The organism is Pararhodospirillum oryzae (assembly GCF_007992075.1).
Classification (GTDB): domain Bacteria; phylum Pseudomonadota; class Alphaproteobacteria; order Rhodospirillales; family Rhodospirillaceae; genus Pararhodospirillum; species Pararhodospirillum oryzae.
Genome location: NZ_BJZO01000011.1, coordinates 1 through 55,319, shown reverse-complemented (window position 1 = coordinate 55,319; position 55,319 = coordinate 1). Strand labels below are relative to the sequence as shown.

General features: G+C 67.5%; 53 protein-coding genes and 1 other RNA gene (1 of these 54 running past the window's edge). 33 read left to right on the top strand and 21 right to left on the bottom strand.

Translation table 11 applies throughout. From position 1 onward, the window contains the following. The 7 genes from bchZ to ROR02_RS03415 form a co-directional block, all read left to right on the top strand. Positions 1–320 carry the final stretch of a chlorophyllide a reductase subunit Z gene (gene bchZ / locus ROR02_RS03445; protein WP_147162616.1) on the top strand. The gene continues 1,132 nt to the left of window position 1, outside the view, so only the last 320 of its 1,452 coding nucleotides appear in the window; the start codon falls outside the window, past its left edge; it ends in the stop codon at positions 318–320. 196 nt (positions 321–516) lie between these two features. Continuing rightward, complete coding sequence (pufB, locus tag ROR02_RS03440) at positions 517–711, top strand: light-harvesting antenna LH1, beta subunit (protein ID WP_147162615.1); 195 nt, start codon at positions 517–519, stop codon at positions 709–711. Between the two features lie 15 nt (positions 712–726). Continuing rightward, positions 727–903: a light-harvesting antenna LH1, alpha subunit gene (gene pufA / locus ROR02_RS03435; protein ID WP_147162614.1), complete on the top strand. Its 177-nt coding sequence runs from the start codon at positions 727–729 to the stop codon at positions 901–903. A 134-nt stretch (positions 904–1,037) separates the two neighbouring features. After that, positions 1,038–1,868, top strand: coding sequence for a photosynthetic reaction center subunit L (gene pufL, locus ROR02_RS03430; RefSeq protein WP_147162613.1), 831 nt, complete (start codon positions 1,038–1,040; stop codon positions 1,866–1,868). 18 nt (positions 1,869–1,886) lie between these two features. Beyond that, positions 1,887–2,855 carry a photosynthetic reaction center subunit M gene (pufM, locus tag ROR02_RS03425; RefSeq protein ID WP_147162612.1) on the top strand — a complete coding sequence of 323 codons (969 nt, stop codon included), beginning with the start codon at positions 1,887–1,889 and terminating at the stop codon, positions 2,853–2,855. Positions 2,856–2,871: 16 nt separating this feature from the next. Next, complete coding sequence (gene pufC / locus ROR02_RS03420) at positions 2,872–3,945, top strand: photosynthetic reaction center cytochrome PufC (protein ID WP_170244934.1); 1,074 nt, start codon at positions 2,872–2,874, stop codon at positions 3,943–3,945. A gap of 150 nt (positions 3,946–4,095) precedes the next feature. Beyond that, a complete protein-coding gene (locus tag ROR02_RS03415; RefSeq protein WP_147162610.1) occupies positions 4,096–4,470 on the top strand; it encodes a DUF4870 family protein in 375 nt (124 codons plus the stop codon). A 232-nt stretch (positions 4,471–4,702) separates the two neighbouring features. Here the strand turns inward: ROR02_RS03415 and ubiV are convergent, their stop codons facing one another. Genes ubiV through ROR02_RS03400 form a run of 3 tightly spaced genes read right to left on the bottom strand, consistent with a single transcriptional unit; the run spans position 4,703 to position 7,323 of the window. Next, positions 4,703–5,605 (bottom strand): ubiquinone anaerobic biosynthesis protein UbiV, encoded by a 903-nt coding sequence (gene ubiV, locus ROR02_RS03410; RefSeq protein WP_147162609.1) that lies wholly within the window; start codon positions 5,603–5,605, stop codon positions 4,703–4,705. A gap of 37 nt (positions 5,606–5,642) precedes the next feature. Beyond that, positions 5,643–6,662, bottom strand: coding sequence for a ubiquinone anaerobic biosynthesis protein UbiU (gene ubiU / locus ROR02_RS03405; RefSeq protein WP_147162608.1), 1,020 nt, complete (start codon positions 6,660–6,662; stop codon positions 5,643–5,645). Next, a complete protein-coding gene (locus ROR02_RS03400; RefSeq protein ID WP_147162607.1) occupies positions 6,655–7,323 on the bottom strand; it encodes an SCP2 sterol-binding domain-containing protein in 669 nt (222 codons plus the stop codon). The genes ubiU and ROR02_RS03400 overlap by 8 nt, the downstream gene beginning before the upstream one ends. Before the next feature lie 437 nt (positions 7,324–7,760). On the opposite strand from ROR02_RS03400, the gene phnF reads away from it, so the two are divergent. Further along, on the top strand, positions 7,761–8,489 hold the full coding sequence (gene phnF / locus ROR02_RS03395) for a phosphonate metabolism transcriptional regulator PhnF (RefSeq protein WP_147162606.1): 729 nt from the start codon (positions 7,761–7,763) through the stop codon (positions 8,487–8,489). On the opposite strand, the gene ROR02_RS03390 is transcribed toward phnF, so the two are convergent. Both ROR02_RS03390 and ROR02_RS03385 read right to left on the bottom strand, forming a co-directional pair. After that, positions 8,447–9,583: a hypothetical protein gene (locus ROR02_RS03390; RefSeq protein ID WP_147162605.1), complete on the bottom strand. Its 1,137-nt coding sequence runs from the start codon at positions 9,581–9,583 to the stop codon at positions 8,447–8,449. The genes phnF and ROR02_RS03390 overlap by 43 nt on opposite strands. 70 nt (positions 9,584–9,653) lie before the next feature. Further along, positions 9,654–10,382 carry a hypothetical protein gene (locus ROR02_RS03385; protein WP_147162604.1) on the bottom strand — a complete coding sequence of 243 codons (729 nt, stop codon included), beginning with the start codon at positions 10,380–10,382 and terminating at the stop codon, positions 9,654–9,656. Positions 10,383–10,666: 284 nt separating this feature from the next. On the opposite strand from ROR02_RS03385, the gene ROR02_RS03380 reads away from it, so the two are divergent. Then, complete coding sequence (locus tag ROR02_RS03380) at positions 10,667–12,439, top strand: SLC13 family permease (protein ID WP_246135379.1); 1,773 nt, start codon at positions 10,667–10,669, stop codon at positions 12,437–12,439. A gap of 272 nt (positions 12,440–12,711) precedes the next feature. On the opposite strand, the gene ROR02_RS03375 is transcribed toward ROR02_RS03380, so the two are convergent. From ROR02_RS03375 to ROR02_RS03365, 3 genes are all read right to left on the bottom strand, one after another. Next, positions 12,712–12,933 carry a FeoC-like transcriptional regulator gene (locus tag ROR02_RS03375; protein WP_170244933.1) on the bottom strand — a complete coding sequence of 74 codons (222 nt, stop codon included), beginning with the start codon at positions 12,931–12,933 and terminating at the stop codon, positions 12,712–12,714. Beyond that, the gene (feoB, locus tag ROR02_RS03370) at positions 12,930–15,284 is read right to left on the bottom strand and encodes a Fe(2+) transporter permease subunit FeoB (RefSeq protein WP_147162601.1); all 2,355 of its coding nucleotides are present in this window, start codon (positions 15,282–15,284) and stop codon (positions 12,930–12,932) included. The genes ROR02_RS03375 and feoB overlap by 4 nt, the downstream gene beginning before the upstream one ends. A gap of 322 nt (positions 15,285–15,606) precedes the next feature. Then, positions 15,607–15,930 carry a FeoA domain-containing protein gene (locus ROR02_RS03365; RefSeq protein WP_147162600.1) on the bottom strand — a complete coding sequence of 108 codons (324 nt, stop codon included), beginning with the start codon at positions 15,928–15,930 and terminating at the stop codon, positions 15,607–15,609. A 202-nt stretch (positions 15,931–16,132) separates the two neighbouring features. On the opposite strand from ROR02_RS03365, the gene ROR02_RS03360 reads away from it, so the two are divergent. Continuing rightward, positions 16,133–16,492, top strand: a complete 360-nt coding sequence (locus ROR02_RS03360; RefSeq protein WP_147162599.1) for a hypothetical protein — start codon at positions 16,133–16,135, stop codon at positions 16,490–16,492. A gap of 112 nt (positions 16,493–16,604) precedes the next feature. Here the strand turns inward: ROR02_RS03360 and ROR02_RS03355 are convergent, their stop codons facing one another. Next, a complete protein-coding gene (locus tag ROR02_RS03355; protein WP_147162598.1) occupies positions 16,605–16,880 on the bottom strand; it encodes an acylphosphatase in 276 nt (91 codons plus the stop codon). Between the two features lie 121 nt (positions 16,881–17,001). On the opposite strand from ROR02_RS03355, the gene ROR02_RS03350 reads away from it, so the two are divergent. Next, positions 17,002–17,583, top strand: coding sequence for a septation protein A (locus ROR02_RS03350; protein WP_147162597.1), 582 nt, complete (start codon positions 17,002–17,004; stop codon positions 17,581–17,583). 13 nt (positions 17,584–17,596) lie between these two features. Here the strand turns inward: ROR02_RS03350 and ROR02_RS03345 are convergent, their stop codons facing one another. The 4 genes from ROR02_RS03345 to aspS form a co-directional block, all read right to left on the bottom strand. After that, on the bottom strand, positions 17,597–18,043 hold the full coding sequence (locus tag ROR02_RS03345) for a hypothetical protein (protein ID WP_147162596.1): 447 nt from the start codon (positions 18,041–18,043) through the stop codon (positions 17,597–17,599). Between the two features lie 261 nt (positions 18,044–18,304). After that, positions 18,305–19,108, bottom strand: a complete 804-nt coding sequence (locus ROR02_RS03340; protein ID WP_147162595.1) for an ATP12 family chaperone protein — start codon at positions 19,106–19,108, stop codon at positions 18,305–18,307. 37 nt (positions 19,109–19,145) lie between these two features. Further along, positions 19,146–19,853, bottom strand: a complete 708-nt coding sequence (locus ROR02_RS03335) for an HAD-IA family hydrolase (protein ID WP_147162594.1) — start codon at positions 19,851–19,853, stop codon at positions 19,146–19,148. 11 nt (positions 19,854–19,864) lie between these two features. Then, positions 19,865–21,667, bottom strand: coding sequence for an aspartate--tRNA ligase (gene aspS / locus ROR02_RS03330; RefSeq protein WP_147162593.1), 1,803 nt, complete (start codon positions 21,665–21,667; stop codon positions 19,865–19,867). A gap of 199 nt (positions 21,668–21,866) precedes the next feature. On the opposite strand from aspS, the gene rnd reads away from it, so the two are divergent. Further along, positions 21,867–23,036 (top strand): ribonuclease D, encoded by a 1,170-nt coding sequence (gene rnd / locus ROR02_RS03325; RefSeq protein ID WP_147162592.1) that lies wholly within the window; start codon positions 21,867–21,869, stop codon positions 23,034–23,036. A gap of 134 nt (positions 23,037–23,170) precedes the next feature. Here the strand turns inward: rnd and ROR02_RS03320 are convergent, their stop codons facing one another. The 4 genes from ROR02_RS03320 to aroQ form a co-directional block, all read right to left on the bottom strand. Beyond that, positions 23,171–24,106, bottom strand: coding sequence for a class I SAM-dependent methyltransferase (locus ROR02_RS03320; protein ID WP_147162591.1), 936 nt, complete (start codon positions 24,104–24,106; stop codon positions 23,171–23,173). A gap of 156 nt (positions 24,107–24,262) precedes the next feature. Then, positions 24,263–25,609, bottom strand: coding sequence for an acetyl-CoA carboxylase biotin carboxylase subunit (gene accC / locus ROR02_RS03315; RefSeq protein WP_147162590.1), 1,347 nt, complete (start codon positions 25,607–25,609; stop codon positions 24,263–24,265). A 27-nt stretch (positions 25,610–25,636) separates the two neighbouring features. After that, a complete protein-coding gene (gene accB, locus ROR02_RS03310; protein WP_147162589.1) occupies positions 25,637–26,086 on the bottom strand; it encodes an acetyl-CoA carboxylase biotin carboxyl carrier protein in 450 nt (149 codons plus the stop codon). Positions 26,087–26,175: 89 nt separating this feature from the next. Next, positions 26,176–26,637: a type II 3-dehydroquinate dehydratase gene (gene aroQ / locus ROR02_RS03305; protein WP_147162588.1), complete on the bottom strand. Its 462-nt coding sequence runs from the start codon at positions 26,635–26,637 to the stop codon at positions 26,176–26,178. Between the two features lie 216 nt (positions 26,638–26,853). On the opposite strand from aroQ, the gene ROR02_RS03300 reads away from it, so the two are divergent. The 20 genes from ROR02_RS03300 to ROR02_RS03210 all read left to right on the top strand — a co-directional run bounded on the left by ROR02_RS03300 (position 26,854) and on the right by ROR02_RS03210 (position 48,782). Further along, entirely contained in the window at positions 26,854–27,123 is a 270-nt protein-coding gene (locus ROR02_RS03300) for a DUF4164 family protein (protein WP_170244932.1), read from the top strand. A 27-nt stretch (positions 27,124–27,150) separates the two neighbouring features. Beyond that, positions 27,151–27,504 (top strand): cell division protein ZapA, encoded by a 354-nt coding sequence (locus ROR02_RS03295; RefSeq protein ID WP_147162586.1) that lies wholly within the window; start codon positions 27,151–27,153, stop codon positions 27,502–27,504. An 11-nt stretch (positions 27,505–27,515) separates the two neighbouring features. Further along, positions 27,516–27,672, top strand: a non-coding RNA gene (ssrS, locus tag ROR02_RS17615) — 6S RNA. A 42-nt stretch (positions 27,673–27,714) separates the two neighbouring features. Continuing rightward, positions 27,715–28,362, top strand: coding sequence for a 5-formyltetrahydrofolate cyclo-ligase (locus ROR02_RS03290; protein WP_147162585.1), 648 nt, complete (start codon positions 27,715–27,717; stop codon positions 28,360–28,362). Further along, complete coding sequence (locus tag ROR02_RS03285) at positions 28,359–29,198, top strand: TIGR00282 family metallophosphoesterase (protein ID WP_147162584.1); 840 nt, start codon at positions 28,359–28,361, stop codon at positions 29,196–29,198. Before ROR02_RS03290 ends, ROR02_RS03285 begins: the two co-directional genes overlap by 4 nt. A gap of 606 nt (positions 29,199–29,804) precedes the next feature. Further along, the gene (gene bchF, locus ROR02_RS03280) at positions 29,805–30,284 is read left to right on the top strand and encodes a 2-vinyl bacteriochlorophyllide hydratase (protein WP_147162583.1); all 480 of its coding nucleotides are present in this window, start codon (positions 29,805–29,807) and stop codon (positions 30,282–30,284) included. After that, entirely contained in the window at positions 30,281–31,567 is a 1,287-nt protein-coding gene (locus ROR02_RS03275; protein WP_147162582.1) for a ferredoxin:protochlorophyllide reductase (ATP-dependent) subunit N, read from the top strand. The genes bchF and ROR02_RS03275 overlap by 4 nt, the downstream gene beginning before the upstream one ends. A gap of 4 nt (positions 31,568–31,571) precedes the next feature. Next, on the top strand, positions 31,572–33,197 hold the full coding sequence (bchB, locus tag ROR02_RS03270; RefSeq protein WP_147162581.1) for a ferredoxin:protochlorophyllide reductase (ATP-dependent) subunit B: 1,626 nt from the start codon (positions 31,572–31,574) through the stop codon (positions 33,195–33,197). Beyond that, positions 33,172–36,918, top strand: a complete 3,747-nt coding sequence (locus ROR02_RS03265) for a magnesium chelatase subunit H (protein WP_147162580.1) — start codon at positions 33,172–33,174, stop codon at positions 36,916–36,918. Before bchB ends, ROR02_RS03265 begins: the two co-directional genes overlap by 26 nt. A gap of 43 nt (positions 36,919–36,961) precedes the next feature. Beyond that, complete coding sequence (gene bchL, locus ROR02_RS03260) at positions 36,962–37,852, top strand: ferredoxin:protochlorophyllide reductase (ATP-dependent) iron-sulfur ATP-binding protein (protein ID WP_147162579.1); 891 nt, start codon at positions 36,962–36,964, stop codon at positions 37,850–37,852. Continuing rightward, a complete protein-coding gene (gene bchM / locus ROR02_RS03255) occupies positions 37,852–38,553 on the top strand; it encodes a magnesium protoporphyrin IX methyltransferase (RefSeq protein ID WP_147162578.1) in 702 nt (233 codons plus the stop codon). The genes bchL and bchM overlap by 1 nt, the downstream gene beginning before the upstream one ends. Continuing rightward, positions 38,550–40,442, top strand: coding sequence for a BCD family MFS transporter (locus ROR02_RS03250; RefSeq protein ID WP_281290994.1), 1,893 nt, complete (start codon positions 38,550–38,552; stop codon positions 40,440–40,442). Before bchM ends, ROR02_RS03250 begins: the two co-directional genes overlap by 4 nt. Before the next feature lie 24 nt (positions 40,443–40,466). Next, the gene (puhA, locus tag ROR02_RS03245; protein WP_147162577.1) at positions 40,467–41,222 is read left to right on the top strand and encodes a photosynthetic reaction center subunit H; all 756 of its coding nucleotides are present in this window, start codon (positions 40,467–40,469) and stop codon (positions 41,220–41,222) included. Further along, entirely contained in the window at positions 41,222–41,833 is a 612-nt protein-coding gene (gene puhB / locus ROR02_RS03240) for a photosynthetic complex putative assembly protein PuhB (protein ID WP_246135378.1), read from the top strand. Before puhA ends, puhB begins: the two co-directional genes overlap by 1 nt. A 185-nt stretch (positions 41,834–42,018) precedes the next feature. Beyond that, positions 42,019–42,483 carry a photosynthetic complex assembly protein PuhC gene (puhC, locus tag ROR02_RS03235; protein WP_147162575.1) on the top strand — a complete coding sequence of 155 codons (465 nt, stop codon included), beginning with the start codon at positions 42,019–42,021 and terminating at the stop codon, positions 42,481–42,483. Between the two features lie 97 nt (positions 42,484–42,580). After that, positions 42,581–44,026, top strand: coding sequence for a putative photosynthetic complex assembly protein PuhE (gene puhE, locus ROR02_RS03230; RefSeq protein WP_147162574.1), 1,446 nt, complete (start codon positions 42,581–42,583; stop codon positions 44,024–44,026). Positions 44,027–44,064: 38 nt separating this feature from the next. Then, on the top strand, positions 44,065–44,811 hold the full coding sequence (gene sfsA / locus ROR02_RS03225; RefSeq protein WP_147162573.1) for a DNA/RNA nuclease SfsA: 747 nt from the start codon (positions 44,065–44,067) through the stop codon (positions 44,809–44,811). A gap of 46 nt (positions 44,812–44,857) precedes the next feature. Next, positions 44,858–45,685, top strand: coding sequence for a type I methionyl aminopeptidase (gene map, locus ROR02_RS03220; protein WP_147162572.1), 828 nt, complete (start codon positions 44,858–44,860; stop codon positions 45,683–45,685). Further along, complete coding sequence (gene radC, locus ROR02_RS03215) at positions 45,682–46,443, top strand: RadC family protein (RefSeq protein WP_147162571.1); 762 nt, start codon at positions 45,682–45,684, stop codon at positions 46,441–46,443. Before map ends, radC begins: the two co-directional genes overlap by 4 nt. A gap of 251 nt (positions 46,444–46,694) precedes the next feature. Further along, positions 46,695–48,782 carry a methyl-accepting chemotaxis protein gene (locus ROR02_RS03210; protein WP_147162570.1) on the top strand — a complete coding sequence of 696 codons (2,088 nt, stop codon included), beginning with the start codon at positions 46,695–46,697 and terminating at the stop codon, positions 48,780–48,782. A 172-nt stretch (positions 48,783–48,954) separates the two neighbouring features. Here ROR02_RS03210 and ROR02_RS03205 read toward each other — a convergent pair whose 3' ends face one another. The 4 genes from ROR02_RS03205 to dgcN form a co-directional block, all read right to left on the bottom strand. Further along, a complete protein-coding gene (locus ROR02_RS03205; protein WP_147162569.1) occupies positions 48,955–50,136 on the bottom strand; it encodes a sensor domain-containing diguanylate cyclase in 1,182 nt (393 codons plus the stop codon). After that, positions 50,133–51,050, bottom strand: a complete 918-nt coding sequence (locus tag ROR02_RS03200) for a transglycosylase SLT domain-containing protein (RefSeq protein WP_246135377.1) — start codon at positions 51,048–51,050, stop codon at positions 50,133–50,135. The genes ROR02_RS03205 and ROR02_RS03200 overlap by 4 nt, the downstream gene beginning before the upstream one ends. Before the next feature lie 168 nt (positions 51,051–51,218). Continuing rightward, positions 51,219–52,226, bottom strand: a complete 1,008-nt coding sequence (gene dgcA / locus ROR02_RS03195) for an N-acetyl-D-Glu racemase DgcA (RefSeq protein ID WP_147162568.1) — start codon at positions 52,224–52,226, stop codon at positions 51,219–51,221. Further along, the gene (gene dgcN / locus ROR02_RS03190) at positions 52,223–53,269 is read right to left on the bottom strand and encodes an N-acetyltransferase DgcN (protein WP_456152345.1); all 1,047 of its coding nucleotides are present in this window, start codon (positions 53,267–53,269) and stop codon (positions 52,223–52,225) included. The genes dgcA and dgcN overlap by 4 nt, the downstream gene beginning before the upstream one ends. Before the next feature lie 314 nt (positions 53,270–53,583). Between dgcN and ROR02_RS03185 the strand changes: the two genes are divergently transcribed. After that, positions 53,584–55,104: a malonate--CoA ligase gene (locus ROR02_RS03185; protein ID WP_147162567.1), complete on the top strand. Its 1,521-nt coding sequence runs from the start codon at positions 53,584–53,586 to the stop codon at positions 55,102–55,104. Positions 55,105–55,319: the final 215 nt, after the last annotated feature.

Genomic DNA, 55,319 nt, shown 5'->3' with positions numbered 1-55,319 from the left:
ACGCCGGGGCGACCTACCTGGTTCAGGAAGTGTGCAACGCCCTGTTTGATGCCTTGTTTTCCATTCTTCCCCTGGGCTCGGATCTCGACCGGGTGGACGCGACCCCGTCGCGCCTGCATCGGGAACTGCCCTGGGATGACGAAGCGCGGGCCGCGCTTGACCGACTGGTCGAGGCCGAGCCCGTGCTGGTACGGATTTCGGCCGCGAAGCGGCTCCGCGACGCGGCGGAGCAGGCGGCGCGCGATGCCGGGGAATCCCGTGTGACCGCCGATCGGGTGGTCCGGGCCCTTGGCGCCGGCGAGGGGAGGGCGGTTCATTGAACCGGCTGTTCCCGACGCGGCCTTTGACTTTCGTTACCCCCCCTTCCGCAAGGAAGGGAAGGGTGCCGGAACCGGTGGTTCGTCCGTGGCCGTTGGACGAACGGTCCGTCGGATCTGGAGCAATCCAGGACGGCGGCATCGGATACGCCGCTTGGCGTATAGCGGCCTAAGTGGGCTAGTATCAGGAGGTAAACACATGGTTGATAATGCTACGCTGAACGAAGAAGAGGCCAAGGAGTTCCACAACACGTTCACGAGCAGCGCGACCGGCTTCGTTGCCGTCGCCGTCGTTGCTCACGTCCTCGCTTGGATGTGGCGTCCCTGGATCCCCGGCCCGGAAGGCTATGCCTCGCTGGACCTCGTGAACCAGACCCTGACGTTCCTGTCGTAAGAGGAGGACTGAGATATGTGGCGTATTTGGCTGCTTTTTGATCCGCGTCGTGCCCTGGTCGGTCTCTTCGCGTTCCTGACCGTTCTCGCTCTGCTGATTCACTTCCTGTGCCTCAGCGCCGAGCGGTTCAACTGGCTCGAAGGCAACCCGGTGAAGGCTGCGGCGGTCTCCCTGACCTCCATGCTGTCGTAACGGGTCGTTTTCGCTAGTCAGTAGCGTCGCGTGCCGACGGCAGCGGGCGGAACCTGGGTCTTCCAGGCCGCCCGCTGCCGACCACTCGGCGGGGCGGCGGTCGTTCAAAAGACTCCCGACCGGAGGGCCCATAAATGGCCATGCTCAGTTTTGAAAGAAAGTACCGTGTCCGCGGCGGGACGCTGGTGGGAGGAGATCTGTTTGACTTCTGGGTGGGGCCGTTTTACGTCGGCTTCTTCGGAGTCACCACGTTTCTCTTCGCTACTCTCGGCACCGCCCTGATTTTGTTGGGGGCGGCTCTGGGGCCGACGTGGAATCCCCTGCGAATCAGCATTGCTCCGCCCGATCTGTCCTACGGTCTGGGCCTCGCGCCCATGATGGAGGGCGGTCTGTGGCAGGTGATCACGGTGTGCGCCTTGGGGGCTTTTGTGTCCTGGGCGCTGCGGCAGGTCGAGATTGCCCGCAAGCTCGGCATGGGGCTGCACATTCCTTTCGCCTTCTCGTTTGCCGTCTTTGCGTATGTGACCTTGGTGGTGATCCGTCCGATCCTGCTGGGGGCGTGGGGCCATGGCTTCCCCTATGGCATTCTGAGCCACCTGGACTGGGTGTCGAACATCGGCTACCAGTTCCTGCACTTCCACTACAATCCCGCGCACATGATCGCGATTACCTTCTTCTTCACGACCTGCATGGCCCTGGCGATGCACGGCTCGATCATTCTTTCGGCCTCGAATCCGCCGAAGGGTGAGAAGGTGAAGGGGTCCGAACACGAAAATACCTTCTTCCGGGACATCGTTGGTTACTCCATTGGCACGCTGGGCATTCACCGCCTTGGTGTCTTCCTGGCCATCAGCGCTGCCTTCTGGAGCGCCATGTGCATCGTGCTTAGCGGCCCGTTCTGGACCCGCGGCTGGCCGGAATGGTGGAACTGGTGGCTTCAGTTCCCGTACAGTTTCGTTGGCTAGTGGGCGAGGGGAACGACAATGGCCGAATACCAGAACATCTTTAACACCGTGCAGGTTCGCACCGAACCCCACCACGGTGTCGAGCTCCCTAAGGGAGAATTGAGCCGCCAGGGCAAGCCTGTTTTTGTCTGGCTGCTGGGCAAGATTGGTGACGCGCAGTTCGGGCCGATCCACCTGGGCGTTGCCGGCACGGTTTCCGCCGTGTGCTTCGTGATGGCGCTGCTGATCATCGGGATGAATTTCTCGGCGTCGGTGCACTACAATCCGATCGAGTTCATTCGCCTGTTCCCGTGGCTGGCCCTTGAGCCCCCCGCGCCGCAGTACGGTCTTGGCCTCGCGCCGATGAACGAAGGCGGCTGGTGGCAGATGGCCGGCTTCTTCCTGACCATGTCGCTGCTGATCTGGTGGTGGCATGTGTACAACCGGGCCCGCGCGCTGGGCCTGGGCACGCACATGGCGTGGGCCTTCGCCTCCGCCATCTTCCTGTTCCTGACCCTGGGCTTCATTCGTCCGTTGCTGCTTGGCAACTGGAGCGAGGCGGTGCCCTTCGGTATTTTCGCTCACCTCGACTGGACCGCTGCCTTCTCGCTGCGGTACGGCAACCTGTACTACAACCCGTTCCACATGCTTTCCATTGCGTTCCTGTACGGCTCCGCCGTCCTGTTCGCGATGCACGGCGCCACCATTCTGGCTGTCAGCCACCTGGGCGGCGACCGCGAAGTGGAGCAGATCACGGACCGCGGCACCGCCGCCGAGCGCGCTGCCCTGTTCTGGCGCTGGACCATGGGCTTCAACGCCACCATGGAATCCATCCACCGCTGGGCTTGGTGGTTCGCCGTCCTGACGCCGCTGACGGGTGCCATTGGCATGCTGCTGACCGGTACGGTCGTGGAAAACTGGTACCTCTGGGGCATTGACCATGGCCTGGTGCCGACCTACCCGGCGATTGCCGATCCGGTGGTCACCGATCCCGCCCTGGCCCAGTGACGAGAGGAGCTCCACGATGAGTATCTTTAAGCAAAAGGGCCCCACCCCTGTCCTGGTGTCCTACGCCGTCTGGATCCTGCTGGGCGTCGGCCTTCTCCATGTCGTCCTGTTCTGGGCGATGAACCACACCACCAGCGTGCAGGCCGGCTATCGCGGCACGGGCATGCAGACCATTACGGCGACGAACAAGCCGGCTCCGGCTCCCCTTCCCGCCGTGGTGGCGCCGGTCGAGGCTGGCAAGGATCTGGCCAAGGACGTTTACCTGAACGTCCAGGTGCTGGGGAACCTGAAGACGGAAGAGTTCAACCGTCTGATGGAGCAGATCACCGCCTGGGTGTCGCCGAAGGAAGGCTGCTTCTACTGCCACTCCGACCAGGGCCTTGATGTCGATCAGCCCTACACCAAGGTTGTGTCGCGTCGCATGATCGAGATGACCCAGTTCATCAACGCGAACTGGACCAGCCACACCCAGCCGTCGGGCGTGACCTGCTACACCTGCCACCGTGGCAAGCCGGTCCCGGCCAACATCTGGTACACCGAGCCGGCCAACACCACCGTGGGCCTGGGCAACGACGCCGGGCAGAACAAGCCCAGCATCGGTCTGACCGCCATGCAGCGCGACGTGTTCACGCCGTTCCTGATGAACGCGAACCAGATCCGCGTGGAAGGCGTCACCAGCCTGCCCAAGAAGGGTACCGTTGGTAAGGGGCCGACCCTGCAGTCCACCGAAGCGACCTACTCGCTGATGGTGCACATCTCGAAGGCTCTGGGCGTGAACTGCACCCACTGCCACAACACCCAGTCGACCGCCGACTGGTCGCTGTCCACGCCGCAGCGCGTGACGGCCTGGCACGGTCTGAACATGATCCGGGCGATCAACACCGAGTACCTGGCGCCGCTGGCGTCGGTGATGCCGGCCAAGCGTCTGGATGGCTCGGCTCTGCTTGGTCCGACGGGCGATGCCCCGAAGGCCAACTGCGCCACCTGCCACAACGGCGAAAACAAGCCGGTTCAGGGTGTGTCGTTGGTTGAAACCTTCCCCGAGCTGAAGGGCCCCGTTGCGGCGCCCGGCAAGACGGCCGCGAAGTAAGGTTTCCTCGACCCTGTTCACTGTCGGTGACGGCGCGACTTTTGTCGCGCCGTCCCTTTTTTTTGGGCGGACCGGACAATTTTTCTGCCGGTGCAGCGTCGAAACACCCCCGGATACCCGGGCACGACACCCAGACTAACAGGAGGCTCCATGACCGAGACCGAGGCGCCGGCTCCGCAGCCGGTCGAAAGCGCCGCCGTGCGCGAGCGCAAGCAGGTTTTCCTGATTTATGGGCTGTTCATGGTCGGTTTCCCGACCGTTTTGCCCTTGCTGGTGGGGGCCGTCATGGCCTTTCGCAACATCAAGAACGCGGGCGAGATGGCGCGTTCGCATTTTGTCTATCAGATCTATACCTTCGTGGGCGTGGTCGTGCTGGGGGTGATCGGCCTCCTCTTGATGAAAATCACCATCGGCTTCCTGGTGCTGCTGTTCGCGGTGATCTGGGGCGTGACGCGGTGCGTGAAGGGGCTGACCTGGGCCACCCAGTACCGGGGCGTGGCCAATCCGACCAACTTCCGCTTCTGATTGTTTGTCTCAGGGGGCTGGAGAGCGCCGCTATCCCGCCCTCCGGGGCTTTATGTATGGGAGGGGCAGGATTCATCCGCCCCTTCCTGGCGCGTGGCAGGGCTCAGGATGTCAAGCGAGGGCACCGGGCGCGCAGGAAAGCGCCTTGGGCCCGCCAGAGAGGCCGCGAACAAAAGCCCCCGGCGCGGGACGCCGGGGGCTTTGTCATCACGAAAAAAGGCTGAGGCGCGCGTTACGCGGCCCAGGTCGAGCCTTCGACGCCGTAGTAGAAGCCATTGGCCGGATCACGCTCGCCCAGCAGGGCAAGAAGCGCTTCCTCGGCGGCCGGAGCCTCCAGGGCGCCATCAAGCAGCTTGCGATAGACGGCGGCCACGGCGCTCATGTCGAGATCCAGGGGCGACAGACGCAGGCGGCCAACGCCCATGTTCACCAGTTCCGCGATTTCAGCGATCAGGACGGTGACCGCGTGGGCCTGGGTCTGAAGGCCGTTCAACGTGAGGAAGGGCTGGCCATCCACTGTATCCACGGCCATGCCTTCGGCGTCGCGATCACAGACGTACTGACAGCCGTCCTTGGTCATGCCATAGGCCCGGGCATGGTGACAGCGCGCGGAAATGGCCAGGGGCGCCTTTCCGAACACTTCCACTTCCATGACCATGCCCAGATCGCGACCGCGCCGGATCAGCACATCCAGGGATTTGCGATCGATTTCCCAGGGCAGGCACATGGCGACGGCGCCCCGTTCCGCCAGCACTTCCAGGGTGCCGGGGTTATACACGTTGATGTGGGGGCCAACGTGATGGGGGCGTCCGACAACGCCGCGCAGGGCGCCGGCATCGTTGGCCTCGATCGTCAGCGAGGGATCCTCGACCAGATCGGCAATGGCGCGGCGCTCCGGATCGGTGGTCGCCAGGGACAAGGTCGAGTGCACCACCTTGCGCCCGGCGGCTTCCAGGGCCGTGATCGCCTCGGCCATCACGGCGCCGTTGATCGCCTGCCGCTTGGCACAGATTGTTTCGCCCATGTAGACCATGTCGAAGGTCGGATCGGCGGCGATGCCTTCATAAAACGAGGCCCGCCGGGCCGCCGTCCAGTTGTAGGTCAGCGGTCCCAGCGCGATCTCTACGCGGTCCATCGGGTATTCTCCTTGTCCATCGTCGGGGAGGGCCGCGTTAGCGCCAGTCACGGCGGTAGGCGCCTTCGGTGCGTCCCTGGCCTTCCATCAACTGCCGCGTGGCCGGATCGGCCAGGCGGGAATCGCTGTCGATGGCGGCCCGCAGCGAGCGGACGACCTGGGCGACGTAGGCCTTGCCGCGCTGACGTCCTTCGACCTTCAGCGCCTTGACCCCGGCCGCCTTGAGCTCGGGCAGGATGGTGGTGGCGTCGAGGCTGGTGGGATCCTCGAACAGGTGGCCGGTGCGGGCGGACGATGCGAAGCGGCCCTTGCACAGCGTGGGATAGCCGGCCGACTCGCCCGCGTCGAACCGGTTGATGGTGAAGGCGCCCAGGCGGGAGACCATCACGTCGCCTTCCTGTTCGTAGCGCACATGGCTGGCGGGCGAGCACACGCCGTCCTTGTTCGGCGAAAGGCCGGTGGCATACGACGACAGGGCGCAGCGGCCTTCGGCCATCACGCACAGGCCGCCAAACACGAACACCTCGGTTTCCACGGGCGCGACCGCCCGGGTCAGGTCGGCGATTTCGGAAACCGACATGACGCGCGGCAGAACCACGCGCTTGATGCCAAAGGCTTCCTGGTAAAACTTGACCGCCTCGGGGTTGGAGGCCGAGGCCTGGACCGACAGGTGAAGGCGCAAGTTGGGGTGTTTCTTGGCCGCGTAGGCCAACAGGCCCATGTCGCACACGATCAGGCCATCCACCGCCAGGTCTGCCGCCACGTCGACCGCGCGGCGCCAGATGGCGTCATCGCGGGCATCGGGGTAGGTGTTGACGGCGATCATCGGCTTGACGCCGTGCGCGCGGCAGGTGGCGACGGCCTCGCCCGCTTCCTTCTCGGTGAAGTTCAGGCCCGGGAAGTTGCGCGCGTTGGTACGGTCGCGAAAGCCGAAATAGATGGCGTCGGCACCGGCTTCGACGGCGGCGGTGAGCGCGGCGGGCGTGCCGGCGGGGCAAACGAGTTCAATGGACGAGTCCGACGACGACGCCGGACGCAGGGGGGTGACTTCAGCCATGGGCCAGTTCCTCTCGCGAGACGACCTTGGGCCGGCGTCCGCCCGACCCGCTGGTTTCAAGGCGGGTGACCCGGGCCGACAGGCGGGCCACGTCGCCGCGCAGCGGGGCGAGCAGCAGGGATTGTGCCTTTTCCAGGTCGGATTTGGCACGTTCGTGCAGCGGCGCGAGGCGTCCCGACAGATGTTCGATCAAAGTGGCGACGGGGCCGGGCAGGTCCCGCATCAAGGCGCCCAGGTTCATGCCGGCATCCTCGATGGCGTAGCGGAACGCCATGACCAGGCCGGTATCACCTTCGATGGTCAGCGCGCGCGAAAAGAACGCACCATCGCCATCGGGACCGTTTTCGGCGGCCATCAGGTCAAGCAGCACTTCGGGAGCGGCGCTCACCACGGCGGTGCCCAGGCTGTATTCGGGGCGTTCCAGGAACACGTCGAGGCCGTCCGGGCCGCCAACGGCGATTTCCACCGAGACCGGCCAACCAATCGGACGAATGGAAAGACAGCCGGTCTGTCCGTCCAGGCGCCCGGAAAGAGGGCCGCCCCAGGCGCGGATCCAGCGGCGGAACACGGGCGCCGTGATCGCCCGCATCACGGACAGGGGGAGCGGGCGCGCAAGCTGTCCCGCAATCATCAAGGGTGTCAGACCGGACGCATCGGTCATCGGGTCGTCCTCCGTGGCTGTCGCGAAGGGGTGAAGGTAACGGTCGAATCCGACCACGGCATTGATCCAGGTTAAAAGCACGCCTGTCCCCCGGACGCAAGAGGCGACTGGGGGACGGGGTTTTTCCCGTGGGTCCGGGGAAGGGGGCCGCCCGGCGGGGAGCTTTTTCCGATCTTGCGAGGACTTGACTACCCTGGCGACGTCGCGTCAACAGCCGAAAGAGCGCGATCCGTCAACTTTTTTGGCCGCCGCTGGCCTCGGACGACAACAGGAGGGAGACACACGGCGCCCGTGCCTCCTGGGAGGGATCAAGGGGCCCGTCCGGAAAACGCCAGGCGGCGGGGGGACTTCCCCGGCTCGCCATTTCATTGATTCGGGGGTATTATCTCCAAAGGAGCCACCGGACGGGGGGGCCGGCCCGCCAAGGAGGGAAGGCCATGATGGCACTGGATCGCAGTTCGGGGACCGCCTTGTGGCGGCAGATCCAACGGATCATCGAGGGGCGGATCAGCCAGGGACTGTTCTGTCCGGGCGAACGTCTTCCGACCGAACATGAATTCGCCCTGCATTTTGGGGTTAACAGGCATACGGTTCGCCAGGCCATCGGGGGGCTGGTCGAACGGGGACTGCTGCGGGTGGAGCAGGGCCGGGGCACGTTCGTGCGCGAGCCGGTGATTGAAGTCGGCCTGTCGGGCGTGGGATTGCCCACCGATGCCGAGGCGTTCGCGGGACGGGGACGGCGCACCGAAATCGTCGGGCGTGGCGAGGAGCCGGCCTCGCGCGAGGTGGCGGCGGCCCTGGGGGGCGCCGCCGGGGCCCTCGTGGACCGGGTCGACATGGTGGGCGAGATTGATGCGCACCGGGTGCTGATGGCCACGGTGTACCTGCCCCGCGCCCGGGGTGGCCTGCTGGCCGAGGCGCTGGCGGCAACGGGCACGCTGGAGGCGGCCTTGCTCCGGATGGGCCTCGGGGCGTGCCGCGCGACCATGGGGCGTCTTCTGGCCCGGTTGCCGACCCCGGCCGAGGGGCGCGTGCTCGGGCTGGCCCGCAACCGGCCGCTTCTGGTGACCGAGGCGGGGCTGATCGACGCTTCCGGCCGTCCCGTGGCCTATCGGGTGGTCCGTTACGTGGGGGGCTGGGTGCGGGGACTCCTGGAGCCCGGCTGAACTCCGGGGGCGCCGTGCGCGGCCAGCGCCAGGAAGCGGGCGGCCTGGGCGCGGGGGGTGTAGTGGGCGAGCGCCCACGCGCGCCCGGCGGCGCCGATTTCGGGCAGCGTGTCCTGAAGGGCGCGCAGCCGGTCTATGTCGCGGTCGAGATTGGCCAGATCCAGGCCCACGTAATGGACCCAGTTCGTGGGCAGAACCGGCAAGGCGGCCCCATACAAGTCAAGGTCCAGGGTGATGGCCACGCACCCGGTCAGGAAACATTCCCACAAGCGCCAGCTGTCCCATCGCAAGATCGTGGGGGATCTTTCAAACTGCATGTTGTCGCGATAAAGGGCATCGTGGAAATACGGATTGGCGGTCATGTTATTAAACAGAAAGCCACCGTAGGCGAGGCATCCCAGTGCCCCGGCAAGCTGGTTCAGGTACTCGGCGCCGCTCACGCTGACGCCCAGGGAACTGTCCTCGACCGTCACGGCCTCGCGCAGGTGCGGCAGGAAAACAAAATCCATCATGTCGCGCACCGACTGGTTCATGGAGGGCCGGAAGGTGCGCAGGAACACCGGGCGACGGGGGCCGTCCACGGTGGCGGGAGCGTTGGCCAGCATGCGCCGGGTGATGCCAAAGGCCCAGGGGACGCGCGTGCCGGTCACGCGGACGAACCGGTTTTCGTGGGCGGTCAGAACCGGGAGATCGGAGGGGAAAAAAGTCAGGTTCACGTGGTCGGTGGCGTTGGTCAGGAACACCCCGGGATGGCCCAGGGCGCGGGCCTGATCAAACAGGGGTTGGTCCAGCGCGTGGAGCTCCCGGACCCGGTAACTGCTTTCGATGACCACCAGCGCCGCCTGGTCGAGACGTTCGGGGTGGGCTTGCAGCCGGGGCGGCGTGCCATTGGCCAACCGGCTCCAGGGGAGTTGCGCGCACCAGCAGGGAACCCCCCAACTGCCCAGGCCGTCGATCAGGGCTTCGGCGATGACCAGCGGTTCGTAGACCAGATCGAAGAACACCCCTCGACGACGGCATTCCTCCAGCAAGGCACCGGTGGGGGCGTCGAGATCGGCTTCGGCCGGGGCGGTCTGAATAACGGGAGAGGTCATGCCGGAGAGGCCTTCGCAAGCAAGCAGCGAACGGACAGGCGGGGAGGCGATCGAAGAGGTAGCCCGGGACTCAGGCCGGGTTCCCCTGGAAAACGGAAATCGTGCCCGAATCGGGCCACAGGGCGATCACGTGCCGCGCCAGGGCGTCGAGGGTTGAACGCCACCAGGATTTTTCCCGAGGGACGGCGGTCGACGGGTTCAGCGTGGCGGTGTCGTGACCCAGCAAGCGGTCCGCCTCGCGCATCAAGGCTTCCAGATCGCTTTGGGCCGAGGTCGACAGCAGGTGGTCCGGGCAGTGGGCCAGGATGCGTTCCATGCACGCGAAAACCGCGTCCAGGCGGATGGCCAGGGGATGGGTCAGCAGTCGGGAAGGCAACGGACGCAACACGTCGGAAACCGGCACCCCCATGGCCAGGCCCAGGTCGCGCTGGGCGGTCAGCCGGTCGAGGGCCAGTTCCACATCCAGGGTCAACGGCTGGTCGAAGGGCGGCAAGGTGACGGCATCGGCATCGACCAGGCGGGTTTCGATGGGGTTCCCCGTGAACGCGGCCCCGAGCATGTCGTCCAAGGTGGCCTCGAAAAAGGCGGGCAACTGGCCGGGCAGGGGCGAAGGCCGGGGCGAACGCAGTTCCGGTGTCAGGGGGCCGGTGGCCCGGCGCGAGGGCTCGGCGCGCGGGAAGGGGGGGAGGGGGCTCCCCTCGCGGACGGAAGGAGGGGGCGGCGCCATGGGGCTCTGGTCGGAATATGGCGGGGCAGGCCGGGGACGTTCGGCAAGCGAAAAACTGGACAGCGCGGTCATGGGAACCGTCCTTCTTCCATTCCCCCCACGGCGGGGGGCGCCGTGGAGAGACGTCGGGAAAGGGCGGGGCTGGGGTGCCCTCGATGACGGCCATCTTGGCGGGCAAGCTTTGAGAAGCCGTAAACAAGTCCCTAAAAGAAGGACCGCTTCCGTAATGAGGGAGCGGGCCGCGCCCGGGAGGAAAGGGCACGGCTCCCCTTGCATGGCTTGGCGCGCAACGCCAGTGTGACCAGAGCGTCTTTCTCACCACCCGTCCCTTGGGAGACCCGACCATGGACCTTGGAATGCCTCTTCCGGCCCTCGTCGCCCTGGCCACGGTGGTTCTTCTGTTCGTTGCCTTTCTGAGCGAGCGTTTTCCGCCCGATGTGGTGGCGTTGCTGGGCGTCGCCTTGATGCTGGGCACGGGGGTGCTGTCCACCGAGGAGTTTCTGGGCGTGTTTTCCAACAGCGCGCCGATCACGGTGGGGGCGATGTTCATCCTGTCGGGGGCCCTGTCGCGAACCGGAGCCATCGAGGCCTTCGGCGAGACGGTGATCGCGCTGGCCCGCGGGCGGCCGACCGTGGCGCTCGCGGTCATGGTCGCGACGGTGGTCGGCTTGTCGGCGGTGGTGAACAACACGCCGGTGGTGGTGGTCTTGATCCCCGTGGTCATCCGGCTGGCGGGCGGACTGGGGAAGGCGCCGTCGCGTTTTCTGATTCCCCTGTCCTACGCGGCGATCCTGGGGGGGACGTGCACCTTGATCGGCACGTCGACCAATGTCCTGGTGGACGGGGTGGCGCGGGCCCAGGGGCTGGCACCGTTCGGGCTGTTTGAAATCTCCGGCCTGGGGCTGGTGATGGCGTTGGTGGGGCTGTTGTACCTTGTGCTGGCCGGGCGGTATTTCCTCCCCGAGCGCCCGACCGTAAGCGCCACCTTGGGCGAGGCCGCGCCGATGCGTTTCCTCACCGAGGTCGTGATTCCCGAGGGATCCCCCCTGATCGGGCTGCCACCACGCGAGGCGGGCGTGTTCACGCGCCATGACCGTCGGTTGATCGACGTCTTGCGGGGCGATGAATCCCTGCGGCACGATCTGGGCTGCGTGACCTTGCAGGCCGGGGACCGGGTGGTGGTGAAAACACCGGCCCACGAAGTCATGTCGCTGCGCGAGGAAGGCGCTGTGGCCTTTCACGATCCCCATGCCCTGGAAACCATTGGCCGGCGGGAAACCCGGGTGGTGGAAGGCGTGGTGGCCCCCGAAAGCCCCTTGCTCGGGCGTCCGCTGCGCCTCGCGCGGCTGCGCCGGCGCTATGGGGTCTATCCGCTGGCCATGCACCGCCATGGCTCCAATCTGGGGGTTCATCTGGAATCCATGCAGATCCGCGTGGGCGACACCTTGCTTCTGGAGGGCAGCCCCGAGGATCTGAACCGGGTGTCCGAGGACCTGGGGCTGGTTAACCTCAGCGAACCGCGCCAGCGTCCCTATCGCCGCCGCAAGGCCCCCCTGGTCGCGGTGGTGCTGCTGGCGGTGGTCGGGCTGGCCGCCTTGGAGGTTTTGCCCATCGCGGCGCTGGCGGTCATCGCGGTGGCGGTGGTGATCTCGGCGGGCTGCATCGACAACGACGAGGCCTACCGGGCCATCGAATGGCGCATTCTCGTGCTGATCTTTGGCATGCTCGCCATCAGCCGGGCCCTGGAGAGCACGGGCGCCATGCGGATGGTGGTCGAGATTTTAATGAGCCTGACCGGGCACTGGCCCCCCCACGCGGTGCTGGCGCTGTTTTACCTGCTGACCTCGATTCTCACCGAACTGATTTCCAACAACGCGGTGGCGGTGCTGATGACCCCGCTGGCCATCGGGGTGGCGGCGCACATGGGGGTGGACGCGCGGCCGTTCGTGGTCGCGGTGATGTTCGCGGCCTCGGCCAGTTTCGCGACGCCGATCGGCTACCAGACCAACACCTTGGTGTACGCCGCCGGCGGATATCGCTTCTCCGATTTCCTGCGGGTGGGGGTGCCCTTGAATATTTTGCTGGGCGTGACCGCTGTTCTTCTCATTCCCCTGATGTGGCCGTTGTGAAGAAAAAAGACTTCAAGACAAGGAGGGAATCTGTCCTGGACGGGAATGGCGAAGGGCGATCTTCCAGGCGCGAGGCGATCCTTTTATAAAGGGTCGTTTCGACACCGATGCGCGATGCATTGACAAAATGCTTGTATCGTTTCGAAATGGCATCAAACGATCTGCGATCGTGGCCTGATGTTTCTCCGCCGCCGGGCTCTCGGGTTCCACCCGAAAAAAAACCGCGCGGCACGGGCCGCGCGGTGGGACAGGGGACGACGGTGGAAGGGGGATCAGCCACCGGTCCAGACGTACAGGGGACCTTCCTGTTTCTTTGCGCAGGTGCAGCCGCTCTTGGAGCAGGCCTGGGCCCGCTTTTCGATCACGCCCCGGCGGATCCAGTGGTCCATCATGGCCTCGACGGCCTCGGGCGCGGCGTCCAGGGTGCGCGACAGTTCCAAAAGCGTGGCTTCGCGGTGGTCGCGGACGGTGTTCTTGAGGCGTTGCAAGATCATGCCCGGCCCTCCCGCGCCAGGGCCGCGGGGGAAGTCCCCGCCGACCGGGTGCGCCGGCCCACCGTGGCCATCCCGGTGATGACCAGGACGACGGTGATCCCCAGCGCCAGGATCCATGCCAGGCTGCTTTCCGGATGCTGGGCGAACGTTCCGGCCTGATAGGTGATGGTGGCCACGATGTAGGCGGTGCCGGTGGTCCACGCGGTCACGAACCCGGTCCAGCCCCAGCCCAGTTCCCGGCGGATGGCGCCGAGCACGGCGACGCACGGCACGTAGAGCAGGACGAAGAGCATGTAGGACAGGGCACCCAGCGGTCCGTCGAAGCCATGGGCCAGGGCGTTCAGGGTCGGGCTGGTTTCCTCGACCCCGGGATCGGCCAGGCTTTCCAGGTCCAGCGGGTCGGCCAGCAGCGCGCCCAGTCCGGCGAAGTTCTCGGGAATGGTGGCCACGGCCTCGGCCAGGGCATCGGTCAGCGAGAAGGCGGCTTCCTCGGCGTCGGCCGGCGCGTCGGCCTCGGCCGTGGCGGTGTACAGGGCATCCAGGGTGCCGACCACGGCTTCCTTGGCGAACAGGCCGGTGACAATGCCCACCACCGCCGGCCAGTTTTCTTCCTCGACCCCCAGCGGGGTGAACAAGGGGGCGGCGGTCTTCGATACCTGGGCCAGGATCGAGGTGTCGTTGCCGGCGTGATCAAAGCGCCCGTCGGGACCCAGGGCCGACAGCACGTTGAGCACCATCACCACCAGGGCGATGACCTGGCCGGCCTTGACCACGAACACCTTGAGGCGGGTCCAGGTGTGCAGCAAGACGTCGCGCAGGCGGGGCATGCGATAGCTGGGCAGTTCCAGCATGAACGGCGACGATTCCCCGGCCAGCAGGGTCTTGCGCAAAATCACGGCCGTGAGAATGGCCACCAGCACGCCAACCAGATACAGGCCCATGACCACGTTCTGGCCCCCTTGCGGGAAGAAGGCGGCCACGAACAGGGCGTACACGGCAAGGCGCGCGCCACACGACATGAAGGGCGCCATGGCGATGGTCAGGGCCCGGTCGCGCGGGCGTTCCAGCACGCGGGTGGCCATCACCGCCGGCACGTTGCAGCCAAAGCCGACGATCAGCGGCACGATGGCCTTGCCGGGCAGGCCGATCCGGTTCATCGCCCGGTCCATCACGAAAGCGGCGCGGGCCATGTAGCCGCTGTCTTCCAGCACGGTCAGGGCCAGGTACAAGGCGCCGACCACGGGAATGAAGGTGGCCACCACCTGGATGCCGCCCCCCAGGCCGTCGGCGGCCAGCACCCGCACCCAGTCGGGAGCCCCGATCGCGGTGAGGATGGTTCCGAAGCCATCCACGAAGATGGCACCGGCGGCCAGGTCGAAGAAATCGATGAAGGCGCCACCCACGTTGATGGTGAAGGTGAACAGGGCATACATGACCAGCAAGAAGACCGGAATGCCCAGGAGGGGGTGCAAGACCACCGAGTCGATGCTGTCGGTGCGATCGACCGCGCGGCCTTCGGACGTCCGGCGCTGGGTGGTGCTGGCCAGGGTGTGGGCCAGTTCGAAGCGCGCGCCGGCAATCAGGCTGTCGGCTTCATCGCCCTCGGCCTCCTGGATCCGGGCCCGGTGATCCGAGACCAACGGCGCGATGTCGGCGGGCAGGCGGGCCAGAACGGTGTGATCGCCTTCAAGAAGGGTCAGCGCCAGCCAGCGCTGGGAGCTGCTGCACCAGGGGCCGGTTCGTTCACCCAGCTGGCTTTCAATGGCCTTGACCGCCGTTTCAACCGCGGGCGCGTGCGCGACCAGGGTTGAGGTGGCCGGGCAGGGCAGGCGTCCGAACAGGTGGGCCTTGAGTTCCGGGATCCCCTGGCCAATGGTGGCGGCCACCGGAACCACGGGACAGCCCAGGCGCTGGGAGAGGGTTTCGATATCGGTGCGCAGGCCCGCGTCCTCGGCCGCGTCGCTGAGGTTCAGGGCCACCACCACCGGCAGACCCAGTTCCAGGAGCTGCACCGTCAGGTACAAGGACTGCTCCAGGCGGGTGGCATCGACCACGTTCAAAACCAGGTCGGCGGCGCCCGATGCCAGGTAGTCGCGGGCCACCGCGTGATCCAGGCCCCCGTCGCCGTCTTGCGGCGTGAGGGAGTAAAGACCCGGCAGGTCGATGACCGCGACGCTCTGGCCATCCAGGCGGCACGACCCTTCCTTGCGATCGACGGTAACCCCCGGGAAATTGCCCACCCGTTGGGTGGCCCCGGTCAGGCGGTTGAACACCGTGCTTTTGCCCGAGTTGGGCGGCCCGATCAGGGCAATGGTCCGCTGGCGCGGATCCTGGGACGAGGTGGACGACATGGGCGCAACCTTTGGTGGTGCATTCCCGGACAGGGACTGGCGAAGGTCCTGGGTCGGGAATGGGAACGAACGGGGCCCCAAGCAGCGATCAACCGGTCAGGACGGTTGACCCGGGCGTGCCTGGGGGGGACTGAAAACCGGGCCCCGGTTCTTGCCGGGGGCGCCTTGAGGACAGGCCGCGCGGAAGGGGCGGCGTGACACAGGAAAGTCTTCCTGGTTGAAGCGCGGCGTCAAAACACTTTGCGACCTGCTTTGTCGCGCGCTTCCCGTCCGTGACGGCCCAAACGGCCGTCCCGGGCACGGGACCCATCGAAGGGAAGGGTTACGGACAGGTGGCGCGAACCATGACCTGGCGGGCCAGCAAGGCCCCGATGGCCACGGTCATGCCCCCGCGCCGTACCGCCACGCCGCCGCCGGTCAGGCGTCGGACGACGGTCAGCGTGTTGCCCACGCGGACCCCCAGGTCCCCCAGGTCGCGGGCGATTTTCCGTCCCCCCAGAATGCCGGTGACCAGGACCGGCCCGCCGCTGCCAGAATCGGCGAGGGGGCGATCCGGTGCGCCTTCACAGCCCTGGGACGCACAAGGGGAAGCGGCGGCGGTGGCGGAAGAGGGGGCCAATAGCGCGCTTTCTCCATGAAAAGCCATCTGCTTGGATCCTTCAGGGGGGGCCAGGGATTTTCGTCGGCCCGCAACAGCGAATGGTTCTTAATATCGAAACCATACGGCTATTGCGGATGATATGCAACACCAAAACCGGGCGTCCCGACCATGCCCGCGCCCGCTTGTCGGACTTCCGGGGGCGTGGCAGTGTTAAGTGCCTGTCCAGAATGGCAAGGAGGCTGAGGGAATGGGCAAGGGAACGGGGATGGTGGGCGCTGGCCTTCTGGTGGCGGTGCTGGCGGGCTGCGGGGGGGGCTCGCCGGGGGGGCCTGCTGGTCCCGGCGACGAGGCCGGCCGCGCCGCCTACCGCGCCTGCCAGCGCTATGCCGATGACCAGGCCGAACGGCGGTCGGGCGCGTTTCACGGCGCCGGCGTCGATGACATGAGCGCGGGCGATCCCCGGGCCCAGATGGCGGCCTACGAGGCGCGCCGGGCCTACGACCGGGCCCTGGGCGAGTGCCTGGACCGCCAGGGCATCGCGCACGGGCGTTCCCCCACCCAGGGCCCCGACTCGCTGGAGCGCGCCCGTGATCGCCTGCGCTGGTAGGCCCCCGCGCGGGTGGACCAAGGAGTCGGGCTGAACCCGCCCCCCGGGGACGATCGTCTGCTTGGGAAAAAGGAGGCTGTCCGGGTGCTGGCGCGGTCCCGGCCCCGGACGGTCATACCGTGGGCAGCTGGCGAAAGCCGGCGCGGTCGGGGGCCGAGGCGGGTTCGATCAGCACCGCGTCCACCCGCGCCGCCGGCGGGCCCTGGTGACAGGCCCGGATCATGGCCTCCACCTGATCGTCGGCGCCGTGGAACAGGGCCTCGACCGAGCCATCGGCCCGATTGCGCACCCATCCGTCCAGGCCCAGCTTCGTGGCCGTTTCCACGGTCCAGCCGCGATACCACACGCCTTGCACCCGGCCCAGGATGCTTGCCCGTACCGTCTTCATCGTAGCCTCGTGATTGCGGCGGTTGCGCCAAGCGCCTTCGCCCGGCACTGTAGGCCCGGGGCCGGGGCCCGATCAAGCCCGGTCCGTGGTCTGGTTTTCTGTCCTGGAAGCGCGCACGACGATGAGCCCCTTTGTCAAACTGGCCCTGGAAGCAGGGCCGCTGGTGGTGTTTTTCATCGCCAACGCCGTGGCGGGCCTGATTCCGGCTACCGCCGTGTTCGTGGGGGCCACCGTGCTCTCCTTGGGGCTGTCGTGGCTCCTGATGCGCAAGCTGCCGGTCATGCCACTGGTGGGCGGCGTGTTCGTGATTGTCTTCGGCGGCCTGACCGTGGCGCTGGACGATGATCTGTTCATCAAGATCAAGCCGACCGTGGTCAACGTGCTGTTCGCGACCCTTTTGTTCGTGGGCCTGGCCACGCGGCGTTTGTTCTTGAAGCTGGCTCTTGGCAGCGCGTTGCATCTCAGTGATGAAGGCTGGCGGCTCTTGAGCGTGCGCTGGGCCTTGTTCTTCCTGGCGCTGGCCGCCTTGAACGAAGCGATCTGGCGCACGGTTGATTCAGATCTGTGGGTGGCCTTCAAGGTTTGGGGGATCTTGCCCCTGACCGTGCTGTTCAGCCTCGCCCAGGTGCCGCTGATCAACCGCCATCAGATCCCCGAGCCGGACGCGCAAACCCCGGCTTCCGAGAGTCCACCTGGCGCGTGAACCGTTTTTTCGATCAGGACGCCTTCTTGAGGGTCACGGCGTTGCGGCAGTCGTCAGAGCCGCGCCGGCAAAGGCTGACCACGGGGTCGCGCATCAACTCCACGGCCCAGCACGCCGCCGGCGCGACCGGGCCTTCCACCGTGCGGCTTGCGCCCGGGGCGAGACCGCTTCCCTCCAGGGAGGCAAGCTGATCCTTGCCCTCGGGGTCACGGTAGTAGCCAAACGAGACCTGGAACGCATCCAGGGTTTGAGAGCCCTGGTTTTCAATCACCAGGCGCGCCACGCACGACGGTCCCGAACCGGTTTCCTGGTCGCGCAAGGGGTGGGTGGCGATGCGGATGGTGGGGCCGTCCAGGCACGCCGACAGCAGCAGGACCCCGCCCAGCAGCAATCCCGCCGCCCGGGGGCGCGGAAAGAAGCGGAAGGGAAAAGGGCTGAAGGGGGATGAGGGTGTGTGCATGTCCGCCGTCCGTCTCGGGGGCCCGCTCCGCACTTAATGCCACGGGCCGCCTTGGCCCACCAGGGCATCAATAAAAAACGGGCTTCCTGCCCCGAAGGGAAACAGCTCCCTATCTGGGGGACGCCTTGACGTCCGATGGTCCTTTCGGGGCGTTCCCTTGAGGGTCTTTTAGGGGATCGGACCCACGGACCGCAAGAACGGGACGGCGGTAAAGGAAAAGAGAAAAAAGAGGCCCGAGAGGGGCCGGGCCGCCCCTCGGGATCAGGCCCGGGCCGGATCGCTCGCGCACAAGGCGAGGAAGTGGCCGGCGGCGCGGGCATCGGCTTCCAGTACCCGGTGGCGGGCCGTGGCCTCGGCATCCTCGCCCCAGCGCTCGGCCTGGAACAGGTCGTCGATCTGGGAAATGCGAAAGGCCTCGGTCGCCTCCAGGCGCCGGTGCGCCACCGCGAGCCCCAGGATCACCGACCCGGTGATCGCGGTCAGGGCCTGGGCGACGGTCAGGGTCCAGGGATCAAGGGCCGCGAGGCTGGCCTCAAGCCGCTTGAGGGACCCGGCGGGCTGGGGGGTGGGCATCAGGCCCCGGGTGACCTCCAGGCGGATGCCCAGGGTTTCGGCGGCCCAGGCCAGCAGGGGCGGCCAGGCCGCGTCCTGGCGCGCCACCAGGTCGGGCGGCTCGGCGGCGCGATAGCACAGCAGATCGGTGTCGCCATAGCGGACCAGGGCCGCGATCACCGCCTCTTGAGCCGGCATCACCCGGTCAAGCGCGGTGTTGGCCAGCGCGGTCAGGGGCATGGTTTCGGGCTCGATGGTGTCGCCTTGGGCGCGCCATTCCCCGGCCATGGCCTCGGCCAGCGCGGGCGTGGGCGCCACCAGGGGCAGGCGGGTGGGCGTGCGCACCGGCTTGCCATCCAGGCGCAGCCCGAACCCGGTTTCCTCGGGGGCCACGGCGACCGTTTTGTAGAACCGCCGGCGCAAGGTGGCCGAAAGCGGCTTGTCCACCTGGCGCGAAGGCGGCGTGACCGGGCGGGGCGCGTCGGCGGGCAGGGAAGAAGAAGAATCGCTCATCGGCACGGATCCATCGGGCAAGGCAGGCAAAAACACGTCACGGGGTGGGCGGGGACGCCGGTCCCAGGCCCAGGCGTTCGCTCAGGAAGGCCGTGGCCTCGGCGAAGGTGCGCGCGACGCCCTGGGCGCCGGCGGCCATCAGGGCCTCGGGGGCGTGGCTGCCCCAGGTCACTCCCAGCGCGGCCACGCGGGCGCGGCCAGCCATTTCCATGTCGAAGGTGGTATCGCCCACCATCACCGTCTGGCCGGGATCGGCGCCCACGCTGGCCATCGCGTCCAGGATCATCCACGGATCGGGCTTGCCCGGGCCGTCGTCGGCGGTGCGCACGGCCACGAAACGCTGGGTCAGCCCGTGACGCTCCAGGAAGGCCACGGCGCCCCGACGCGACTTGCCGGTGGCGAGCGCCAGCAAGACGCCCTGGGCCTCCAGGCGGTCCAGGGCCTCCCGCGCCCCCGCGAACAGGGGCTCGGAGAAATCAGGCCGGTTGCGCCGGCTGAAGAACGCCTCGCGGTAGGCCACGCCCAGGCGGGCCAGCGTATCGGCTTCCGCCTGGGGAACCAGGATGGCCAGGGTTTCGTCCAGCGACAGACCGATCACCCCCCGGACCGCGTCGGGCTCGGGCAGCGGCAGGCCCGCCGCCTGGAACGCGTCGTTCATGGCGGCGATGATGTTGTGGTGGCTGTCGGCAAGGGTGCCGTCCACGTCGAACACCACCAGGGGCAAGCCGGCGTCCAGGGCGCGCATCGTTCGGGGCCTCAGGACGAGGACCGGTCGCCGCTCACCGCCTTGACCGGCGGCGCGACCCGGATGTGCAGTTCCTTCAGTTGCTTGTCGCTCACCGTGTTGGGCGCTTGCATCAGCAGGTCCTGGGCTTGCCCGTTCATCGGGAACAAGATGACCTCGCGGATATTGGGCTCGTCGGCCAGCAGCATGACAATGCGGTCGATGCCCGGGGCCGAGCCACCGTGCGGGGGCGCGCCGAACTTGAACGCGCGCAGCATGCCGCCGAACCGGGCCTCCACTTCCTCGCGCGGGTAGCCGGCGATCTCGAAGGCCTTGTACATGATGTCCGGGCGATGGTTCCGGATGGCGCCCGACGACAGCTCGATGCCGTTGCACACGATGTCGTACTGGTAGGCCTTGATGGCCAGCGGGTCCATGGTTTCCAGGGCTTCCATCTCGCCTTGGGGCATCGAGAACGGGTTGTGGCTGAATTCGATCTGCCCCGTGTCCTCGTTCAGCTCGTACATCGGGAAGTCGATGGTCCAGCAGAAGCGGAACACCCCGGTTTCGCGCAGGCCCAGGTCATCGCACAGGCGCTCGCGCACCTGCCCCGCGAACTTGGCCGCCTTCAGCATCTTGTCGCAGGCGAAGAACACGGCGTCGCCGGCCTTCAGGTTCATTTGGGCACGGATGGCTTCCACCCGGTCGGCTTGCAGGTTCTTGGCGATCGGGCCCTTGGGACCGGCTTCCTCGAACACCACGTAGCCCAACCCGCCGGCGCCGCTTTCGCGGGCCCATTCGTTCAGCTTGTCGTACCAGCCGCGCGGCCGGCCGGCGGCGCCCGGCGCCGGAATGGCGCGGACCACGGCCCCGGCCTCGATCTGGCGCGCGAACAGGCCAAAGCCGCCGCCGGCGAAGGCCTCGGTCACGTCGGCGATGCGCAACGGATTGCGCAGGTCGGGCTTGTCGGAGCCAAACTCCAGCATGGCCTGGTCGTAGGGGATGCGCGGGAACGGCGGCGGCGTGACCTCGCGGCCCTGGCCGAACTCCTCGAACACCCCGGCCAGCACCGGCTCGATGGCCGCGAACACGTCTTCCTGGGTGACGAAGCTCATCTCGAAATCAAGCTGATAGAACTCGCCGGGGCTGCGGTCGGCCCGGCTGTCCTCGTCGCGGAAGCACGGCGCGACCTGGAAGTAACGGTCAAAGCCGCTGACCATCAGCAGCTGCTTGAACTGCTGCGGCGCCTGCGGCAGGGCGTAGAACTTGCCCGGGTGCAGGCGCGACGGCACCAGGAAGTCGCGGGCACCCTCGGGGCTCGACGCGGTCAGGATCGGCGTCTGGTACTCCAGGAAGCCCTGATCGGTCATGCGCCGGCGCAGGCTGGAAATCACCTTGCTGCGCAACACCATGTTGGCGTGCACCTTTTCGCGGCGCAGATCCAGGAATCGATAGGTGAGGCGCATGTCCTCGGGGAATTCCTGATCCCCGGCCACGAGGATGGGCAGGACCTCGGCGGTCGACTGCACCTCGACGGCGCGCGCGCGCACTTCAACCGCGCCGGTGGCCAAGGTGGGATTCACGGTTTCCGGCGTGCGCGCCACCACCTCGCCGGTGACGGTCAGCACGCTTTCAACACGCGCGGATTCCAGGGTCGGGAACACGGGGTCGGCGCTGTCGCAGACCACCTGGGTGATGCCGTAATGGTCGCGCAGGTCGATGAACAGCAAGCCGCCATGATCGCGCTTGCGGTGAACCCAGCCGGACAGGCGCACGGTCTCGCCCACCAGGGCGGGAGAAGCCTGGGCGCAGGTATGGGTGCGATAACGGTGCATGGCCGGGATCCCTGAAAAAACGCGAGAGTCTATGGAAAGAGGGTTGGGGCGGGAGGGGACACCCTCGTCCGTGGTTTGTCAAGTCACCCTGCCGCGAAAGGCCTTCCCAAGGAGGGCCACGACGGGCACGGCGCGGGGCGCGTCCGGGAGCGGCGACGCCTCTTGCCCCGCGCGTCAAGGAGAGCTATACGAATGCGTCATGTCCTTGATTTCCAGCACCGAAGATCTCACCGCCCTGTGTGACCGCCTGTCCCGGGAACGCTATGTGACCGTGGACACCGAGTTCATGCGCGAGAAAACCTACTGGCCCAAGCTGTGCCTGATTCAGGTCGGCGGGGAACAGGAGTCGGCGTGCATCGATCCCTTGGCGCCAGGGTTGAGCCTGGAGCCGTTGTTCACCTTGATGGACGACGAGCGCGTCTTGAAGGTGTTCCACGCCGCCCGCCAGGATCTGGAAATTTTCCTGCACGAATCCGGCCGCCTGCCGCGCCCCCTGTTCGATACCCAGGTGGCGGCCATGGTGTGCGGCTACGGGGATTCCGTGGGCTACGAAACCCTGGTCAGCAGCCTGACCCGGGCGCGCATCGACAAGTCCATGCGCTTCACCGACTGGTCGCGTCGCCCGCTGAACGCGCGCCAGGTCGAATACGCCCTGGGCGACGTCATCCATTTGCGCGCCGTTTTCGAAAAGCTGGAAGCGCAGCTGGCTTCCAGCGGTCGCGCCGGCTGGCTGGACCAGGAAATGGCCATCCTGACCGACCCGGCCCAATACCGCGTGGAGCCCGAGGAAGCCTGGCTGCGCATCAAGGCCCGTTCGCGCTCGGGTCGGTTCCTGGGCCTGCTCAAGGAACTGGCGGCGTGGCGTGAACGCACGGCCCAGGAACGCGATCTGCCCCGCAACCGGGTGATCCGCGACGAGGGCCTTCTGGAAATCGCGGCCAGTGCCCCCACCTCGACCGACGCCCTGGCCCAGTTGCGCAGCGTCTCGCGGGGGCTGGCCGACGGTCCCTTGGGCCAGGGCATGCTCGAAGCCGTGGCCCGGGCCCTGGCGCTGCCCGACTCCGCGTTGCCGCGTCCGCCCCATCGTGAGGACCTGCCCCAGGGACTGGGGCCGGTGGTGGACCTGCTGCGCGTGCTTTTGAAGATGAAGTGCGAGGAAAGCGGCGTCGCCCAGAAGCTGGTGGCGACCATCGGCGATCTGGAACGCATCGCCGCCGACGACGCGGCCGAGGTGCCCGCGCTGGAAGGCTGGCGTCGCGAGCTGTTTGGCGCCGATGCCCTGCGCCTGAAGCACGGCCATCTGGCCATCGCCCTGACCCGCGACGGGCAGGGTCTGCGCGTGATTCCGCTGGAAGACTCGGAGCGCTGACGCGCGTCCCGCGAACCCGGCCCTGGATGTTTTCCCCCGGCCCGAAGGGAATCCCTTCGGGCCTTTTTGCGCATGGGCCCCGCCTTGCAAGGATCAAGGGGGGCAAGGATCAAGGGGGGCAAGGATCAAGGGGCTCAGGTCGACGTGGGGAACATGGCCCCGATGCCGGCGCCCGGATACCAGTGATTGATGGGGTCCTCGCGGAAGAACAGGAAAGTGCGGCCCGTTTCCCGGGCGTGCTCCAGCAGGCTGTCGGAGACATGGGCGTTGTCGCCCAGGACCACGGCGTGGGCCGACAGCTTCGGTTCGATCACGCGGTATTCCTCGCGTTCGTAGGTGGCCGAATGGTCGCTGTCGTTGATGAACAGGTCAATGGGGCCGTCCAGCTTCTTCAGGCTTTCCAGGCTGTCGCCGTACAGGATGGTGCCCATCTCGGCGTAGGGGCCCTGGAACAAGATGCCGGCAGCCGGGGCGATGTCGGTGCCATAGTACCGTCCCGGGAAACCTTCGGCCTGGTTGCGCATCAAGGCCGCGGCCAGGGTGATGGAGCCATGGCCGGTGTGTACCCCGGTTTCAATGACAACACGCGGCTTCAAGGCCCGGGCCACCGCGTACCAGCCCATGCGCCGGCCGGGGTGAAAGCCCTGGTCCATCGGCCCCTGGCGTCCTTTCAGAACCGTCTGGAAGTGGGTGCGCAAGGCCTGGTCGTTTTCGATTTCGTCCAGGTAGCCCTCGATCTCCGGCGCCGGGCGCCGGGTGACAAGAGCGACGAAGGCGGCCAGGTGGCGCTTGTTGCGAGGGGTGAGCGCGTAGGTGAAATTATCCCCTTCCGCCGATCCGGCGGCCCAACGAAACAGGTTGGTCAGGCGGGCGTCGTAGTAGCCAAGCGCGAATCCCAGTCGCCCCAGCAACTGGCCGGCCGTGTAGGGCAGGGGCTGAAAGTCCGTCTGCCCGTCAACCGGCTTCATGCAGGCCGTGCGCAGATGCTGGGACATCTGGCTCCACAGGATTTCGTTGACCAGGTCGGGCTGGGGGATGTCGTGAATGGACAAGGTGATCGTTTCACCCATCGGCGGGAATCCTTTGCTGCGAGGAGCGGCTATCGGGGTTCGGGGCGTGCCGGGAGGCGTGAAGCCTTCCAGGCCGGAGAGAACGCGAAAGCGAAGGGGAACGGCCGGGAGGGGATAAAAAAATCCCCCCGCCAGAGGGCGGGGGGAGGGGGCTGCCTAGTGCTGGCCCTCGGCCACGAACTGTTCCAGCCAGCGGATGTCATAGGCGCCATCGAGGAACGTGGGCGAACGCATCAGCTTGCGGTGCAGGGGCAAGGTGGTGTGGATGCCTTCGATCACGAATTCATCCAGGGCGCGGCGCAGGCGCATGAGGCATTCGTTGCGCGACGGGCCGTGCACGATCAGCTTGGCGATCATGCTGTCGTAGTGCGGCGGCACCATGACGCCCTGGTACAGGCCCGAATCGACGCGCACACCCATGCCGCCCGGCTGGTGGAAGTCGGTGACCCGGCCGGGGGAGGGCGCGAAGGTTTCCGGGTTTTCGGCGTTGACCCGGCATTCGATCGCATGGCCGTGGAAGCGGATGTCCTTTTGCGTGTAGCCCAAGGGCGCGCCGCCGGCGATGCGGATCTGTTCGCGCACCAGGTCGATGCCCGTGATCATTTCGGTCACGGGGTGTTCGACCTGCAGACGGGTGTTCATTTCGATGAAATAGAAGCCCCCGTTTTCGTACAGGAACTCCATGGTTCCGGCGTTGACGTAGCCCAGGCGCTCCACCGCGCGCCGGGCGGTTTCGCCGATGGCCTCGCGCTGTTCGTCGTTCAGCGCGGGGGAGCGGGCTTCTTCCAGGACCTTCTGGTGCTTGCGCTGCAAGGAACAGTCGCGTTCGCCCAGGTGGACCGCGCAGCCATGGGAATCACCCAGGACCTGCACCTCGATGTGGCGCGGGTTCTGGAGGTATTTTTCCATGTAGACTTCGGGGTTGCCGAAGGCGGCGGCGGCCTCGGTGCGGGCGGTGCTGAACGCCTCGCCCAGGTCGTGGGGACCGGTGGCGACCTTCATGCCGCGCCCACCGCCGCCGGCGGTGGCCTTGAACAGCACGGGGTAGCCGAACTCCTTGGCCAGCGCCAGGGCCTCGGCCTCGCTGCGCACCGCCCCTTCCGAGCCCGGCACCACGGGCAGGCCGGCCTCGACCGCCGCGCGCTTGGCGGTGATCTTGTCGCCCATCATGCGGATGAGCTGCGGCGAGGGTCCGATGAAGGTGAAGCCGTGCTCTTGCACCATTTCGGCGAAGTCGGCGTTCTCGGACAGGAAGCCATAGCCGGGGTGAATGGCATCGGCGCCGGTGATGGTCGCCGCCGAGAGCAGGGCCACCTTGTTCAGGTAGCTGTCACGGGCGGGCGGCGGGCCCAGGCACACGGATTCGTCGGCCAGGCGCACGTGCATGGCCTCGGAGTCGGCCGTGGAGTGGACGGCAACGGTCCGGATGCCCATTTCGCGGCAGGCGCGATGAATGCGCAAGGCGATTTCGCCCCGGTTGGCGATGAGGATTTTCTCGAACATGGGGGGCGGGCTTCCCTTGTCGTGAGGCTACTCGATGATGACCAGGGGCTCGCCGAATTCGACGGGCGTCGCATCGTCGACCAGGATGGAGGTCACGGTGCCCGAGCGCGGCGCGCGCACCGGGTTGAAGGTCTTCATGGCCTCGATCAGGATCAGGGTCTGGCCCTCGCTCACGTGGTCGCCCACCTGGATGAACGGCGGCGCGCCGGGTTCGCTCGCGTGGTAGACGACGCCGACCATGGGCGCCTTGACCGCGCCCGGATGGTCGTAGGGATCGACGGGGGCCTGGGCCGCGGGCTGGGCGGCCGGCGCGGCGGCGCCAGCGGGGGCGGCGGCGTAGGCCTGCACCACGGGAGCCGACTTGGCGACCCGCAGGCGCAGGCTGCCGTTGTCGAACTCGATTTCGGTCAGGCCGGTCTCGACCAGCAGGTCGGCAAGGGTGCGGATTGCCTCGCTGTCGATGGGGGTGTTCGCCATGGGGTCGGTTCTCTCCGGGATGTCAGATAGGACGGAAAACGGACGGGCGGGCGTCCGGGGGAAATCGGGCCGGGGCCACGCCACGAGGGTCAGTCGGGGGCCTGGGCCGGCGGGGTGTCCAGGGCGGCGATGGCCTGAAGCGCCAGCACGTAGCCGTGCGCGCCAAAGCCGCAAATCATGCCAAGCGCGGCCTGCGACACATACGAATGGTGCCGGAAGGCCTCGCGGCGGTGGATGTTGGATAGGTGCACCTCGATCACCGGCCGGTCGCATGCCAGGAGCGCGTCCAGGAGCGCCACGGAAGTATGCGTGTAGGCGGCGGCGTTGACGATCAAGGCGTGGGCCGAGGTCCTTGCTTCCTGCACCCAGGTCACCAGGGTGCCTTCGTCGTTGGACTGGCGGAAGTCAACGGCGTATCCCAGCCGGGCGGCCGTGCGCGCGCAGGACTGGCGGATATCATCCAAGGTCGTGGCCCCGTAGATTTCCGGCTGGCGCGTGCCCAGCAGGTTGAGGTTGGGGCCGTTCAGGATCAAGATGGGGCGATGGGTCATGGACTTCCGGTCCAGCCGGGGCCACGGGCGCGCCAGGTGGCGCGACCGGGGGGGAAAGGGAACCAAGGCCCAGAGCTATACCATGCTTGGGGCGGGGCGCAACAGCGCCCGCACACCCAAGGAGGGCACAAGCAAGGCGAGGACGGCAAGCCCCGTTGACCGCAAGGAGGGTTCGGGGGCATAGTCCGGGCGCCATCTCACCGTTGGGGTAGGGTCTTGCAGGATATCGCGATCTATAAACTGGTCCGGATCGAACAGGCGGTCGAAAGCCTGGCGCGGGCCATCGACCGCCTGGAAACGGTGGTCGTGGAGCGTGGGGGCGCGGGGGGCGCGGCCGGAGCGGGAGACCCCGCGGTGGAGGCCGAGCTGCGCCAGGAAATCGAGGAACTGCGCGCGGATTACGAAAACCTGCGGACTGTTTCCCAGGCCGTGGCCGGACGTCTTGATTCGGCCATCGGTCATGTGCAGACCGTGTTGGACACCTGAAGCAAACGCTAGTCGAGGCCCACGGCCATGCCGACCCTGCCCCTTTCCATCAACGACAAGACCTATCGCATTGCCTGCGAGGAAGGCCAGGAAGAGCATCTGGAGCGCCTGGGCCAGTACCTGGATCACCGGTGCCGGCAACTGGTGGGCTCGGTGGGCCATGTCAGCGAAACCCTGATGCTGGTCATGGTGGCCCTGCTGATCGCGGATGAGCTTTCCGACATCTCGGGCGAGCTGCACGAGCTGCGCTCGGCCCTGGGCGCCCAGGGCACCGCCGACGGGCCCAGCGCCCGCGAACAGGCCGAGGAACGCGTGGCCCAGGCCATCGAGGGACTGGCGCATCGCATCGAAGGCATTGCAGACACGCTGGATGCGTCTTAGTCTACGTGTCGCGGGCGCTGTCCGGTGCGTGAGGCAGCACACTCCCGGGGGCTATACGTATCTGAAGGGAGCTGTCCCTGTCCGGGTCCTGGCCCGGTCACACGGCACCCACGTAGTGCTCGCGGCCCATGTGGAGGTCGCACCACCCACGGCCGGTACGGCCCCGCAGCTTTTGTTTCTGGTCCCCCGTGCCCACGCGAAAGGGGGGTGATGGTCCCGGCCTCCCGTCTTCCTGGTTCCGACGAGCCGTTAAAGGCGCGCAAGGCCGCCTTGCGCCAGACGTTGCGCCTGCGCCGCCGGTCGCTAGATCCGGCCTGGGCCCGGACAGCGGCGGACGCCGCCGCCTGCGCGGTTGTTGCCCGCTTCGCTCCGCCCCCCGGCACCATCGTCGCCGGAACGGTGCCGGTGGGCAGCGAAATCGACCCCCGTCCCTTGCTTTCGGCCCTGGAGGCCCAGGGCTGCCGCGTGGCCCTGCCCGTGGTCGTGGCCCCCGACGCCCCGATGGTGTTTCGGGCCTGGACGGTTGGCGACCCCCTTGAAGACGGTGTGCTGGGCATCCCGGTGCCCGCGTCCGCGCGTCCGGTCGTGCGCCCCGACTGGATCGTGCTCCCCTTGCTGGGGTTCGACGACGAAGGGAGACGCCTGGGGCAGGGCGGCGGCTATTATGATCGTACCCTCGCCGCGCTGGCGGCCCCGGGCGGCCCGATGCCGTTCCTTCTGGGGCTCGCCTTCGCCGTTCAGCGCGTGGAGACAGTCCCGTCGGGGAGTCATGACTGGCGACTCGACGCCGTGGCCACGGAAGAGGGCGTGCGCGTTTTCGCCACCCCCTCCCAAGCCGGAAGGAACCCAGCTTCATGAATATCCTTTACTTTGGCGATGTGGTGGGACGCAGCGGCCGCGAGGCCCTGCTGGCGGCACTGCCCGATCTGAAGCAGCGCGCCCAGGCCGATCTGGTGGTGGTTTGCGGGGAAAACGCGGCCCATGGATTTGGCATCACCGTTCGCCAAAGCGAGGAATTCCTGGGCTCGGGCGTCGACGTGGTGACGACCGGCAACCATGTGTGGGACCAGCGCGAGATCCTGCCCTACATCGATCGCCAGCATCGCCTGCTGCGCCCGGCCAACCTGCCGCCCGGCACCCCCGGGGTGGGGCATGTGGTGGTGGAGGCGTCGCGCGGACGCAAGGCGCTGGTCATCCAGGTGATGGGGCGCCTGTTCATGGATGCCATCGACTGTCCGTTCCGGGCGATCGACGAGATCCTGGCCCGCCATCGCCTGGGGGTGACGGTGCATGCCATCGTGGTCGATGTCCACGCCGAGGCGACCAGCGAGAAAATGGCCCTGGGCCACCACTGCGACGGCCGGGTGTCCCTGGTGGTGGGGGGGCACTCCCACGTGCCCACCGCCGACGCCCGCGTCCTGGCGCACGGGACGGGCTACATGACCGACGCCGGCATGTGCGGGGATTACAACTCGGTGATCGGGATGATCGCGGGGCCGGCGGTGCACCGCTTCACCCGCAAGACGCCCACCGACCGCCTGGCCCCGGCCGAGGGGCCGGCCAGCGTGTGCGGCGTGCTGGTGCGCACCGACGACCGCAGCGGCCTTGCGCTTTCGTGCGAGCCGGTCCGGGTGGGGGGCGATCTGGCGCCCGCGTGGCCCGGCCCGGCCCCGGTGGCGAGCGCCGCCGACTGACGCACCGGGCGGACCGCGCCGCTCGACACCAGGAAAACCGTGCCGCCGGGAACGGGCACGGCCCCGCCGTGGCGGGGCCGGGGCGCCGGGCGGGCAGGGCGTGTTCTCCTGCCGGATGTTCCTCCCCGGGGGTGGCGTCGTTCGGTTTCGACTCCCTACCGATGGACGAAAGACGTCATTGTCCAGGATAGCGCCTAAGGTCCGTTGGGAAAAGGGCTTTCCCCACCACGGAGTTGACACGCGCTTGGCCCCGTGGCTAGACTTCGCGCCCTGGGCCGATGCCCCGAAGGGAGGATGTCACGGCCTGACCCGAGACGGATCCCCGCTCCAAGGATCGACGCCCGCCGGACCGGGAGGGACCCCAAGGGGGTGAGCCGGCTTGCGGGGAATAAGCTTTGGGGTTGATATCCCCTGGTGGCCGGCTCCATGCGCCTGCAAGGCAGGGGTGGGCCGTCTTTCCGTCTTCCCGCTCGACACCCGGGAGGCCCGCGACGGAAGGATCAAGGGAGATGGCGACGGTGCGGCCGTGGCGGCGTCTTGATCGGGCTCCGCGTGCTTGGCCGGCCCAGGACGGTGGGACACAAGTCAGGAAGCGGCGGAGTCACGGTGCAAAAACCCCTTTATACCCCCGAACAGCGCCTGCGGCGCGACCAGAGCCCCTGGACCCTGGTCCAGGGCATCCTGGCCCCCCTTCAGTTTCTCGTCTTCCTGGTCAGCCTGGGGCTGGTGCTCCACTACCTGGCGACCGGCGAGGGGCTCGCCTGGGCAACAGGGTCGATCGTGGTCAAGACCATGGTCCTGTACACCATCATGATCACCGGCTCCATTTGGGAGAAGGTGGTGTTCGGCAAGTATCTGTTCGTCGAATCGTTCTTCTGGGAAGACGTGTTCAGCATGCTGGTCCTGGCGCTGCACACGCTTTACCTGGTTGTGCTGTTCACCGGCTGGCTGGACGCGCAAGGGCAGATGTTCGTGGCGCTGGCCGCCTATGCCACGTATGTGATCAACGCCGGTCAGTTCCTGATCAAGCTGCGCGCGGCGCGCCTGCAGGCCCAGGCAGAGACGGCGGCGGGAGCTTCGTCATGACGGAGTCCATGGCCGAGGCAACCGAGGGCGCCGTCAAGACCTGCGACGGCGTCTTGCGCGAACGGGGCCAGCAAAGCGTGTTCTGCGGCCTGACCGGGGTGGTCTGGCTGCACCGCAAGATTCAAGATGCGTTTTTCCTGATCGTGGGCTCGCGGACCTGCGCCCACCTGATGCAGTCGGCGGCCGGCGTGATGATCTTCGCCGAACCGCGCTTTGGCACGGCGGTTCTGGAAGAGCGCGATCTGGCCGGCATGGCCGACGCGCACCAGGAAATCGACCGCATGGTCGGGCGCCTGCTGGAGCGTCGTCCCGACATTCGCATGCTGTTCCTGGTGGGCTCGTGCCCGTCCGAGGTGATCAAGATCGACCTGGACCGCGCCGCCCACCGCCTGAACGCCCGCCACGGCGCCACCACCCGGGTGGTGGCCTATTCGGGCAGCGGCCTGGATACCGCCTTCACCCAGGGCGAGGACACCTGTCTTGCCGCCCTGGTCCCCCACCTGCCGGCCGCGCCCGCCGACGAGGGGCGCTCGCTCCTGGTCGTGGGCTGCCTGCCCGACGTGGTCGAGGACCAGTTCGCGCGTCTGTTCCGCGACATGGGCGTGGGCCCGGTGCGTTTCCTGCCCGCGCGCGGCGCCCGCGACCTGCCGGCGGTGGGCCCCAACACGCTGGTTTTGGCCGCGCAGCCGTTCGTGGGCGACACGGTGCGCCTGCTGGAGCGCAAGGGGGCCACGCGGCTGGCCGCTCCGTTCCCGTTCGGGGCCGAGGGCACGACCTTGTGGCTGAAGGCCGCCGCCGATGCCTTCGGGGTCGATCCCCAGCGTTTCGAGGCCGTGACCGGCCCCGGTCAGGCCCGCGCCCGTCAGGCCCTGGGCCGGGTGCGCGAGTCCCTGGACGGCAAGCGCGTTTTCTTCTTCCCCGACTCCCAGCTTGAAATTCCGCTGGCGCGTTTCTTGTCGCGCGAACTGGGCATGATCCCGGTCGAGGTGGGCACGCCCTACCTGAACCGCCAGCTCGTGGAGCCCGATCTGGCCTTGTTGCCCGAGGGCGCGCTGATCAGCGAGGGCCAGGACGTGGACCGTCAGATGGACCGCTGCCTGGCGGCGAAGCCCGATCTGACGGTGTGCGGGCTCGGGCTCGCCAATCCGTTGGAGGCCCAGGGCCTGACCACCAAGTGGTCGATCGAACTGGTGTTTTCCCCGGTGCATGGCTACGACCAGGCGGGTGATCTCGCGGGCTTGTTCGCCCGTCCCCTGGCGCGGCGCGCTCTGTTGAAGGTGTGATCGCATGCAGTTGACGGTCTGGACCTACGAAGGCCCGCCCCACATGGGGGCCATCCGGGTCGCCACGGCCATGGAAGGCGTCCACTGTGTGTTGCACGCACCGGTGGGCGATACCTACGCCGATCTTTTGTTCACCATGATCGAACGCCGGGCCGGCCGCCCGGCCGTGACCTACAGCAGCTTCCAGGCCCGCGACATGGGCGGCGACAGCGGCGGCCTGTTCAAGCGCACGGTGGCCGAGGCGTATGAACGCTTCCGTCCGCAGGTGATCCTGGTCGCGCCCACCTGCACGGGCGAGTTGCTGCAAGACGATCCGGGCGGGCTGGCCCGCGCCGTCGGGCTGCCGATCCCCGTGATTCCGCTGTCGCTGCCGTCCTATCAGCGCAAGGAAAACTGGGGCGCGGCCGAAACCTTTTATGCCCTGGTGCGCGGCCTCGCCGGGCGGGGCCAGCCGGGCCCGCGTCCGCCCCGGCCCGAGGGCCAGGCGCCTTCGTGCAACATCCTGGGCCCGGTGTCGCTGGGCTTTCGTCACCGCGACGACCTGGTGGAAGTGCGCCGCCTGCTCGACCTTCTCGGGGTCACGGTCAACGTGGTGGCGCCGCTGGGCGCCAGTCCGGCCGATCTCACCCGCCTGGGCGCGGCCGATTTCAACGTGGTGCTGTACCCCGAGGTCGCCGACACGGCGGCCCGCTGGCTGGAACGCACCTTCTCGCAGCCCTCGGTGCGGGTGATGCCGATCGGCGTGGGGGCCACGCGCGATTTCGTGGCCGAGGTGGCGCGGGTGGCCGGGATCGATCCCGTGCCGGCCCTCGACGAGTCCACGCTGCGCTTGCCCTGGTACTCGCGCTCGGTGGACTCCACCTACCTGACCGGCAAGCGGGTTTTCCTGTTTGGCGACGCGAGCCACGTGATCGCCGCCGCCCGCGTGGCCCAGGACGAAATGGGCTTCAACGTGGTCGGCATGGGCACCTATTCGCGTGAGTTCGGGCGCGAGTTCCGCCAGGCGGCCGAGCAGTATGGCGTCGAGCCGCTGATCACCGACGATTACCTGGAAGTCGAGGCCCGTCTGGCCGACCTGCGCCCGGACCTGGTGCTGGGCACCCAGATGGAACGCCACGTGGCCAAGCGTCTGGGGCTGCCGTGCGCCGTGATCAGCGCCCCCGTGCACGTCCAGGATTTCCCGGCCCGTTTCGCGCCGCAAATGGGCCTGGAAGGCGCCAACGTTTTGTTCGACACCTGGGTCCATCCCCTGATGATGGGCCTGGAGGAACACCTGCTGACCATGTTCCGGGAGGACTTCGAGTTTCACGCCGAAGCCGCCCCGTCTCACCTGGGATCGGCCGCGCCCCGTTCGCTGGAGCCGGCCGACGCCGTTGTTTCGATCCAGGCCGACCCGGCCGCGACCCTCGTGGCCGCGCCGGCCGCCGGGGACGCGTCCCCTTCGTCCTCGACCTCGCCTTCGACACCCGGCGTGACCTGGGAGCCCGAGGCCGAGGCCGAACTGCGCAAGATCCCGTTCTTTGTTCGGGGGAAAGCCCGTCGCAACACAGAGCGCTTCGCGGCCGACCGTGGCCTCGCGCGCATCACCGTCGAGACGCTGTACGATGCAAAAGCCCACTTCGGAAGCTGAAACCGCCCCCCTGCGGGTGGTGATCGTCACCCTGGACGGCCATCTTGCCGGTGCCGTCCAGCGCGCGCAGCGCATTTTGCGCCAGGATGTCCCGGGGCTCGTCTTGCGCATGCACGCGGCCGTCGAGTGGTCCGAGGATCCGGCGGCCCTGGCCCGTACCAAGGCCGACATCGCCCAGGCCGATATCCTGATCGTCACCATGCTGTTCATGGAAGATCAGATCAAGGCGGTGCTCCCCGACCTGATGGCCCGCCGCGACCAGTGCTACGCCCTGGTCGGCTGCCTCGCCTCGGGCGAGATCGTCAACCTGACCAAGCTCGGGAACTTCACGTTCCAGGGCTCGGACCGGGGCCCGCTCGCCCTGCTCAAGCGCCTGCGCGGCGACAAGAACAAGGGCGACAAACCCACGGCCGGGGCCGGCGCCCAGCAGATGGCCATGCTGCGCCGCCTGCCGCGCATCTTGCGCCTGATCCCGGGCAAGGCCCAGGACCTGCGCGCGTATTTCCTCACCTTGCAGTACTGGCTGGCCGGGTCCGACGACAACCTGATCAACATGATCCGCTACCTGGTCGATCGCTACGCCGCCGGCCCGCACGCGGCCCTGCGCGGCAAGGTCAAGGCCGCCGGGCCGGTGGATTACCCCGACGTGGGCCTCTACCACCCGCGCCTGCCCGGCCGGGTGACCGATCGCCTGGACAAACTCCCCGCCCTGGATCCGGCCCTGGCCGACAAAGGCGTGAAGGGCGTGGTGGGTGTTCTGGTCATGCGCTCCTACGTGCTGGCCGGCAACACCCAGCACTACGACGCGGTGATCGCCGCCCTGGAGTCCCGGGGCTTGCGCGTGGTACCGGCCTATTCCAGCGGCCTCGACAACCGTCCGGCGGTCGAAGCCTATTTCATGCGCAACGGCCGTTCGACCGTTGATCTGATGCTGTCGCTGACCGGCTTCTCGCTGGTGGGCGGGCCGGCCTACAACGACGCCCGGGCGGCCGAGGAAACGCTGGCGGCCCTTGATGTTCCGTATATGACCACGCACGCGGTCGAATTCCAGACCCTGGCGCAGTGGGAAGAGTCGGCCCGGGGCCTGATGCCGGTGGAATCGACCATGATGGTCGCGATCCCCGAGCTGGACGGCTGCATCAACCCCATGCTGTACGGCGGGCGCGCCGACGACGGCGAGGCCTCCGACGGGCCGGGGCGCGAGATGGTGCCCCATCCCGAGCGGGTGGAGACCCTGGCCGACCGCGTGTTGCGTCTTGTCACCTTGCGCCGCACGCCGCCGGCCGAGCGCAAGGTCGCCGTGGTCCTGTTCAACTTCCCGCCCAACGCGGGCGCGACCGGCACCGCCGCCTATCTTTCGGTGTATGCGTCGCTGCTCAACACCTTGCGCGCCATGGCCCAGGCCGGCTACCAGGTTGAGGTGCCCGAGTCCGAGGACGCCTTGCGCACCCGCATCCTGGGGGGCAATGCCGCCCAGTTCGGGGCGCCCGCCAACGTGCATGCGCGCATTCGCACCGATGACCATGTGCGCCGCGAGCGCTGGCTTTCCGAGATCGAGGCGCAATGGGGCCCGGCCCCGGGCCGCGATCTGACCGACGGCGCCAGCCTGTACATTCTGGGCGCCGAGTTCGGCAACGTGTTCGTGGGCATCCAGCCGACCTTCGGGTACGAAGGCGACCCCATGCGCCTGCTGTTCGAGAAGGGCTTTTCGCCCACCCATGCCTTCTCGGCCTTCTACCGCTACCTGCGCGAGGACCTGGGCGCTCACGCCGTGGTTCACTTCGGCATGCACGGCGCCTTGGAGTTCATGCCGGGCAAGCAAAGCGGGCTCTCGGGCAAGTGCTGGCCGGAACGCCTGATCGGCGATCTGCCCAACATGTATTTGTATGCCTCGAACAACCCGTCGGAAGGCGCGCTCGCCAAGCGCCGCGCGGCGGCCACGCTGATCACCTACCTCACGCCGTCGGTGACCGAGGCCGGCTTGCACAAGGGTCTTCTGGAACTGAAGTCGTCGCTGGAGCGCTACCGCGGCCTGCCGCCGGAAGCCGATGACGAGCGCGGCCGCATGGTCGGGCTGATCCAGGCCCAGGCCGCCGACGTCAACCTGGCCGACGCCGAACCCCTGTGGGGCGACGACGCCCGCGAGCGCATTGAAAAGCTGGTGGGGCAGGTCCTGGAAGTCGAGCAGACCCTGATCCCGCATGGCCTGCATGTCATCGGCAAGCCGCCGGGGCCCGAGGAACGCACCGACCTTCTGATGGCGGTGTGCGAGGCCTCGCATGGGCAGCGGGCGCCGCGCGCGGCGATCGAGGCCCTGGTCAACGGCGAAAGCCCGGCCCGCGCCCTGGCCGCCGGTGGCCTGCCCGCCGACCACGCGCTGAAGGACGTGTTCGTGGAACTGGTGGGGATGAACACCCTGCTGGGCCAGGACCACGAACTGCCGGCCCTGATGCGGGCCCTGGATGGGCGCTACATCCATCCGGCCCCGGGCGGCGACCTGCTGCGCACCACCGCCGTGCTGCCCACCGGGCGCAACATGCATGGCTTCGATCCCTGGCGCCTGCCGTCGCGCTTCGCGGTCGAGGATGGCATGCGCCACGCGACCTTGATGCTGCAACGCCACGTGGCCGACGGCAATCCGTTGCCCGAATCGGTGGCCATGGTGCTGTGGGGCACCGACAACCTGAAGAACGAGGGCGGCCCGATCGCCCAGGCCCTGGGGCTGATGGGGGCGCGGCCGCGCTTCGATGGCTACGGGCGCCTGGCCGGGGCCGACCTGATTCCGCTGGACGTGCTGGGACGGCCGCGTATCGACGTGATCATGACCCTGTCGGGCATCTTCCGCGATCTGCTGCCCTTGCAGACCAAGCTGCTGGCGGAAGCGGCGCAGCTCGCGGCCCGGGCCGAGGAGCCCGAGGACATGAACTATGTCCGCAAGCACGCGCTCGCCTACATGAAGACCCACGGCTGCGACATGGAAACGGCCGCGCTGCGGGTGTTCAGCAACGCGGACGGCGCCTATGGCTCGAACGTCAACCAGTTGATCGACAGCGGCCGCTGGAACGACGAGGACGAACTGGCCGAGGCCTTCACCCGGCGCAAGAGCTTTGCCTACGGGACCAACGGCAAGCCCACGGCGCAAGGGGCCCTGTTCCAGACCATGCTGGCGGACGTGAATCTGGCCTACCAGAACCTGGAGTCCATGGAACTGGGCGTCACGACCATCGATCACTACTTCGATACCCTGGGGGGCATCAGCAAGGCGGTCGGACGCGCCAAGGGCGAGCAGATTCCCGTTTACATTGGGGATCAGACCAAGGGCGACGGCAAGGTGCGCACGCTGGCCGAACAGGTTGCCCTGGAAACGCGTACTCGGGTCTTGAATCCGAAATGGTACGAGGGCATGCTGGCGCACGGGTACGAGGGGGTGCGTCAGATCGAAGCCCACGTCACCAACACCATGGGGTGGTCCGCCACCACGGGGCAGGTGGCGCCTTGGGTCTATCAGCAGTTGACCCAGACTTTCCTCCTCGACGAAGAAATGCGCAAGCGGCTGGCGGCCCTCAATCCCACGGCGTCGGCCCGGGTGGCCAACCGCCTGCTGGAGGCACACGAACGCAAGTACTGGGAACCGGACGAGGCCATGCTGGAGGCGTTGCGCCGCGCCGGCGAGGAACTGGAGGACAACCTGGAAAACGTGTCGGAAGGGGTGGCCGCATGAGTCTGTGGGCTGACGCGGTGCGCGAACCGCATCGGAAGGAGTCATGAGCGTGCTTGAAACCCCTGTTGCCCCCCCCGATGGGGAAGGCAGCGTGCAGGTCCTGATGGACCCGGCGCTTGCGATCGATACCGCCAAGGTCTTTGCCGTGTACGGCAAGGGTGGCATCGGCAAGAGCACCACGTCTTCCAACCTGTCGGTGGCGTTTTCCAAGTTGGGCAAGCGGGTCATCCAGATCGGATGCGACCCCAAGCACGACTCGACCTTCACGCTGACCAAGTCCCTGATTCCCACCGTCATCGACGCGCTGGAATCGGTGAACTACCACAGCGAGGAACTGCGCCCCGAGGACTTCGTGTTCCCCGGGTACAACGGCGTGAGCTGCGTCGAGGCCGGCGGTCCCCCCGCCGGCACCGGCTGCGGTGGCTACGTGGTGGGCCAGACGGTCAAGCTGCTGAAGGAACATCACCTTCTCGACGATACCGACGTGGTGGTGTTCGACGTGCTGGGCGACGTGGTGTGCGGCGGCTTCGCCGCCCCCCTGCAGCACGCCGAGCGCGCGCTGGTCGTGGCGGCCAACGATTTCGATTCGATTTTCGCCATGAACCGGATCATCGCCGCCATTCAGGCCAAGGCCAAGAACTACGACGTGCGTCTGGGCGGCGTGATCTGCAATCGCTCGGATAACACCGACCAGATCGATAAGTTCAACGAAGCCACCGGCATGCGGACCCTGGGGCGTATTCCCGCCCTGGATGTCATCCGGCGCAGCCGGTTGAAAAAGGCCACGTTGTTCGAAATGGAACCGGATCCCGAGGTCGAGGCGGTGCAGCGTGAATACCTGCGCATCGCCGAAGCCCTGTGGGCCGGGGTGGATCCCCTTGACGCCCACGCGCTCAAGGACAGGCATATTTTCGACCTTCTGGGGTACGATTAATGACCACCGGTTCCTATGATGCCCGTCGCGGGCAGATTCAGACGTACTTCGACCGTACCGCCTCGGAGGCGTGGAAGCGCCTGACCTCGGATGCGCCGCTGGGCCGCATCCGGGCGACGGTGCGCGCCGGGCGTGATGCCATGCGCGCCACGCTGCTGTCGTGGCTGCCGGCCGACCTCACCGGCAAGCGGCTGCTGGATGCCGGCTGCGGCACCGGCCTTTTGTCGTTCGAGGCAGCGGCGCGGGGCGCCACCGTGGTCGCCATCGACGTGGCCCCCACCTTGATCGAGCACGCCAAGACCCGGGCCGCCGAGCTGCCGGGGCCGGGGTCGATCGATTTCCAGGTTGGCGACATGCTCGATCCGGCCCTGGGCCGCTTCGACTACGTGGTGGCGATGGATTCCCTGATCCATTACGAGATGGACGACACGCTCAAGGTGCTGGCCGGACTTGTTGCCCGCACCGATGGGGCGCTGGTCATCACTTTCGCGCCCCGCACGCCGCTTTTGGCCCTGATGCACTTCGTGGGTCAGTTCTTTCCGCGCACGGATCGGTCGCCGGCCATCGTGCCCCTGGAAGAAAAAGCCTTTTTTGAGCGTCTTTCCTCCGATCCGGCCTTCACGGGCTGGCGCGTCGGGCGTACCGTGCGCATCGTGAAGGGTTTTTATATTTCCCAGGCTCTGGAGTTGTGTCCGGCATGACACGCGAGACCCGGTCCCGTATTCTTGCGCAGTTGTGGGTGCGCCGTGCCCAACAGGCCGCCCGCCAGATCGATGTGGACGGCCTGAAGCAGCGCCTGGGAACCATGGTCGGGGACCGGGGGCTGGAAACCTTGGGCGACATCGGGCGCCGCTCCGACGAAACGGTGCGACGCTGGGCCGCCAAGGCGGATTCCCTGGCGCGGCGCGTGCAAAAGTCGGAACCGGGTCAGGAAAAAACGGGAACGGACGGCGTTTCCTCCACGGAGGACGCGACGTCCGGGCCGCTGCCCCTGGGCGGCGCCTCGTCGTTCGCCGACCTGGGCCGGGTGCTGGGCGACCGCCTGCAATCCCGGCTCAACGGCTGGGCGGAAAAAGCCAACGACCTGGCCGCCATCGTGCAGGGACCGGCGGCGCACGGGGGGGACATCAACGACCCCCTGATGGACAAGGTGCGCAAGGCCGGCGGCACCATGTCGGACCAGTGGCAGACCCTGGCGCCCAAGTATCTGCCGTTCGCGGACGCGGCCAGCGACGACCTGCCCTTGAACCGCCTGCTGCGCCTGTCCTTGTTCCAGATCTCGGTCGGCATGGCGATGGTGCTGCTGACCGGCACCTTGAACCGGGTCATGGTGGTTGAAATGGGCGTGCCGACGTGGCTGGTGGCCACGATGGTGTCGTTGCCCATTCTGTTCGCGCCGTTTCGCGTGCTGATCGGCTTCAAGTCCGATACCTACCGCTCGTTCCTGGGCTGGCGTCGCGTTCCCTTCATCTGGATGGGCTCGCTCGCCCAGTTTGGCGGTCTGGCCCTGATGCCGTTTGCCTTGTTCTTGCTTTCGGGCGACGGACGGGTGGTTGGCTCGGGTCTCGCGGGCTACGTGGGCGCCGCGCTTGCCTTCCTGCTGGTGGGCATTGGCCTGCATACCACCCAGACGGCGGGCCTTGCGCTGGCCACCGACCTGGCGCCCGAGAAATCACGGCCCCGGGTGGTGGCGCTGCTCTATGTCATGCTGCTGGTCGGCATGATGGGCTCAAGCGTGATGTTCGGCCTGCTGCTGGAGGACTTCACCCAGGTCAAGCTGATCCAGGTGATCCAAGGCGCCGCCGTGGTGACCATGATCTTGAACATGATCGCCCTGTGGAAGCAGGAAGTGCGCAATACCGTGCTGACCGATCCCACGGTGGCACAGCCGAGTTTCGCCGAAACCTGGGCCGCCTTTTACGAAAAAGGCCAGCCGCTGCGCCTGTTGCTGGGCCTGGGGATCGGCACTGCCGCTTTTTCGATGCAAGACGTGCTGCTGGAGCCCTACGGGGGGCAGGTCCTGGGCCTGTCGGTCAGCGGAACCACGGTGCTCACGGCCATGCTGGCCGCCGGAACCCTGGCGGGATTCGCGCTCGCGGCCAAGCTGCTGGACCGGGGCACCGATCCGATACGACTGGCGTCCGTGGGCGCGGTGATCGGAATGGCGGCGTTTGTTTGCGTTTTGATTGCCACTCCCATGTCCTCGCTGATGGTGTTTCGGGTGGGGACTGTTTTAATCGGGCTGGGGAGTGGTTTGTTCGCGGTGGGCATGCTCACCGCGGCGATGTCGCTGGCTGACGACGGGGATGCCGGCCTCGCCCTGGGTGCCTGGGGCGCGGTGCAGGCCACGGCGATGGGCGGCGGCACTTTGGTGGGCGGATTCATCCGGGACATGGTGACCGCCCTTGCCGGCTACGGGGGCCTTGGCCACTCGCCGGCGGCGTCGTATGCTGGGTACGGAGTCGTGTACCTGATTGAGATCGTGTTGCTGATTGCCACGTTGGCCGTGCTCTTCCCTCTGGCCCGTGACGGGCTGGCTGGGCGGAAGCGGTCGAGGGACCGTTTCGGGCTGACCGGATTCCCGGGCTAAGCTCAGACATCAGGAGGCCATGCTATGTTTGTTGGACAACTCGTTGGCAATTTTGACGTTGCCACTCTTGTCACTGCTGTTTTCTTCGTTTCGTTTTTCCTGGGCCTGATCGTCTATCTGCGGATGGAAGACCGCCGCGAGGGGTATCCGCTGGAAGACGACCTGTCGGGTAAGCTGGAGGCCATGGGGCCGCACGCCATGAGCCCCCCGAAGACCTTCTACATGCCGCACGGCGGCACCCGCGCCGTTCCCAATGACGCGCGCGACACCCGCGTGATCAAGGCCAAGCCGACCGCCCGTTGGGCCGGCTCGCCCCTGGAGCCGACCGGCGACCCGATGATCGACGCCGTTGGCCCCGCCGCGTTCACCGAGCGGGCGGCCACCCCGGACCTGACCTTGGAAGGCGATGCCCGCATCGTTCCGCTGTCGAAGCACAAGGACTTCTGGCTGTCGTCTTGCGACGCCGACCCGCATGGCATGCAGGTCGTGGCCGCCGATGACGTGGTCGTCGGGTCGGTTGCCGATGTGTGGATCGACAAGTCGGAATGCCTGGGCCGCTACTTCGAAGTCGCCCTGAAGGACGGCAAGCGCGTTCTGGTGCCCGTCACCCGCGCCCTGATCGTGGCCGCCACCCGCACGATCTACGTCGGTTCGGCCGACAGCGCCCACTTCGCCTCGGCTCCGACCACGGCTCGCGGCGATCAGATCACCCTGCGTGAAGAAGACCGCATCATGGGCTACTTCGCCGGCGGCATGATGTACACCAAGAAGGCTTGGTGATGGGGGAATACGACTCCGACCCTGTGCATGGCCTGCCCGAGTCTCTGCCAGAGGGTGAAACCATCCTCTGGCAGGGAGCGCCAGACTGGAAAGGTCTGGCGCGGCGGGCCTTGCATTTTTGGTTGGTGCTCCTCTACTTCGTGGGGCTTTTTGCCTGGGAGGTCCTCTCCGCCATCGCCGGTGGCACCGCGGCGGGGGATGCCGTCATGGCGTCCTCGTCGCTGATCGTGCCGGCGGCGGTGGTTCTGGGGCTGATCGGCCTTTATGCGCGGTGGCTGGCCCGATCCACCATCTACACCATTACCAACCGGAGGGTTGCCCTGCGGTTTGGCATTGCCTTGCCCCGGACCATGAACCTGCCGTTCACGGCGGTGACCAGCGCGGCCCTCAAGGTGTACGCGAATGGAACGGGGGACATCCCGTTGACGCTGACCCCCAAGGTCCGGTTGGCGTATCTGGCGCTGTGGCCCCACGCCCGTCCGTGGCGGGTGACCCGGGCGGAGCCCATGTTGCGGTGCATCCCCGATGCCGGGCGCGTTGCCGCGCTTCTGGCCGAGGCCCTGCGCTCCGCGCCTTCTCAACCCGACAGCCCCGAAGATGCGGCCGGGTAGTCGTTCCGCCGGCCGGGTGCGGCCTCCCCTGAGGGGGGGAGGATCGCCCCGGCAGGGCCGTCCGTCGGGGGACGCAAGGGGGGCGCCACCGGAGCAGACCGGGTAGACGCCCGCCCCGAAGGCCCGTCGCGCCGCCAGATGGCGGTTCGGCCACACAAAACACGGACTCAACAGAGACGAGCGCCATGGGTGATCCCTTTGAAGACAAGCCGGTTCCACGCTCCGCCCTGATCGCGGCGGCCATCGTGGTCAGCCTCACCATCCTGGTCGCGGCGTGGGCCCGTCTCAGTGGATACGATCCCGGGTCTGACTACCGCTCCGCCGTGGTCGCCACCGAGGACATGGCCTTCCGGGTTGAAAACGATGGCACGGTCGCGGTGATCGTGCCTCCCGACAACGTCGTGATGACGCGGATTCCCGCCGCGAGCAGCGGCTTTCTTCAGGGAATCCTGAAAAGCCTGGAGCGCGAGCGGCACCGCCGGGAAATCGACCTGGCGACGCCCTATCGCCTGGAGCGTCACGCCAACGGGCGTCTGGCGCTGGCCGATCCGGGCACGGGGATGAATATCGACGTAGGGTCGTTTGGTCCCACCAGTCTGGCCCTGGTCCAGGATTTGTTCCAGACGGCGCACGATCGCCGCCGCGAATAGACTTTCGCCGCCGTTGTTCCGTCCCCTGGAAGCCGGTCCCCTGGGTTAGGGGGCGGGCGGGTGGGCGGTTGTCCTTTCTCTGGTGGCCTGGTCGTCCATGTCCTTCAGCGATTTCGCCGTTCCGATTGCGTATGTTTTGTTCGTCTGGTGGTTCTCGACCGGGGCTATCATGTACCTGGATGGCCTCCCGCGCCGGACCTACGTGTGGACGTTCGCCCTGGCCACCGCCCTCCTGATCAGCGCGTTCGCCGGTATTTCCCACACGGCGGCGGTGGTTTCGGTGGGCGCGGCCTACAGCTCCTTCACCTGCGGCCTGGTGGCCTGGGGGTGGATCGAGATGATGTTCCTGTTTGGCTACATCACCGGTCCGCGCCGCACGCCGTGCCCGGACGGGTGCGTGGGCTGGCAGCGCTTTCGATTGGCAACCCTGACCATTTTATATCACGAACTGGCCATCGTCGGCACGGCGGCCATTTTGATTATTTTAAGTTGGGACAAGCCCAACAAGGTTGGTCTTTGGACTTTTGTGATTTTGTGGGGGATGCGCCTGTCCGCCAAGCTGAACGTTTTTCTGGGGGCGCGTAACCTGAGTGAAGACTTTTTGCCGCTCCACCTCGACTATCTGAAGACCTACTTTCGCAAGCGGCCGATCAACCTGCTCTTTCCGATTTCCGTGACGGCGTCGACCATGGTATTCACGGTGCTGACGCTCAAGATTTCCGATCCGGCGCTCAGCCGACCCGAGGCGATCGAGGTGACGTTTCTTGCCACCCTGACCGGCCTCGCGGTGCTGGAGCACTGGTTCCTGGTTTTGCCCCTGCCGGCGGAGACCCTTTGGAAATGGGGCCTTTTGTCGCGGCGCATCCAGGAACCGGGGGGCGGATACGTGGAAATCTGGGCGGGGGACAGCAAGGAGGATCGACACGGCATGACGGACAAGGATACGAACGCCTCTCCCGGAACGGGGGCCCGCATTGGCCCCAATGCCGTGATCCAGGTGGTGCGGGCCCTGCGCGAACTGGGGGGACCCGGGGACATGGAGCGGGTGTTCGCGGCCGCCGACCTGGGGCGCTATCTCCAGGAACTGCCCGAGCACATGATCCCGGAAACCGAGGTCATCGCGCTGCACCGGGCCTTGCGCGATCAGCTGACGCCCGAGCTGTGCCAGCGGGTTTCGCGGCGGGCCGGGGAAACCACGGCCGAGTACCTTCTCGCCAACCGCATTCCCAAGCCGATCGCCGCCCTGCTCAAGCGTCTGCCCGCCGGGATGGCGGCAAAGTCGCTGCTCACCGCCATTAGCCGCCACGCGTGGACCTTCGCCGGCAGCGGACAGTTTTCCTGGGAGACCGGGCACCCGGTTCAGGTGCGGATCGTCAATTCTCCGCTGTGCCGGGGCGTTCAGGCCGATCACCCTTTGTGCGATTATTACGCCGCCACCTTCGAGGGCCTGTTCCGGGTTCTGGTGCATCGCAAGAGCAAGGTGGTGGAAACCTCGTGCGGAGCCATGGGGCATCCGGCCTGCGTCTTTGAGATCACCTGGTAACGGGTGGGGTCCCGGGGCGGCGGCAGGAGGACGGAGCCATGGAGTTCGCCCGGCCGCTGATCCGGGGGCGTCTGGTTCAACGCTACAAACGCTTTCTGGCGGATGTGGTGCTCGAAGAAGGGGCGCGGGCAGGGGAAACCGTGACGGCGCATTGCGCGAACTCCGGTTCGATGCGCACCGTCAACACCCCTGGCTCGCCGGTCTGGCTCTCGCCGGCCCAGGCTCCCGGGCGACGCCTGGCCTGGACCTGGGAAATCATCCAGGTGGACGAGGCGTTCGTGGGCGTGAACACCAGCACGCCCAACCGCGTGGTGGCCGAGGCGATCCACGATGGAAGGGTGCCGGCCCTGGCCGGGTATGCCCGGATCCGGCGCGAGGTGCCCTATGCCGGGCGGTCACGGATCGACCTGTTGCTGGAGGCCGACGACCGGCCTTCGTGCTACGTCGAGGTCAAGAACGTGACCATGAAGGAAGGCGGCGCCCCCCAGGGCGTTGTCTTGTTTCCCGATGCGGTGACGGCCCGGGGGGCCAAGCATCTGGAAGACCTGGCCACGATGGTGGCGCAAGGCGCGCGAGCCGTGATGGTGTACCTGGTTCAGCGCACCGATGGCGATGCGGTTGGCATCGCGCAATCCCTGGATCCGGCCTACGGCGCCGGCCTCGCGGTGGCGCTGGACCGGGGTGTCGAGGTGGTTTGTCTGGGCTGCGCGGTCGATCCGGCAACCGGAATTTGGGTCAATCGCACGCTGCCCCTTGTCTGGCCGCCTGTTTCTCCCCAAACCTGAAGAAAGACTGCCGTTCCATGATCCCCTTGAACAAGGTGTGCCGCGCATGACCAGTGCCGCTCAACGGGCCCAGGAAATCACCCTCCACGGGCCGGAGGCCTTCGAGGGCATGCGAAAAGCCGGTCGCCTCGCGGCCGAGACCCTTGATTTCATCACGCCGTACATTCAGCCGGGCGTCTCCACCGATGCCCTGGATCGGTTGTGCGCCACGTTCATTGCCGATCATGGCGCGGTGTCGGCTCCGTTGAACTACCGGGGCTATCCGCGCTCGATCTGCACGTCGGTGAATCACGTGGTGTGCCACGGGATTCCCGCTCCCGACAAAATCCTGAAGGACGGGGATGTCCTGAACATCGATGTCACGCCGATTCTGGATGGCTGGTATGGCGATTCCAGCCGCATGTACTACGTGGGCGATGTGAAGCTGAAGGCGCGTCGCCTGGTGGAAACCACCTATGAATGCCTGATGCGGGGCATCGAGATGGCCAAGCCGGGCAACACCTTGGGGGACATCGGGCATGTGATCCAGACCTATGCCGAGGGCCTGCGCTATTCGATCGTGCGCGATTTCTGCGGGCATGGCCTGGGCCGGGTGTTCCACCAGCCGCCCAATGTCATGCACTTCGGACGGCCGGGGCAAGGCGTGGTGCTGCGCCCGGGGATGATTTTCACCATTGAGCCGATGATCAACGCCGGCCGGCACGAAACCAAGATCCTTTCGGACGGCTGGACGGCGGTCACCCGCGACAAATCGCTGTCGGCGCAGTTCGAGCATTCCATCGGCATCACCGAGGAGGGATGCGAGATTTTCACCGTGTCGCCGCGCGGCTGGCATTGCCCGCCCTACGAGGGGGCGGGCGTCGCGACCCCATGACCTCCCCGCCGCCTTCGGGGGAAGACCCGCCGGCCCGCCGGAGCCGCGCCGAGCCGAAAACGCCGGCCGACGCACCCCGGCGCAAGGCGGTGCCGGGGCCGGAAGGGCATCGGGCCCGGCTGCGCGAGCGCTTCCTGGCCCACCCCGAGGCGCTGCCGGATTACGAGGTCCTGGAACTGTTGCTGTGCCTCGCGCGGCCCCGGGGCGATGTCAAGCCGCTGGCGAAGGTGCTGCTGGCCGAGTTCGGGACGTTCGCGGCGGTGATCGCGGCCTCGCCCGAGGCGCTGCGCCGGGTGGAGGGCGTGGGCGACGCGGCGGTGGCGGCCCTCAAGGTGGCCGAGATGGCCGCCCAGCGCCTGCTTCAGGGGCGGGTGATGAACCAGCCCATCCTGGCCTCGTGGGACCGGCTTTTGGAGTATTGCCACGCCCGCCTGGATCACCAGCCGACCGAGCACGTGCGCGGCTTGTTCCTGGACACGCGCAACCGTCTGATCGCCGACGAGGAGATGCAGCGGGGCACGGTCAACCATGCCCCCCTGTATCCGCGCGAGGTGGTCCGCCGGGCCCTGGAGCTGCACGCGGCGGCGGTCATTCTGGTCCATAACCATCCCTCGGGCGACCCCACGCCCTCGGCCGCCGATCATGACATCACCTTGCAGGTCCGCGATGGCCTGCGCGCGGTGGGGATCACCTTGCACGATCATCTGGTGATCGGGCGGAACGGTCATGTCTCGTTTCGCTCGCAAGGGTTGTTCTAGCCACTCTCCCCTGAGCCGGACTGTCTTCCGAACGCCGATTCCCATGGCAGGATCCGGGAGACGATTTGCGCTGTTTTGGATGATTTCCTCTTCTTCCTCCTTCTTTCTCGCGGCCTGTAACCCATCTGTTGGAATACAGACCTGAAGCGACCGGGCCGTGTCGGAGTCTTGTCGGGACCCGCGCGCCGTGCCGTCCGGGGGGCATCGGTCCCAGGGCGTGGGCCGAGCGAGGGAAAGGCAAGGAGAGCCGGATGTCGATCCGTGTGAAAATCATTCTGGCGGCCGTGGCGGTCGTGTTCCTGGGGTTGGCGGGCTTGATCGGCGTGACGGTGGGGGTGCAGGCGTCTTCGTCCCGGGCGTCGGCCCTGGCCCGGTTGCAAGAGGAAGCCCGCGCCGAGGCCCGGGAGGCTGGCGTTTCGGTGACCCGGGCGGTGGCGGTGGTCGAGGCGATGGCCGCGACCTTGGGTCGCTGGAACCAGGAGGGCCGCTTTGATCGCGCGACCGCCGCCGATCTGGCCCATCAGGCGATGAGCATCGATCCCAGCTTTTTCGGGGGGTGCGTGGTGGCGGCACCCAATGGCTTCGGGCCCGACGCGCCCCACAAGGGCACTGATTTTTCCGACGCCGACGGGCGGTTCGCGCCGTACTTCTACCGGGGCACCGATGGAAGCATTGTGTACGAACCCGTGGCCATTCCCAACGAAGCCGAGGCCGACGCCTGGTATGGCCTGCCCCAGCGAGAAAACCGGCTGGTGGTGACGGATCCGTTTTCGTACACGGTCGGCAATGGCGGCGCCATCTTGATGAGCACGGTGGCGGCGCCGGTGATCGGCCCCCAGGGCCGGCCGGCCGGGGTGACCACCATCGACATGGCTTTGACGGATATTCAAAAAAACGTGGAGGCGTTGCGTCCCCTGGGCGTGGGCCGGGCCGCCTTGCTGGCCTCGAACGGCGCCTGGGTCGCCACCCCGCGCGCCGATCGCCTGGGCACCGTGTCGGATCCGGCCGAGACCGGGGCGCTGATGCAGGCCATCGCGAAGGGCCGAAGCCATACCGACCGCTGGCAGGAGTCCGCCGGAGGCGATGCGATGATCCGCGTTGCCGTGCCCCTGACCTTTCCCGGGGTCCGGGAGACGTGGTCCTTGCTGCTGATGGTGCCCGAGGACGCGGTGATGGCCGATGCCAATCGCCTGCGCACCACCTTGCTGCTGATCGGCCTGGGCGCGCTCGGCGTCACGATCGTGGTGCTGGCGGCGGTGACCACGTGGCTGGTGCGCCCGGTCGGCGCCATCGCCGGCACCTTGCGCCGTCTGGCCGATGGCGATACCAGCGTGAACGTGGGCAAGGAGGCCGGGCGCGCCGACGAGGTGGGCGACATGGCCCGGGCCGTGGCCACATTCCGGGAAACCGCCCTGGCCCGCGAACGCCTGGAGAAACAATCCGAAGAAGAGAGAACAAGCTCGGATCGCCGTCGGCGTGACGATCTGATGGGGATCGCCGAGCGTTTTGAACAGGAGATCGATGGGGTCATCCGCACCGTGCGCCGGCGCGCCCAGGCAATGGATGAAGTCTCGGGCCATGTCCAGGAACAGGCCCACGGGGCGATCGGCCAGGCCACCGAGACCCGCGAAACCACCGATGGCATGGCCGGCACGGTCGGTACCGTGGCCACGGCCATGGAGCATCTGGCCGATGCGATCAATGAAATCAGCCGCCAGATGCAACGCGCCAACGACGCGGCCGCCACCGGCGGCGCCCAGACCCAAGGCGCGGTGGCGCGGATCCAGGGCCTGGTCGAGGCCGCGACCCAGATCGGCGACGTGGTGACCCTGATCACCGACATCGCCAACCGCACCAACCTGCTGGCCTTGAACGCCACGATCGAGGCCGCCCGGGCGGGCGAGGCGGGCAAGGGGTTCGCGGTGGTGGCCCACGAGGTGAAGAACCTGGCCACCCAGACCGCGCGCGCCACCGAACGCATTGCCCAACAGGTGGCCGACATCCAGGCCAGCACCAGCCAGGCGGCGGCCGAGATCGAGGGCGTGGCCCATCACATCGGGGTGTTGAGTGAAATCAATGCCTCGGTCGCGGGGGCGGTCGAGGAACAAAACGCCGCCACCGCCGAAATGAACCGGGCCCTGGCCCAGGTCTCGCAAGGCGCCCAGGACCTCAGCCGGTTGAGCGCCTCGGCGTCGAGTGGCGCCGACGACACCGGCCGCGCCCTGGAAAGCCTGGCCACGGATCTTGCCCACCTGGTCACCGCCATCGGCGAGGTTGAGCACAAGGCCGATGCCTTCGTGCGCTCCTTGCGCGCCTCGGCCCAGGGGGGAGGGCACTGATTTCCCGGAAGGGAGGCGAGGACCGCGCGGGCACACCGCAAGACCCTCGCCTTTTTCCCGGAGCGCCCGCTTCCCCTCGGGATCGGCAGGCGGGGCCGGCTGTTCACAACTTTTCCCGAAAAGTTTCCCGAAAAGACAGACTCAAGCAAAAAAGGCGCGCAGTCGGCCGTGTTTAATCTGGAGTCGACGAACTCTCACGGGGCGCCCCGGCCATTTCCTCGGGGTCGAACAGGCGGACACCGTCGCGGCCGGCCCGCTTGGCCGCGTACATGGCGAGGTCGGCGCACTGGCAGAGCATCACTTCCGTGGTGGCGTGGTCGGGGTAAAGGGCGATGCCGATGCTTGAGGACACCGACACGTCGCGCTCCTCGGTGGCGATGGGCAGGGCCACGCTCCGGCGCAGCTTGCGCGCCACCGTCACCGCGTCGGACACATCGTTCACGGGTTCCAGCACCACCACGAACTCGTCGCCGCCCACCCGTCCCACGGTGTCGGAGGCCCTGAGCGAGGCGCGCAGGCGTCGGGCAACGGTTTGCAGCACCAGATCCCCCACCGCGTGGCCCAAGGTGTCGTTGATCGGCTTGAAACGGTCGAGATCGACAAACAAAAGCGCCACCCGGTGATCGTCCCGCTCGGCCCGCGCCATGGCCTGTTGCAGGCGATCCGAGAACAAGGCGCGGTTGGGCAGGCCGGTCAGGGCGTCGTGGTGCGCCAGATGGCGGATCTGTTCCTCGATCTGGCGCCGTTCGGTCAGGTCGTACACCGTGCCGATGATCGCCGGCCGGTCCCCGGCGGTCACCCGGGCCGCGCTGAGTTCCACCCAGGCTTCGCGGCCCTCGGGGCCAAGCAGGCGGATTTCATAGCGTTGCGGGGTCTGCTGGCCCCGTTCGCGAGCCTGGGCCCGGGCGCGCGCCACCGCGCGGTCGTCGGGGTGGACCAGGGAAATCGGATCATTCAAGGCCATCAGCGCGGCCTCGTCCCGGCCCAGCAGGGCGCACAGGGCCGGGTTGACCAGGGTCAGGCGCCCGCGCTGGATCATGAAAATGCCTACCCCGGCCGTGTCGGCCAGGGCGCGCAGGCGGGCTTCGCTTTCGCGCAGGGCCTCGCGGGCCTCGGCGTGATCCCGAAGCAGGCGCTGCAAGCGGAGGTTGCTCAGGTGGGTGTGGGCCGCCACCCCGCCCACCAGCCCCATCAGCCCCACCACCGCGCAAAGGGAGAGGCCCACCCAGTTTTCATCCGCGAGGGCAGGGTCAAGGGCGGGAGCCGGCAGGGCCAGGGCCGCCGGCAAGAAGACCGCGATCCAAAGACACAAGGAGACGATCAAAATAATCCGAGGACTTCTTGGTTTCGTCATGAGGGCGGGTCACCCGCCCGGCGCGCCTCCCAGGCCTTGAGCTTCTGGGCCCGCCAGCTTTCCGCGAACGCGCGCTTGTCGGCCTCGTCCTGGGCCTTTTCGGTGCGGGCCTCGGTGATGCGTGCCTCGTAGGCCTGGTCGGCGGCCTGGGCCTTGGCGATGAAAATCTGGTTCTTGGCCGCCGCCGCCTGGTAGCGGGCCAGCGAGCGCGGGGTAACCGAGGGATCGAATCCCGGGGCGGCCGCCCCGGCACCGCTGAACAACGGGCGGGGCGTGATGTCGGGCCCCAGGGTCGTGACCTGGGCCACCAGGCGCAAGCGCGCGGGGGCGGTGGTTTCGGCCTCGGTCCAGGCTTCGTTGATCTTGCCGGCGTAGCGTTCGGCGTGGACCGGGGTGCGCGAGTGATAGGCGGTCACCGATTCCGCCCAGGATCCCGTCTCGGCGTACAGCCGCTTGAGGAAGGTCACGGCATAGGCCACGTTCGAGGCCGGATCCATGGCTTCCTCAAGCGAATCGAAGGCCGAGCCATGAAAATGCAGGTTCACCTGCATGCAGCCGACATCGATGTTGCCAACCCCCCGGGCCTGCAAGGCGCGCACGGCGGCCAGGGCCTCGGCCTTGGTGGGATAAAAATTTCCGGCCCCGCCCGAGGTCACGGTCCACGGCCAGGCAACTCTTGCCTTCAGCGTGGGGTTCCAGCGCCCCGACTCCACCAGCGAGATCGCGGTCAGCATGTGGGGGGGGAAGCCGGCCTGCCGGTTATAGGCCTCGGTATGCGCGGCGCACAGGGCCTCGGGGGTCTCGGCCCGCGCCAGGCCCGGAGCAAGAAACGCAAGGCCGGTCAACGCCAGGGCCGCCATCGGCCGCGCGCCACCCAGGCCACGCAGGGCATCGGAGCGAAGGGAAGGGCGCATGCGGTTGTCCTCCTTGGGGCGTGGGCACCACGCACGGTCCTGGCGCGCGCACGAACCGGCCGGCTCAAGGGGTCGATGCAAAAAACACACCGGCCACTTCCCGTCTGGCCGGGCGGGAGGCCGGGGATCCGGCGGGGCCGGCCTTCAAGGCGGGCCCCGCCGGAAAGGTTATCCCCACAAGGCCGGAGTCGCAGGATAAAGCGTCGTGCCTTCGTAGGAAAGCCCGTGCTCGCGATCGCGGGCCAGCAGCAAGGGCCCGTCCAGGTCCACGAACTCGGCCCGGGCGGCCAGCAGCAACGCCGGTGCCATGGCCAGCGACGTGGCCAGCATGCAGCCGATCATCAGGCCCATGGCGCGATCCTCGGCGGCGCGCGCAAGGTTTAGCGCGGCCGTCAGGCCTCCCGTCTTGTCGAGCTTGATGTTGATGTGGGTGTAGTAGGCCGCCAGCCGCTCCATGTCCTCCAGGCCATGGACCGACTCGTCGGCGCACAGGGGCACCAGATGGCGCAGGCCTTCCAGGGCCTCGTCCCGGCCGGCGGGCACGGGCTGTTCGATCAGGTCCACGTCGAGATCGGCCATCGCCGTCACGAACGCGCGCACCCGGTCGTCGGCCCAGCTTTCGTTGGCGTCCACGATCAGACGGGCCTCGGGCGCGCCCCGGCGCACCGCCGCCACCTGCGCCACCGGATCCGAGCCCCCGACCTTGATCTTGAGCAGGGGGCGATCGGCCAGGGCCCGGGCGCGTTCCTCCATTTTTTCCGGCGTGTCCAGGCTCAGCGTCTGGGCGGTCACCGTCGGGCGCGGCGGGGCAAGCCCGAGAATCGCCCAGGCCGGGCGTCCCTCGCGCTTGGCTTCCAGGTCGAGCAGGGCGCAGTCCAGGGCATTGCGCGCCGCCCCCGCCGGCAGGGCCTCCAGCAGCGCCTGGCGGGTCAGGCCGCCGGCCACCGCCGGCGCCATGCCTTCCAGGTCGGTCATCACCTGGGCGACCGTCTCCCCGTAGCGGCGGTAGGGCACGCACTCGCCGCGCCCGACCACGAGGCGGCCGTCCGGCGTGGTCTGGGTGATCTCGGCGACCACCACGTGAACCTCGGTGCGGGCGTCGCGGGCGATGACAAAAGTCCCCGCCACCGGCCAGACCTCGGCCCGCACCCGCAAGCTGGGAGACGACCCGGTCATGAGCCAAACCGTCCCACCAGGGCGGTGACCAATTGCCCGACCCCGGTGCGCACCGGGTCGACACAGGGCATGCCATAGGCGTCGGCGGTTTGCCCCAGCAGCCGGGTCGCCGCCTCGGTCGACAGGCCGGCGGTGTTGAACGCCATTCCCACCACCACCGCGTCGGGATTGGTCAGGCGGGCGCACTCCAGGTTCAGGCGGATGCACTCGTCGAGCGAGGGCAACTGACGCCCCGGCAGGCCGCGCATGTGCGCGCGTCCCGGCTCGTGGCACAAGATCAGGCCATCGGGTTGGGCGCCGTGCAGCAGGCCCAGGCTGACCCCCGCGTAGGACGGGTGAAACAAGGAGCCTTGCCCCTCGATCAAATCCCAGTGATCGGCGTCGTTCTCGGGCGACAGGGCTTCCGCCGCGCCGCTGATGAAGTCGGCGACCACCGCGTCCACCGAAATCCCCCCGCCGGCGATCAGGATGCCGGTTTGTCCGGTGGCCCGGAAGGTGGCCTTCAGGCCCCGGGTCTTCATTTCGCGTTCCATGGCGAGCATGGTGTACATCTTGCCCACCGAGCAGTCGGTGCCCACGGCCAGCACCCGGCGTCCGGAGCGGGGCACGCCGTTCGCGACCGCCAGCCGGCCGGTGGGATGGCGCACGTCGTGGAGCTGGACGCCGGCCCGCTGGGCCGCCTGGACCAGGCCCGGCACGTCGGTCAGGCGCTCGTGCAGGCCGGCCGCGACATCGAAGCCCATGTCCACGGCCTTCATCAGGATTTCGCGCCAGCTTTCGCCGATGACGCCACCCCGGTTGGCGACGCCCACCACCAAGGTGCGCACGTCGGCGGCGCGGGCTTCCTCCAAGGTCATGTCGGGCAGGCCGAGGTCGGCCGCGCAGCCGGGCAGGCGCATCTGGCCCCGGCACCACTCGGGGCGCCAGTGACGGATGCCTGTCGCGGTCTTGGCGGCCAGGCTATCGGGCGCATCGCCCAGGAAAAGCAGATAAGGGGGGTGAAGAGGCATTGCATCCACCTCGCGGGTCTTGCAGCAGGGCATCAGGCCCCCTGACAGGGCGCGGGCGTCGACGATACCTCTGCCGCGAGGGTGTCGCAAAAAGAAATTCTGATGGCTAAAAAATGGGCAGCGGCGCCCGCGTCAAAAAGGAGCCTTGCAGGGCCTCTTTCCAGCCCCCGCGTCGTTGGGGTAGACCTGTCGGTTCCCGGGGCGCCAAGGCGTTCCCCCCTTCCAGAAGGATCCTTGCCCACTCCGAGGATCCTTGCCCATTCGGAGGATCCTGTCTCGGAGGATCCTTGTCCATTCGGAGGATCCTGTCTCGGAGGATCCTTGTTCCATTCGGAGGATCCTTGCCCATGTCGCACGCCATTGCCTCGCTGTACCGGCTGCTGCTGGCCTCGGCCCCCAGCGATCCGTCGGCGCCGATGCTGATAAGCCCGGATGGCACCCGTTTGTCCCATGGCGAGGCCCACCATCTGGCCGGGCGCCTGGCCAGGGGGCTGGCGACGTGCGGGGCGGTGCCCGGGGACCGGGTGAGCGTGCGCGCGGACAAAAGCCCGACCTCGGTTCTGCTGTACCTGGCCTGCCTGCGCGGCGGATTCGTGTACGTGCCCTTCAACACCGCCTATACCGAGGATGAGCTGGCCTACCTGATCGGCGACGCCGAGCCGGCGGTGATGGTGGGCCGCCCCGAGGACGAGGCCTTCCTGAACGCCCAGGCGGCAAGGCACGGGGCCAGGGCGGTGCTGACCCTGGCGGCGGATGGCGGCGGGTCGGTGCGCGATCTCATGGCCAGCGAGCGTTGCGAAGGGGCGCCGGCCGATCTGCGGCCCGATGATCTGGCGGCGATGCTCTACACCTCGGGCACCACGGGCAAGCCCAAGGGCGCCATGCTGACCCAGGACAACCTGGCCGCCAATGGCCTGGCCCTGGCCGAGGCGTGGCGCTTCCAGGCCGACGACGTGTTGTTGCACGCCTTGCCCCTCTTCCACGCCCATGGCCTGTTCGTGGCCTGCCATACCACGTGGCTGGCCGGGGCCTCGATGCTGTGGCTGCCCGGATTCGATCGCGACCGGGTGCTCGACCTGTTGCCCCAGGCCACGGTGTTCATGGGCGTGCCGACCTTCTACACCCGCCTTCTGGCTGATCCGCGCCTGACGGCCGAGCGGGTGGCGGGCATGCGCCTGTTCGTGTCGGGCTCCGCGCCCCTGCTGGCCGAGACCCACCGCGCCTTCGAGGAGCGCACCGGCAAGGCCATCCTGGAACGCTATGGCATGACCGAAACGGGCATGAACACCTCGAACCCCTACGACGGTCCGCGCCGGCCCGGGGCGGTGGGCCCGGCCCTGCCCGGGGTGAGCGTGCGCGTGGTTGACGAAGAGGGGGCCGAGGTCCCGGCCGAGACGGTGGGCGATGTGCAGGTCAAGGGCCGCAACGTCATGAAGGGCTACTGGAAGCTGCCCGAGAAAACCCGCGAGGAGTTCACCGCCGACGGCTGGTTCAAAACCGGGGACGTGGGCAGGATCGACGCCGAGGGCTACTTGCACATCGTCGGGCGGGCCAAGGATCTGATCATCAGCGGCGGCTACAACGTGTATCCCAAGGAGGTCGAGGACGTGATCGACGCCCTCGACGGCGTGGTGGAGTCGGCGGTGGTCGGCGTGCCCCACCCGGATTTCGGCGAGGTCGGGGTCGCCGTGGTCGTGACCCGGGGCGCGGTGGATGAAGCCAAGGTCCTGGCCCACTGCAAGGCGCATCTGGCCAACTACAAGGTCCCCAAGAACGCCTTCTTCGTGGTCGATCTGCCGCGCAACACCATGGGCAAGGTGCAAAAGGCCCTGCTGCGCGACACCTACAAGGGGCTGTTCGCCGGATAGAGTTCGCCAGGGAAAAGTGGGCACCGCTTTTCCCGAAAAGGCAAACTCAAGCAAAGGGATGGAGTTCGCCAGGGAAAAGTGGGCTCCGCTTTTTCCGAAAAGACAAACTCAAGCAAAGGGATCCGGCGTCTGTCCGCTTCAACGTGAAACGGACAGACGCCAGAGCGCATTCCGATCCAAATGGATCAGGGAATGCCCTCCGGTTTTTTGAATTA

What these genes read in the sequence shown, in the direction of transcription:
- pufB (WP_147162615.1), top strand. Translation starts at nt 517, where the DNA reads ATGGTTGATAATGCTACGCTGAACGAAGAAGAGGCCAAGGAGTTCCAC.
- pufA (WP_147162614.1), top strand. Translation starts at nt 727, where the DNA reads ATGTGGCGTATTTGGCTGCTTTTTGATCCGCGTCGTGCCCTGGTCGGT.
- pufL (WP_147162613.1), top strand. Translation starts at nt 1,038, where the DNA reads ATGGCCATGCTCAGTTTTGAAAGAAAGTACCGTGTCCGCGGCGGGACG.
- pufM (WP_147162612.1), top strand. Translation starts at nt 1,887, where the DNA reads ATGGCCGAATACCAGAACATCTTTAACACCGTGCAGGTTCGCACCGAA.
- pufC (WP_170244934.1), top strand. Translation starts at nt 2,872, where the DNA reads ATGAGTATCTTTAAGCAAAAGGGCCCCACCCCTGTCCTGGTGTCCTAC.
- ROR02_RS03415 (WP_147162610.1), top strand. Translation starts at nt 4,096, where the DNA reads ATGACCGAGACCGAGGCGCCGGCTCCGCAGCCGGTCGAAAGCGCCGCC.
- ubiV (WP_147162609.1), bottom strand. Translation starts at nt 5,605, where the DNA reads ATGGACCGCGTAGAGATCGCGCTGGGACCGCTGACCTACAACTGGACG.
- ubiU (WP_147162608.1), bottom strand. Translation starts at nt 6,662, where the DNA reads ATGGCTGAAGTCACCCCCCTGCGTCCGGCGTCGTCGTCGGACTCGTCC.
- ROR02_RS03400 (WP_147162607.1), bottom strand. Translation starts at nt 7,323, where the DNA reads ATGACCGATGCGTCCGGTCTGACACCCTTGATGATTGCGGGACAGCTT.
- phnF (WP_147162606.1), top strand. Translation starts at nt 7,761, where the DNA reads ATGATGGCACTGGATCGCAGTTCGGGGACCGCCTTGTGGCGGCAGATC.
- ROR02_RS03390 (WP_147162605.1), bottom strand. Translation starts at nt 9,583, where the DNA reads ATGACCTCTCCCGTTATTCAGACCGCCCCGGCCGAAGCCGATCTCGAC.
- ROR02_RS03385 (WP_147162604.1), bottom strand. Translation starts at nt 10,382, where the DNA reads ATGACCGCGCTGTCCAGTTTTTCGCTTGCCGAACGTCCCCGGCCTGCC.
- ROR02_RS03380 (WP_246135379.1), top strand. Translation starts at nt 10,667, where the DNA reads ATGCCTCTTCCGGCCCTCGTCGCCCTGGCCACGGTGGTTCTTCTGTTC.
- ROR02_RS03375 (WP_170244933.1), bottom strand. Translation starts at nt 12,933, where the DNA reads ATGATCTTGCAACGCCTCAAGAACACCGTCCGCGACCACCGCGAAGCC.
- feoB (WP_147162601.1), bottom strand. Translation starts at nt 15,284, where the DNA reads ATGTCGTCCACCTCGTCCCAGGATCCGCGCCAGCGGACCATTGCCCTG.
- ROR02_RS03365 (WP_147162600.1), bottom strand. Translation starts at nt 15,930, where the DNA reads ATGGCTTTTCATGGAGAAAGCGCGCTATTGGCCCCCTCTTCCGCCACC.
- ROR02_RS03360 (WP_147162599.1), top strand. Translation starts at nt 16,133, where the DNA reads ATGGGCAAGGGAACGGGGATGGTGGGCGCTGGCCTTCTGGTGGCGGTG.
- ROR02_RS03355 (WP_147162598.1), bottom strand. Translation starts at nt 16,880, where the DNA reads ATGAAGACGGTACGGGCAAGCATCCTGGGCCGGGTGCAAGGCGTGTGG.
- ROR02_RS03350 (WP_147162597.1), top strand. Translation starts at nt 17,002, where the DNA reads ATGAGCCCCTTTGTCAAACTGGCCCTGGAAGCAGGGCCGCTGGTGGTG.
- ROR02_RS03345 (WP_147162596.1), bottom strand. Translation starts at nt 18,043, where the DNA reads ATGCACACACCCTCATCCCCCTTCAGCCCTTTTCCCTTCCGCTTCTTT.
- ROR02_RS03340 (WP_147162595.1), bottom strand. Translation starts at nt 19,108, where the DNA reads ATGAGCGATTCTTCTTCTTCCCTGCCCGCCGACGCGCCCCGCCCGGTC.
- ROR02_RS03335 (WP_147162594.1), bottom strand. Translation starts at nt 19,853, where the DNA reads ATGCGCGCCCTGGACGCCGGCTTGCCCCTGGTGGTGTTCGACGTGGAC.
- aspS (WP_147162593.1), bottom strand. Translation starts at nt 21,667, where the DNA reads ATGCACCGTTATCGCACCCATACCTGCGCCCAGGCTTCTCCCGCCCTG.
- rnd (WP_147162592.1), top strand. Translation starts at nt 21,867, where the DNA reads ATGTCCTTGATTTCCAGCACCGAAGATCTCACCGCCCTGTGTGACCGC.
- ROR02_RS03320 (WP_147162591.1), bottom strand. Translation starts at nt 24,106, where the DNA reads ATGGGTGAAACGATCACCTTGTCCATTCACGACATCCCCCAGCCCGAC.
- accC (WP_147162590.1), bottom strand. Translation starts at nt 25,609, where the DNA reads ATGTTCGAGAAAATCCTCATCGCCAACCGGGGCGAAATCGCCTTGCGC.
- accB (WP_147162589.1), bottom strand. Translation starts at nt 26,086, where the DNA reads ATGGCGAACACCCCCATCGACAGCGAGGCAATCCGCACCCTTGCCGAC.
- aroQ (WP_147162588.1), bottom strand. Translation starts at nt 26,637, where the DNA reads ATGACCCATCGCCCCATCTTGATCCTGAACGGCCCCAACCTCAACCTG.
- ROR02_RS03295 (WP_147162586.1), top strand. Translation starts at nt 27,151, where the DNA reads ATGCCGACCCTGCCCCTTTCCATCAACGACAAGACCTATCGCATTGCC.
- ROR02_RS03290 (WP_147162585.1), top strand. Translation starts at nt 27,715, where the DNA reads ATGGTCCCGGCCTCCCGTCTTCCTGGTTCCGACGAGCCGTTAAAGGCG.
- ROR02_RS03285 (WP_147162584.1), top strand. Translation starts at nt 28,359, where the DNA reads ATGAATATCCTTTACTTTGGCGATGTGGTGGGACGCAGCGGCCGCGAG.
- ROR02_RS03275 (WP_147162582.1), top strand. Translation starts at nt 30,281, where the DNA reads ATGACGGAGTCCATGGCCGAGGCAACCGAGGGCGCCGTCAAGACCTGC.
- bchB (WP_147162581.1), top strand. Translation starts at nt 31,572, where the DNA reads ATGCAGTTGACGGTCTGGACCTACGAAGGCCCGCCCCACATGGGGGCC.
- ROR02_RS03265 (WP_147162580.1), top strand. Translation starts at nt 33,172, where the DNA reads ATGCAAAAGCCCACTTCGGAAGCTGAAACCGCCCCCCTGCGGGTGGTG.
- bchL (WP_147162579.1), top strand. Translation starts at nt 36,962, where the DNA reads ATGAGCGTGCTTGAAACCCCTGTTGCCCCCCCCGATGGGGAAGGCAGC.
- bchM (WP_147162578.1), top strand. Translation starts at nt 37,852, where the DNA reads ATGACCACCGGTTCCTATGATGCCCGTCGCGGGCAGATTCAGACGTAC.
- ROR02_RS03250 (WP_281290994.1), top strand. Translation starts at nt 38,550, where the DNA reads ATGACACGCGAGACCCGGTCCCGTATTCTTGCGCAGTTGTGGGTGCGC.
- puhA (WP_147162577.1), top strand. Translation starts at nt 40,467, where the DNA reads ATGTTTGTTGGACAACTCGTTGGCAATTTTGACGTTGCCACTCTTGTC.
- puhB (WP_246135378.1), top strand. Translation starts at nt 41,222, where the DNA reads ATGGGGGAATACGACTCCGACCCTGTGCATGGCCTGCCCGAGTCTCTG.
- puhC (WP_147162575.1), top strand. Translation starts at nt 42,019, where the DNA reads ATGGGTGATCCCTTTGAAGACAAGCCGGTTCCACGCTCCGCCCTGATC.
- puhE (WP_147162574.1), top strand. Translation starts at nt 42,581, where the DNA reads ATGTCCTTCAGCGATTTCGCCGTTCCGATTGCGTATGTTTTGTTCGTC.
- sfsA (WP_147162573.1), top strand. Translation starts at nt 44,065, where the DNA reads ATGGAGTTCGCCCGGCCGCTGATCCGGGGGCGTCTGGTTCAACGCTAC.
- map (WP_147162572.1), top strand. Translation starts at nt 44,858, where the DNA reads ATGACCAGTGCCGCTCAACGGGCCCAGGAAATCACCCTCCACGGGCCG.
- radC (WP_147162571.1), top strand. Translation starts at nt 45,682, where the DNA reads ATGACCTCCCCGCCGCCTTCGGGGGAAGACCCGCCGGCCCGCCGGAGC.
- ROR02_RS03210 (WP_147162570.1), top strand. Translation starts at nt 46,695, where the DNA reads ATGTCGATCCGTGTGAAAATCATTCTGGCGGCCGTGGCGGTCGTGTTC.
- ROR02_RS03205 (WP_147162569.1), bottom strand. Translation starts at nt 50,136, where the DNA reads ATGACGAAACCAAGAAGTCCTCGGATTATTTTGATCGTCTCCTTGTGT.
- ROR02_RS03200 (WP_246135377.1), bottom strand. Translation starts at nt 51,050, where the DNA reads ATGCGCCCTTCCCTTCGCTCCGATGCCCTGCGTGGCCTGGGTGGCGCG.
- dgcA (WP_147162568.1), bottom strand. Translation starts at nt 52,226, where the DNA reads ATGACCGGGTCGTCTCCCAGCTTGCGGGTGCGGGCCGAGGTCTGGCCG.
- dgcN (WP_456152345.1), bottom strand. Translation starts at nt 53,269, where the DNA reads ATGCCCTGCTGCAAGACCCGCGAGGTGGATGCAATGCCTCTTCACCCC.
- ROR02_RS03185 (WP_147162567.1), top strand. Translation starts at nt 53,584, where the DNA reads ATGTCGCACGCCATTGCCTCGCTGTACCGGCTGCTGCTGGCCTCGGCC.